This window comes from Flavisolibacter ginsengisoli DSM 18119 (assembly GCF_900129295.1).
In the GTDB taxonomy this organism is placed as follows: domain Bacteria; phylum Bacteroidota; class Bacteroidia; order Chitinophagales; family Chitinophagaceae; genus Flavisolibacter; species Flavisolibacter ginsengisoli.
This window is the reverse complement of sequence record NZ_FQUU01000005.1, coordinates 115,344-173,014: the sequence shown is the minus strand read 5'-3', so window position 1 is coordinate 173,014 and position 57,671 is coordinate 115,344. Positions and strand designations below refer to the sequence as shown.

The 57,671-nt window shown below is 41.6% G+C and carries 59 protein-coding genes (2 of these 59 cut by a window edge); 33 read left to right on the top strand and 26 right to left on the bottom strand.

Annotated features, from left to right (window positions below; all coding sequences use genetic code 11):
- On the bottom strand, window positions 1–664 hold the 5' end (the start) of the coding sequence (locus BUA53_RS08085) for an AsmA family protein (protein WP_072834855.1). It extends 2,375 nt beyond the left edge of the window; the window shows 664 of its 3,039 coding nt (coding positions 1–664); the start codon lies at window positions 662–664; the stop codon falls past the left edge of the window.
- A gap of 248 nt (window positions 665–912) precedes the next feature.
- Window positions 913–1,440, bottom strand: coding sequence for an STM3941 family protein (locus BUA53_RS08080; protein ID WP_072834854.1), 528 nt, complete (start codon window positions 1,438–1,440; stop codon window positions 913–915).
- A gap of 203 nt (window positions 1,441–1,643) precedes the next feature.
- Here BUA53_RS08080 and BUA53_RS08075 point away from each other — a divergent pair, with 203 nt between their 5' ends.
- The gene (locus BUA53_RS08075; protein WP_072834853.1) at window positions 1,644–2,048 is read left to right on the top strand and encodes a PPC domain-containing DNA-binding protein; all 405 of its coding nucleotides are present in this window, start codon (window positions 1,644–1,646) and stop codon (window positions 2,046–2,048) included.
- Here the strand turns inward: BUA53_RS08075 and BUA53_RS08070 are convergent.
- The 14 genes from BUA53_RS08070 to BUA53_RS08005 all read right to left on the bottom strand — a co-directional run bounded on the left by BUA53_RS08070 (window position 2,042) and on the right by BUA53_RS08005 (window position 18,516).
- On the bottom strand, window positions 2,042–2,620 hold the full coding sequence (locus BUA53_RS08070; RefSeq protein WP_072834852.1) for a DUF420 domain-containing protein: 579 nt from the start codon (window positions 2,618–2,620) through the stop codon (window positions 2,042–2,044). The two genes, BUA53_RS08075 and BUA53_RS08070, sit on opposite strands and share 7 nt — an antisense overlap.
- Window positions 2,617–3,423 (bottom strand): SCO family protein, encoded by an 807-nt coding sequence (locus BUA53_RS08065; RefSeq protein ID WP_072834851.1) that lies wholly within the window; start codon window positions 3,421–3,423, stop codon window positions 2,617–2,619. The genes BUA53_RS08070 and BUA53_RS08065 overlap by 4 nt, the downstream gene beginning before the upstream one ends.
- 137 nt (window positions 3,424–3,560) lie before the next feature.
- Complete coding sequence (locus BUA53_RS08060) at window positions 3,561–4,010, bottom strand: cytochrome C oxidase subunit IV family protein (protein ID WP_072834850.1); 450 nt, start codon at window positions 4,008–4,010, stop codon at window positions 3,561–3,563.
- Between the two features lie 14 nt (window positions 4,011–4,024).
- Window positions 4,025–4,897 carry a cytochrome c oxidase subunit 3 gene (locus BUA53_RS08055; RefSeq protein WP_072834849.1) on the bottom strand — a complete coding sequence of 291 codons (873 nt, stop codon included), beginning with the start codon at window positions 4,895–4,897 and terminating at the stop codon, window positions 4,025–4,027.
- A gap of 143 nt (window positions 4,898–5,040) precedes the next feature.
- Window positions 5,041–5,610, bottom strand: a complete 570-nt coding sequence (locus BUA53_RS08050; RefSeq protein ID WP_072834848.1) for a cytochrome c oxidase subunit 3 — start codon at window positions 5,608–5,610, stop codon at window positions 5,041–5,043.
- A 76-nt stretch (window positions 5,611–5,686) separates the two neighbouring features.
- Window positions 5,687–6,577 carry a heme o synthase gene (cyoE, locus tag BUA53_RS08045; protein WP_245793059.1) on the bottom strand — a complete coding sequence of 297 codons (891 nt, stop codon included), beginning with the start codon at window positions 6,575–6,577 and terminating at the stop codon, window positions 5,687–5,689.
- A 165-nt stretch (window positions 6,578–6,742) separates the two neighbouring features.
- Entirely contained in the window at window positions 6,743–8,557 is a 1,815-nt protein-coding gene (locus tag BUA53_RS08040; RefSeq protein WP_072834846.1) for a cytochrome c oxidase subunit I, read from the bottom strand.
- 24 nt (window positions 8,558–8,581) lie between these two features.
- Window positions 8,582–9,661, bottom strand: a complete 1,080-nt coding sequence (locus BUA53_RS08035; protein ID WP_072834845.1) for a cytochrome c oxidase subunit II — start codon at window positions 9,659–9,661, stop codon at window positions 8,582–8,584.
- Window positions 9,662–9,718: 57 nt separating this feature from the next.
- Entirely contained in the window at window positions 9,719–10,972 is a 1,254-nt protein-coding gene (locus BUA53_RS08030) for a quinol:cytochrome C oxidoreductase (protein ID WP_072834844.1), read from the bottom strand.
- A gap of 25 nt (window positions 10,973–10,997) precedes the next feature.
- On the bottom strand, window positions 10,998–11,684 hold the full coding sequence (locus BUA53_RS08025; protein WP_072834843.1) for a c-type cytochrome: 687 nt from the start codon (window positions 11,682–11,684) through the stop codon (window positions 10,998–11,000).
- Between the two features lie 17 nt (window positions 11,685–11,701).
- The gene (locus tag BUA53_RS08020; protein ID WP_072834842.1) at window positions 11,702–12,292 is read right to left on the bottom strand and encodes a DUF3341 domain-containing protein; all 591 of its coding nucleotides are present in this window, start codon (window positions 12,290–12,292) and stop codon (window positions 11,702–11,704) included.
- A 70-nt stretch (window positions 12,293–12,362) separates the two neighbouring features.
- On the bottom strand, window positions 12,363–13,805 hold the full coding sequence (nrfD, locus tag BUA53_RS08015; RefSeq protein WP_072834841.1) for an NrfD/PsrC family molybdoenzyme membrane anchor subunit: 1,443 nt from the start codon (window positions 13,803–13,805) through the stop codon (window positions 12,363–12,365).
- A gap of 165 nt (window positions 13,806–13,970) precedes the next feature.
- Window positions 13,971–17,141, bottom strand: a complete 3,171-nt coding sequence (locus tag BUA53_RS08010) for a TAT-variant-translocated molybdopterin oxidoreductase (RefSeq protein WP_072834840.1) — start codon at window positions 17,139–17,141, stop codon at window positions 13,971–13,973.
- Window positions 17,142–17,241: 100 nt separating this feature from the next.
- Window positions 17,242–18,516 (bottom strand): c-type cytochrome, encoded by a 1,275-nt coding sequence (locus BUA53_RS08005; protein WP_072834839.1) that lies wholly within the window; start codon window positions 18,514–18,516, stop codon window positions 17,242–17,244.
- A gap of 274 nt (window positions 18,517–18,790) precedes the next feature.
- On the opposite strand from BUA53_RS08005, the gene BUA53_RS08000 reads away from it, so the two are divergent.
- A complete protein-coding gene (locus BUA53_RS08000; RefSeq protein WP_072834838.1) occupies window positions 18,791–19,069 on the top strand; it encodes a DUF6787 family protein in 279 nt (92 codons plus the stop codon).
- Window positions 19,066–19,683 carry a phosphoribosylglycinamide formyltransferase gene (purN, locus tag BUA53_RS07995; protein ID WP_072834837.1) on the top strand — a complete coding sequence of 206 codons (618 nt, stop codon included), beginning with the start codon at window positions 19,066–19,068 and terminating at the stop codon, window positions 19,681–19,683. Before BUA53_RS08000 ends, purN begins: the two co-directional genes overlap by 4 nt.
- A 60-nt stretch (window positions 19,684–19,743) precedes the next feature.
- On the opposite strand, the gene htpG is transcribed toward purN, so the two are convergent.
- Together htpG and BUA53_RS07985 are read right to left on the bottom strand one after the other, a co-directional pair.
- The gene (gene htpG, locus BUA53_RS07990) at window positions 19,744–21,642 is read right to left on the bottom strand and encodes a molecular chaperone HtpG (protein WP_072834836.1); all 1,899 of its coding nucleotides are present in this window, start codon (window positions 21,640–21,642) and stop codon (window positions 19,744–19,746) included.
- Window positions 21,643–21,765: 123 nt separating this feature from the next.
- A complete protein-coding gene (locus tag BUA53_RS07985; RefSeq protein ID WP_072834835.1) occupies window positions 21,766–22,191 on the bottom strand; it encodes a response regulator in 426 nt (141 codons plus the stop codon).
- Between the two features lie 338 nt (window positions 22,192–22,529).
- Between BUA53_RS07985 and BUA53_RS07980 the strand changes: the two genes are divergently transcribed.
- On the top strand, window positions 22,530–22,802 hold the full coding sequence (locus BUA53_RS07980) for a hypothetical protein (RefSeq protein ID WP_072834834.1): 273 nt from the start codon (window positions 22,530–22,532) through the stop codon (window positions 22,800–22,802).
- A gap of 1 nt (window position 22,803) precedes the next feature.
- On the opposite strand, the gene BUA53_RS07975 is transcribed toward BUA53_RS07980, so the two are convergent.
- Window positions 22,804–23,205, bottom strand: coding sequence for a response regulator (locus tag BUA53_RS07975; RefSeq protein ID WP_072834833.1), 402 nt, complete (start codon window positions 23,203–23,205; stop codon window positions 22,804–22,806).
- Window positions 23,206–23,426: 221 nt separating this feature from the next.
- Here BUA53_RS07975 and BUA53_RS07970 point away from each other — a divergent pair, with 221 nt between their 5' ends.
- The 3 genes from BUA53_RS07970 to BUA53_RS07960 all read left to right on the top strand — a co-directional run bounded on the left by BUA53_RS07970 (window position 23,427) and on the right by BUA53_RS07960 (window position 25,146).
- Window positions 23,427–24,260: an OmpA/MotB family protein gene (locus BUA53_RS07970; protein ID WP_072834832.1), complete on the top strand. Its 834-nt coding sequence runs from the start codon at window positions 23,427–23,429 to the stop codon at window positions 24,258–24,260.
- 62 nt (window positions 24,261–24,322) lie between these two features.
- Window positions 24,323–24,553 (top strand): hypothetical protein, encoded by a 231-nt coding sequence (locus BUA53_RS07965; protein ID WP_072834831.1) that lies wholly within the window; start codon window positions 24,323–24,325, stop codon window positions 24,551–24,553.
- A gap of 89 nt (window positions 24,554–24,642) precedes the next feature.
- Complete coding sequence (locus BUA53_RS07960; protein ID WP_072834830.1) at window positions 24,643–25,146, top strand: 2'-5' RNA ligase family protein; 504 nt, start codon at window positions 24,643–24,645, stop codon at window positions 25,144–25,146.
- A 3-nt stretch (window positions 25,147–25,149) separates the two neighbouring features.
- Here the strand turns inward: BUA53_RS07960 and BUA53_RS07955 are convergent, their stop codons facing one another.
- A complete protein-coding gene (locus BUA53_RS07955) occupies window positions 25,150–25,338 on the bottom strand; it encodes a hypothetical protein (protein ID WP_072834829.1) in 189 nt (62 codons plus the stop codon).
- 69 nt (window positions 25,339–25,407) lie between these two features.
- Window positions 25,408–26,532 carry a cyclic dehypoxanthinyl futalosine synthase gene (gene mqnC, locus BUA53_RS07950; RefSeq protein ID WP_072834828.1) on the bottom strand — a complete coding sequence of 375 codons (1,125 nt, stop codon included), beginning with the start codon at window positions 26,530–26,532 and terminating at the stop codon, window positions 25,408–25,410.
- 129 nt (window positions 26,533–26,661) lie between these two features.
- Between mqnC and BUA53_RS07945 the strand changes: the two genes are divergently transcribed.
- The 8 genes from BUA53_RS07945 to BUA53_RS07905 all read left to right on the top strand — a co-directional run bounded on the left by BUA53_RS07945 (window position 26,662) and on the right by BUA53_RS07905 (window position 36,439).
- A complete protein-coding gene (locus tag BUA53_RS07945; protein WP_072834827.1) occupies window positions 26,662–27,846 on the top strand; it encodes an aspartyl protease family protein in 1,185 nt (394 codons plus the stop codon).
- A 120-nt stretch (window positions 27,847–27,966) separates the two neighbouring features.
- Window positions 27,967–29,205, top strand: a complete 1,239-nt coding sequence (locus BUA53_RS07940) for a M16 family metallopeptidase (protein ID WP_072834826.1) — start codon at window positions 27,967–27,969, stop codon at window positions 29,203–29,205.
- Between the two features lie 78 nt (window positions 29,206–29,283).
- Window positions 29,284–30,558, top strand: coding sequence for a M16 family metallopeptidase (locus tag BUA53_RS07935; protein WP_072834825.1), 1,275 nt, complete (start codon window positions 29,284–29,286; stop codon window positions 30,556–30,558).
- Window positions 30,559–30,910: 352 nt separating this feature from the next.
- Window positions 30,911–31,939, top strand: coding sequence for a WD40/YVTN/BNR-like repeat-containing protein (locus tag BUA53_RS07925; protein ID WP_072834823.1), 1,029 nt, complete (start codon window positions 30,911–30,913; stop codon window positions 31,937–31,939).
- A 148-nt stretch (window positions 31,940–32,087) separates the two neighbouring features.
- On the top strand, window positions 32,088–32,432 hold the full coding sequence (locus BUA53_RS07920; protein ID WP_072834822.1) for a phage holin family protein: 345 nt from the start codon (window positions 32,088–32,090) through the stop codon (window positions 32,430–32,432).
- 15 nt (window positions 32,433–32,447) lie between these two features.
- Window positions 32,448–34,430, top strand: coding sequence for an alpha-ketoacid dehydrogenase subunit alpha/beta (locus tag BUA53_RS07915; RefSeq protein ID WP_072834821.1), 1,983 nt, complete (start codon window positions 32,448–32,450; stop codon window positions 34,428–34,430).
- Window positions 34,431–34,598: 168 nt separating this feature from the next.
- Window positions 34,599–35,207 (top strand): transposase, encoded by a 609-nt coding sequence (locus BUA53_RS07910; RefSeq protein WP_072834820.1) that lies wholly within the window; start codon window positions 34,599–34,601, stop codon window positions 35,205–35,207.
- 545 nt (window positions 35,208–35,752) lie between these two features.
- Window positions 35,753–36,439 carry a hypothetical protein gene (locus BUA53_RS07905; protein ID WP_072834819.1) on the top strand — a complete coding sequence of 229 codons (687 nt, stop codon included), beginning with the start codon at window positions 35,753–35,755 and terminating at the stop codon, window positions 36,437–36,439.
- Between the two features lie 11 nt (window positions 36,440–36,450).
- Here the strand turns inward: BUA53_RS07905 and BUA53_RS07900 are convergent, their stop codons facing one another.
- Window positions 36,451–37,434 carry a GlxA family transcriptional regulator gene (locus BUA53_RS07900; protein WP_072834818.1) on the bottom strand — a complete coding sequence of 328 codons (984 nt, stop codon included), beginning with the start codon at window positions 37,432–37,434 and terminating at the stop codon, window positions 36,451–36,453.
- A 141-nt stretch (window positions 37,435–37,575) separates the two neighbouring features.
- On the opposite strand from BUA53_RS07900, the gene BUA53_RS07895 reads away from it, so the two are divergent.
- Both BUA53_RS07895 and BUA53_RS07890 read left to right on the top strand, forming a co-directional pair.
- On the top strand, window positions 37,576–38,049 hold the full coding sequence (locus BUA53_RS07895) for an SRPBCC family protein (protein WP_072834817.1): 474 nt from the start codon (window positions 37,576–37,578) through the stop codon (window positions 38,047–38,049).
- A gap of 10 nt (window positions 38,050–38,059) precedes the next feature.
- Window positions 38,060–38,437 carry a SnoaL-like domain-containing protein gene (locus BUA53_RS07890; protein ID WP_072834816.1) on the top strand — a complete coding sequence of 126 codons (378 nt, stop codon included), beginning with the start codon at window positions 38,060–38,062 and terminating at the stop codon, window positions 38,435–38,437.
- 191 nt (window positions 38,438–38,628) lie between these two features.
- On the opposite strand, the gene BUA53_RS07885 is transcribed toward BUA53_RS07890, so the two are convergent.
- Complete coding sequence (locus BUA53_RS07885; RefSeq protein WP_072834815.1) at window positions 38,629–39,444, bottom strand: T9SS type A sorting domain-containing protein; 816 nt, start codon at window positions 39,442–39,444, stop codon at window positions 38,629–38,631.
- Between the two features lie 31 nt (window positions 39,445–39,475).
- A complete protein-coding gene (locus tag BUA53_RS07880) occupies window positions 39,476–40,033 on the bottom strand; it encodes an Hcp family type VI secretion system effector (RefSeq protein ID WP_175546037.1) in 558 nt (185 codons plus the stop codon).
- 456 nt (window positions 40,034–40,489) lie between these two features.
- Here BUA53_RS07880 and BUA53_RS07875 point away from each other — a divergent pair, with 456 nt between their 5' ends.
- The 9 genes from BUA53_RS07875 (at window position 40,490) to BUA53_RS07835 (ending at window position 47,038) form a co-directional block, all read left to right on the top strand.
- Window positions 40,490–41,305 carry a polysaccharide deacetylase family protein gene (locus BUA53_RS07875; protein ID WP_072834813.1) on the top strand — a complete coding sequence of 272 codons (816 nt, stop codon included), beginning with the start codon at window positions 40,490–40,492 and terminating at the stop codon, window positions 41,303–41,305.
- Window positions 41,306–41,475: 170 nt separating this feature from the next.
- Entirely contained in the window at window positions 41,476–42,393 is a 918-nt protein-coding gene (locus tag BUA53_RS07870) for a DUF5655 domain-containing protein (RefSeq protein ID WP_072834812.1), read from the top strand.
- 336 nt (window positions 42,394–42,729) lie between these two features.
- Window positions 42,730–43,476: a tetratricopeptide repeat protein gene (locus BUA53_RS07865; protein ID WP_084079895.1), complete on the top strand. Its 747-nt coding sequence runs from the start codon at window positions 42,730–42,732 to the stop codon at window positions 43,474–43,476.
- A gap of 250 nt (window positions 43,477–43,726) precedes the next feature.
- Complete coding sequence (locus BUA53_RS07860) at window positions 43,727–44,179, top strand: hypothetical protein (protein WP_139256376.1); 453 nt, start codon at window positions 43,727–43,729, stop codon at window positions 44,177–44,179.
- A gap of 64 nt (window positions 44,180–44,243) precedes the next feature.
- Window positions 44,244–44,723 (top strand): DUF1572 domain-containing protein, encoded by a 480-nt coding sequence (locus BUA53_RS07855; RefSeq protein WP_072834810.1) that lies wholly within the window; start codon window positions 44,244–44,246, stop codon window positions 44,721–44,723.
- Window positions 44,724–44,894: 171 nt separating this feature from the next.
- On the top strand, window positions 44,895–45,380 hold the full coding sequence (locus tag BUA53_RS07850) for a hypothetical protein (RefSeq protein WP_139256375.1): 486 nt from the start codon (window positions 44,895–44,897) through the stop codon (window positions 45,378–45,380).
- A gap of 5 nt (window positions 45,381–45,385) precedes the next feature.
- Window positions 45,386–45,646 carry a hypothetical protein gene (locus BUA53_RS07845; RefSeq protein WP_072834808.1) on the top strand — a complete coding sequence of 87 codons (261 nt, stop codon included), beginning with the start codon at window positions 45,386–45,388 and terminating at the stop codon, window positions 45,644–45,646.
- A 145-nt stretch (window positions 45,647–45,791) separates the two neighbouring features.
- The gene (locus BUA53_RS07840; protein ID WP_072834807.1) at window positions 45,792–46,331 is read left to right on the top strand and encodes a dihydrofolate reductase family protein; all 540 of its coding nucleotides are present in this window, start codon (window positions 45,792–45,794) and stop codon (window positions 46,329–46,331) included.
- Window positions 46,332–46,387: 56 nt separating this feature from the next.
- A complete protein-coding gene (locus tag BUA53_RS07835) occupies window positions 46,388–47,038 on the top strand; it encodes a hypothetical protein (protein WP_072834806.1) in 651 nt (216 codons plus the stop codon).
- A gap of 739 nt (window positions 47,039–47,777) precedes the next feature.
- On the opposite strand, the gene BUA53_RS07830 is transcribed toward BUA53_RS07835, so the two are convergent.
- Complete coding sequence (locus tag BUA53_RS07830; protein WP_072834805.1) at window positions 47,778–49,136, bottom strand: phosphatase PAP2 family protein; 1,359 nt, start codon at window positions 49,134–49,136, stop codon at window positions 47,778–47,780.
- A gap of 212 nt (window positions 49,137–49,348) precedes the next feature.
- Here BUA53_RS07830 and BUA53_RS07825 point away from each other — a divergent pair, with 212 nt between their 5' ends.
- From BUA53_RS07825 to BUA53_RS07795, 7 genes are all read left to right on the top strand, one after another.
- A complete protein-coding gene (locus BUA53_RS07825; protein WP_072834804.1) occupies window positions 49,349–50,404 on the top strand; it encodes a sensor histidine kinase in 1,056 nt (351 codons plus the stop codon).
- Window positions 50,397–51,086 carry a LytR/AlgR family response regulator transcription factor gene (locus BUA53_RS07820; RefSeq protein WP_072834803.1) on the top strand — a complete coding sequence of 230 codons (690 nt, stop codon included), beginning with the start codon at window positions 50,397–50,399 and terminating at the stop codon, window positions 51,084–51,086. Before BUA53_RS07825 ends, BUA53_RS07820 begins: the two co-directional genes overlap by 8 nt.
- A 130-nt stretch (window positions 51,087–51,216) precedes the next feature.
- Window positions 51,217–52,434, top strand: coding sequence for an IS4 family transposase (locus BUA53_RS07815; protein ID WP_072834802.1), 1,218 nt, complete (start codon window positions 51,217–51,219; stop codon window positions 52,432–52,434).
- A 354-nt stretch (window positions 52,435–52,788) separates the two neighbouring features.
- Window positions 52,789–54,510 carry a gluzincin family metallopeptidase gene (locus tag BUA53_RS07810; protein ID WP_139256374.1) on the top strand — a complete coding sequence of 574 codons (1,722 nt, stop codon included), beginning with the start codon at window positions 52,789–52,791 and terminating at the stop codon, window positions 54,508–54,510.
- A 348-nt stretch (window positions 54,511–54,858) separates the two neighbouring features.
- Window positions 54,859–55,287 carry a hypothetical protein gene (locus BUA53_RS07805; protein ID WP_139256373.1) on the top strand — a complete coding sequence of 143 codons (429 nt, stop codon included), beginning with the start codon at window positions 54,859–54,861 and terminating at the stop codon, window positions 55,285–55,287.
- 34 nt (window positions 55,288–55,321) lie between these two features.
- Window positions 55,322–55,681: a hypothetical protein gene (locus tag BUA53_RS07800; RefSeq protein ID WP_072834800.1), complete on the top strand. Its 360-nt coding sequence runs from the start codon at window positions 55,322–55,324 to the stop codon at window positions 55,679–55,681.
- A gap of 160 nt (window positions 55,682–55,841) precedes the next feature.
- On the top strand, window positions 55,842–56,234 hold the full coding sequence (locus BUA53_RS07795) for a hypothetical protein (protein ID WP_072834799.1): 393 nt from the start codon (window positions 55,842–55,844) through the stop codon (window positions 56,232–56,234).
- A gap of 1,138 nt (window positions 56,235–57,372) precedes the next feature.
- Here the strand turns inward: BUA53_RS07795 and BUA53_RS07790 are convergent.
- Window positions 57,373–57,671 carry the final stretch of an alpha/beta fold hydrolase gene (locus tag BUA53_RS07790; protein ID WP_072834798.1) on the bottom strand. Its footprint extends 478 nt past the window's final position, so the window shows 299 of its 777 coding nt (coding positions 479–777); its start codon lies off the right edge, out of view; it ends in the stop codon at window positions 57,373–57,375.

The following is a 57,671-nucleotide window of genomic DNA, read 5'->3' as shown; positions in this document are numbered from 1 at the left end:
CGATCTCAAAGTCCGCATCAATGCCAGTCTTTGCTTTCACCAGATAGGGAACATTGGCATAGCTAAAGCTGGCCATGCCTGCATTGGTGGAGGTGGTTAGTTTGAAAAGGTCCTGGTCAAGGTTTCCCTTTCCTTCATGATCCAGCCCTGTGATCTCGGCGGTCATATCGCTACTTTCATCCCTATAATACACATAGCCATTTTTAATGGCATATTTTTCCAGCTGCACCCTGAAAGCAGAAGGTTCGGATGCAGATGTCGAAGTATCGGCTTTGGTTATTTCCCAGTTGGCCTTTCCATCCTTATTCACAAGCGCATGGATCCTTGGCTCATTGAAATAAACACCTTTTATCTTTATATCCTTACCCGTAAATAAACTTATGATGTTCATGGATGCATCTATCGAGGGCGCACTTACAAGGGTATCCTTAGCAAATTCTCCGAGACCGGTAACTGCAATATTTTCCAAACTGACAGAGAGTTGGGGGAAATGACGGAAAAGTGAAAGGCTTACATCCTTAAAGTCAACCTTGGCCTCTATATTCTTATTAATTCCGTATTTGACCGCACTTACGATCTTTCCTTTGAAAAGTAACGGCAGTGTGAAGGCTAAAACAAGCAGGGAAAGCAAACCGATGCCTGTATATTTCAAGACCTTTTTCATAAGTATTGGTGGTGTTTTGCGAATGGCAAATTACTACCTATTTACTTGGGAAGCAATATCTGTTTGTTGCTGATAGCTTAAGAACATTACATTTATATGTATTGATTAGATGAACTTGCGTGCATTAATTAGCTAAAATCCCAATCTCAAAGATGTTGGCTTTTTAACTTAATGATATGATTAATGATCCATTAACCAGAGAGCTGATGTAAGAATAAGGAACACATTGATTATGCCTGGATCATCATTTAAGCTAACCTAGTAGAATTAGCAATGTTGGTTGATAGCTTTCTGCATTCAAAATAATTTTGCACCACTTCAATAATTTCATTGTCACTACCAGCTAAAAATTGCATTGGGATAATGAACGGGGTATTGTAAAAAAAATTGTTGTAATAACAAAGAAGCTTGCGAACAAACCTTTTGTCATTTATAAATTCTCTTGTATCTGCAATTACAATTGCAATTCCGACTGAGCCTTTGCCAAAACTTACTTTTCTTATTTCAGTTATATTTTCCCAAGTAGCTTTCTGTTTACTTATGTAGTCATAAATGCCTGTGTCTGTTAATTCCATTGCTACCCGCCCATTAAGCATTGGAAGAAATATTTTATAAAAACAGTATAGCAAAAGGAGTATGATCCATGCGTCTCCAAAAAGAATCCCACGTTTATCTTTAACCTCAATTAAACTTGTAACAATTAGCAACCCAAGTAGTCCAATTATTGTAATGTAAGCAAACCCTTTATTGTATTTTATTTGAACCGTATCTGTCATACACTGCAACCAAGGAGCATTTGAATATTTTTATAATAGCTATAAGGCATATTTAAATTATTAATTTATTTGACAAGATAATATTTAAACTTAAAGTAAAGAATACAGGATTACACGAACACTGTAACGTATTATAGTATTTTCACGGGGTGAATAAACTATTGTTTGTCTTTGTATTTCTATTTACCTCGTGTCAGCACAATATGACCAAAACATTTGCATTAAGGTTAAAACCGGGTGAAGACCTGAGAAAAGGGATCGAATCTTTTGTAAAAGCTAATGACATTAAGGCTGGATGGATCGTTAGTTGTGCCGGCAGCCTTACAGATTACAGTATTCGCTTTGCCAACCAGCAGGGTGCCAGCAAGGGACAGGGCCATTTTGAGATCGTCAGTCTTACCGGAACTGTTTCTGTCAATGGTTCACATATGCACATAAGCATCAGCGATAGCACAGGTAAAACTATAGGAGGTCACTTATTGGACAGCAATAAAGTCTACACTACTGCAGAAATCATCCTGCAGCAATCGGATGAATACATCTTTACCAGGGAAAAAGATGGCACTACGCCATGGGAAGAACTGCAGATCAAAAAGAAAGATCAATAATACTTACTGATCATCAGGTACACAATAGGCCCTGTCACGGCTACATAGAACCACAATGGCCAGGTGATCTTAGCGATCTTACGGTGTCGGTCATTTTCATTGATCAGGGCACGGTAAGCAGTAAATAATATGAAAGGGAGTGAAATACCTGCCAGCAGGATATGTGTACCCAATAAAAAGAAATAGAGATAACGCATACTACCTGCAATGGCTTTTTCAGACGCATCTACAAGGCCGTTCTTGTCAAGATCGCCATACAAAGTAGAACCTGCAAACAGGTGATGAAGGATATACGTGACAAGAAATATAACTGAAAGCCCAATAGCGGTGAGCATGATGTTCTTATGGAGCGTTAGCTTCCTGCTCTTTGCTGCTATCAATCCTGCCACCAGTAAAATGGAAACTGTGGTATTGATCACTGCATTGATCAATGCTAATACATGCGGATCAAATCCAAGGTCCACGTTGATGGTTACCCTTTCTAATACGGTAACTGCCAGGAATACAATTACTGAAAAGCTGTATATCCATATCCTGGCATTGCGGTCATTTTTGACTAATCCGATATTCATAGTCTTTTGTTCTCTTTTTTAAGCAGCTGCATTAAAACTACCAGGCCTATACCTGCTATCATAAAAATGATCGCTATCAATTCCAGTTTCCCTGAAAAGAACGACTTAGCCTTCCTGTCTCTTTCCATGGACAGCAAAACGATGTCTTCCGAAAGCTGTGATAAAGCATTTGTATCAAGACCATGGTAATAGCCCCGGATATTGCGGTTTTTATCAATCAATACAAAAAAGTCTGTATGCAGGAAGTTGGAATCCACAGGCCCTCCATCCTGTGCCAGTAACTTCATATCATTGATGGACATGTCGTAAATCTGTTTCCTGTCGCCGGTAAGTAGCCACCAGTTCTGGGGATCAATCTGGAAACGGTCGGCCCATTTCTTTAGTCTCTCCACGCTGTCACGTTCAGGGTCTATGCTGAAGGAAAGGAATTGAATGAAGTCGGCCTTTGTATTGCCTACCATTTCAGTGTTCTTGATACCATTTTGCAATGATTTCATATTGTTGGTCATGCCAGGACAAATGGTAGGGCAATGCGTAAAAAAGAAGTCTGCCACCACTATTTTCCCTTCCATGTCTGACCAGGAAACCTTTTGCCCTAACTGGTTGGTGAAACTAAAGTCGGGTATCTTATGCCAGATGGTATCGTTGTATTCTTTGCCGTTTTTTGTTCGGGTAACCACGGAATCTGGAATAAAATGCCGGGGCATGGGAGCTGCTGATTCAGTGGCATTTTTCAAATAGATATAACCTATCAAAGGAAGTAACACCGTCAATAAGATCCCGTAGATCGCTTTTTTGTTCATAAAACACCAGGTTTCACAGAAGAAAGGAATGATTACCTGTTATGGCTTGGTACAATAATCTATAGTTCTGTGATAAAAAAAACCACCGTCACAAAATTATGATGACGGTGGTAAGTACATTTCATTATAACAGGACATTAACCGCCAAAACCATGTTGGGTAGTATCTCCCTGCTTTATTGGATGCTGCATAGTCTTCTCCATCTTAAACTTATCATACCGGTTACGGCTTGTTCTGAAAGCATTACCATCCCAAAGGAAGGCAGCAATGAACCATACAAATAACATAAGTGGGACTACTACGGTCATGATCATGTTCCTGATCTCATCGCCCAGGTGCATAAACACACTAACAATATAGTAAGCTTTTGCCAGGGTGAGGATACATACCATGCCTTTGAACATTAGTACTAATAAAGCACTTGGGTGTTCACCTTTATGCATGGTATATATAGTTAACCCTATGGCCAATTCTATCATTGTGATGACAGAAAGCAGGATAGTTGTTTTGCGGATCCGTTTTTTAAATTCGGTATCCTCAATATGATGCTGGTAGGTGATCTCTGATGATATATTTTGATGCTCCATAATAATTCTTCAATTTAGATTAGATAAAAACAAAGGAATACAAATACCCATACCAGGTCTACAAAGTGCCAGTAAAGACCTGCTTTTTCTATCATCAGGTAATGACCTTTATTGGTAAATACATCTTTACTGGTCATAACCAACATTATTATATTAATGATGACACCAGAAAATACATGGAAACCATGAAATCCTGTAATGCCATAGAAGAATCCCCCGAAAGCAACAGGTCCTGTTTCCCTTACATGTAATTCAGCAGTATCAATCATGCCTTTTAACTGGCTGTCTGAAAGGGCTGCCAGTTGCACTTCCGTCATTTCATGATGGTGTGATCCAACGATCTTCACCAGCGCATCATGCGGCGTATTTTGCAGGGCGTTCATTACTGTGGCCGGATTCACCATTTGGCCCCATGGATTTACCCTGGTAGTTTGCCCGATCACATCCAGGTGATTGTCCATCAGGACAACATGTTCACCAGTGATCAGGTGATGCCATTCCCATGCCTGGCAACCAAGGAAGGCTAACCCTCCAACAATTGTCCATGCCAGCCACTTCATAACACCTTTCTTATCATTGTTATGACCTGCATGAACTGCCAGCACCATGGTAACGGAGCTGATGATCAATATAAAGGTCATAACGCTCACAAAGGCAAGAGGCAGGTTGGTATGTCCGGCGCCGGGAAATGCATTGAATACTACGTTAGGGTCTGCCCACACGTTTTGTGAAAAGCGGATGGTGCCATATGAGATAAGAAATGCTCCAAAGGTGAAGGCATCACTCATCAGGAAATACCACATCATCAGTTTACCATACTCTACATTGAATGGGCTTTTACCTCCATTCCACCAATTTGTTTTTGTTGCCGCAGCAGTTGTTGCCATATTCAATTTCAAGTTTTTAATAACCGGTAATAGTTCCCTGAACCATAACCTTCACTTCATTTAATATATCCAATCCAGGAATTCAATTCAACAAACCCCTGTTTTCCAGGCTTTTTAACCGAATTAAGAGCCTGGTTCAAACTCTATTTCCCGATCCAAACAAAGAACACCAATAAATACAACCACAGGAAATCTACAAAATGCCAGTAAGTGCTCATCACTTCTGCCTGTACTGTATTATAGCTTCTTGTTTTGCCAGTATATTGTTTCAATATAATGATGATCAAAGCAATGATGCCACCTACTACATGAAGGGCATGCAAGCCAAATAAAATATATAAGAACTGTCCTGCGCCCGCTCCATCAAAATGAACTCCATGCGCCCATAACCAACTGAATCCTATACCCTGCAAAACAACGAAGGCAATTCCAAGTACAAGCGTCACAATCAGCAAGGAACGGTATTGGGTCATTTCCCTTTGCTTAATAGCACGGTAAGCCACCTGGATGGTAAGACTACTGATCAGAAGAACAGCAGTTGAATACCAGAAGGTATTTGGCAACCTTACATCCTGCCAGTTTGCCTGGCCACTTTTAACTATATAAGCACTGGTCAGCCCTGCAAACATCATTATAATGCTGGCAATTGCAACCCACAAAATGAATTTGTGCGGATGGACCTTATTGTCTTGTTGTGCGCTCACTATATCCATAGTCACTGATCACACAGGTTTGATGAATGATACGAATGTAAGCCCCGGGTAATCGATTTTATTACTTTCATTCGTTTTAATATTTGGCAGCCAATAGTGCCAGTAACACTATCGGCAGGTAAATATAGCTGCTGAACATTACTCTCCTGGCTGCTTTGGCTTCCATTTCATTGTAAAGCCTTACACATTGCCATACCAGGAACAAATCTGAAATCACTACCAATGCCAGGCAAATTATACCTTTTGTCCCCTGGAAGCTAGTTAGTCCAAGGATATAGGGCAATATGCTAACTGGAATCAATAGCAGCGCATAGATAATGGTTTGCAATGCTGTGAACTTTGTTGGTCCCTTTTCTGCAGGCAATAATTTAAAGCCTGCCGTAGTGTAGTCCTTATGCGCTATCCAGGCTATAGCCCAGAAGTGCGGGAACTGCCACAGAAACTGTAGCCCAAACAAGGCCCATCCACCATAATCTTTCCAGCCATGTCCATTTTCAAAGACCGAATCATTACCAGCAGCCCATCCAATCAGGCAAGGTAATGCACCGGGAAATGCCCCAATTAACACTGCTACGGCATTCACTTTTTTTAATGGCGTATATATAAACGCATATAAAAAAAGACTGAAGGCTGCTAATCCGGCACTCAGTGGATTAAAAAAGTAACCCAGGATAAAGCATCCAACCACTCCTGTTACAACTGCAAAAATCCATGCCTCAGAAACAGGCATACGACCAGCAGCGACAGGTCTTTTGGAGGTACGCTTCATCATGGCATCAGTATCTTTTTCCACTGCCTGGTTAATGGCATTGGCGCTACCGGTGACCAAAAAGCCTCCGATAAACAACAAGGTGATCATGAGCCAGTCATTGTCCACCACTTTAGGTGCCATCAGGTAACAGACCACACTGGAGAACACCACCATAATATTTAGTGATGGCTTGGTAAGTTGAAGATAATCTTTCAACTTATTATGTTTCCCGTTGTTTGCTAACTGATCCGAATGACCCATTTCCCTGCAATGTTTACCGTGCCTGCAAACACCTTTATTTCAAAAAACTTATTTCGCTCTACACTTATCCTTCTTTCTATAATCTACACTTTACTATCACTCAAAAACTAAAGATTCACCTTAATGTCCTGTTTCACCAGGCTTTACTGGTTCTGTCTGTGCAATGAAATCTCTGCCATCCTTACCATAATCATATGCCCAACGGTGTACTTCCGGTATTTCACCCACCCAGTTACCATGTCCCGGATTGATTGGTGTGGTCCACTCCAATGTAGTGGCATCCCAGGGATTTGTTGTTCTCACCTTTCTTCCTTTGAATATTGAATAGAAGAAATTGAATACAAACATCAGGTTAACAAAGAATACTATAATGGTAACAATAGAGATCATTTTGTTCAGGCTGTCGAACTTATTAAAGGAAGTCCACAGGCTGAAGTCAAGGTAACGGCGTGGCACACCTGCCAGTCCCATGTAGTGCATTGGCCAGAAGATCAGGTATGCTCCAGTCAATGTAACCCAGAAATGGATATAACCAAGTGTATTGTTAAGGTAACGTCCAAACATTTTAGGGAACCAATGATAGATACCCGCAAACATTCCTAAGAATGCTGCTACACCCATTACCAGGTGGAAGTGGGCAATGATAAAATAAGTATCATGAATATGAATATCGATAGTAGAGTTACCCATCCAGATACCTGTCAATCCACCAGAGATGAATATGCTCACAAACCCAATACAGAATAGCATGGCGGGAGTAAACCTTATGTTTCCACGCCAGATGGTTGTAAGCCAGTTAAACACCTTAATGGCTGAAGGAATAGCGATCAGCAATGTCAATAGAACGAACACACCTCCAAGGAATGGATTCATACCGCTCACAAACATATGGTGCGCCCATACCAACAATGCCAGGATACAGATGGCGAACAGAGAACCCACCATTGCCATGTAACCGAAGATTGGCTTGCGGGAGTTGATACTCATGATCTCTGATACCATACCCATGGTTGGCAGGATAACGATATAAACTTCGGGGTGACCCAGGAACCAGAACAAGTGCTGGTACAATATCGGGCTACCACCTTCATTGGGAAGGATCTGTCCCGCTACATATATATCGCTCAGGTAAAAGCTTGTACCCAGGTTACGGTCGAATAACAATAATATGGCTGCAGAAAGTAATACCGGGAAGGAAAGGATTCCCAATACGGCAGTAAAGAAAAGGGCCCATATTGTTAATGGCAGCCTTGTCATGCTCATTCCTTTTGTTCGCATATTAAGGATGGTGGAAACATAGTTCAAACCACCCATTAACTGGGAAACAATGAACATAGCCATACTCACCAGCCAGAAATCCACGCCTCTTTTAGAACCAGAAGATGCTTCATGCAAGGCACTTAATGGAGGATAGGTTGTCCATCCACCACTATGCGCACCTGTAGACAGGAATAATGAAGATACCATGATGATACTGGCTAAAAAGAAGAACCAGTAAGATAGCATGTTCAGGAAAGGAGATGCCATATCACGGGCACCGATCTGCAGGGGAATTAACAGGTTGGCAAATGTTCCGCTCAGTCCTGCAGTCAGTACAAAGAACACCATGATAGTTCCGTGCATGGTAACCGCTGCATAATAAAATTCCGGGTCGATCTTTCCGCCCTTGGCCCATTTGCCCAGGAAAGTTTCCAGGAATGGGAAAGTTTGGTCAGGATATCCTATCTGCAAACGGAATATAATGGAAAACATGGCACCTACAATAGCCCATGCCATACCAGTGATCAAAAACTGTTTGGCAATGGTCTTATGGTCCTGGCTAAAGATATATTTAGAAACAAAGCTCTGTTTGTGATGGTGATGTCCATCTCCATCATGATGTACCCCATGCTCCACTGCTCCTTCATGCACATGTATTGTTGAATCGTTGCTCATATCAATATTTTTTAACCGTTTGGTTTAATTACGTGTTTTAATAGCATTCGATGAACCCGTGGTTGAATCTTTAGCTGCGCCTCCTGCTGGCTTAGCGGGAGTGCCACCTGCCGGGGACTCTGGTGCAGGTGCGCTGTTGGCGGTTACATACTGTGGTGTTTGTTTAGCCAGCCATATTTTAAATTCTGCCGGGGATTCCACAATTACTACACCTCTCATACTATAGTGGCCTTTACCACAAAGCTGGTCGCAGGAGATCTCATAGTTGAAATCTTCACCATACTTTTCTTTCATCTGGCGTGTAGTGAACTTAGGGGTGAACCACATGGTTGTTGGCATACCCGGAACAGCGTCCATCTTCATTCGGAAGTGAGGAAGACCCACGTCATGAATTACATCTTTAGCATTGATGATCAGCTTTACTGGTTTACCCACAACTATATGCATTTCCTGGCTACCAACTACATCATCATGATTATCAGGATCACTCCATATCTGTCCTAATGGATTTTGTTTGGTCTCACTGATCTCCTTAAAATATTTTCTTCCCAGCTTACCATCTTTACCAGGGTAACGGAACTCCCATTTAAACTGGCTTCCGGTTACTTCAACCAGCTGAGCATCCTTTGGAGCCTCGCCTGTTATCTGGAACCAGTAGTACAAACCAAATCCTACCAATACTGTCAGGGTGATAGCCGGGATTACCGTCCAGATCACTTCCAGTTTGTTATTATGAGGGAAATAATACGCTTTCTGTCCTTCTTTTTCCTGGTACTTGTAGGCAAACCAGAATAAAAGGATCTGTGTGATTAAAAATACAAAGAAGGTAATACCCAGTGTGATCCAGATCATGGTATCTATTTTATCGCCATGATCAGATGCAGACTCAGGAAGGATCTTTCCTTTTAATTGCTCATTGCAATAAAACACTCCAAAAAGCCCGACCACAAGAAAAACAAGCAGGAGGAATGCATTGATCCTGTTTGATTCTTTGCGGGTTTTATCTTCTCCTCTAAGTATAGCTACATATTCACTTGCCTTGGCTATTTGAAAGACAATGATAAATCCCAAAATAAACGCTACAAGTATCCAGATAGTTGACATATTCTATTGAGTTATTTTATTCAGGCCAGTGCTCCAAAACCCCTGGCCCTGGAATTTCTACGTATGATGTATAATGCTTTCTTTTAAGAATGGATTGTTTTTAGCGATCAGTGGCCATTTAGCCAGTGATCTTACAGTAACAAACATGATCAAACCTACAAAACCTAATGCAATTCCGAAATCAGCTAACATAAAAGGAACATGCGTCAGCTTGGTATTTGGGTCGGTCAACGGACCAGGCATCACCATTTGGAAGAAGTCCAGCCAGTGGCCAAATAAGATCAGCACGCACAACATGGTCATGGTACCATAATTTCTCTTGGCGCTACGCGTCATGAGCAGCAATATTGGTGCTAAAAAGTTAATGATCAGCATCAGGAAGAATATGCCCCTGTATGGTCCTTGCAATCGTGATTTGAAATAAATAGTTTCCTCGGGAATGTTGGCATACCAGATCAGCATGAACTGGTCAAACCACAAATAAGTCCAGAAAATGGAAAAGGCAAAGAGCATAATACCAAGGGAATGTAAATGTTCCCTGTTGGTGAGCTCCAGGTAATTGTTATTCTTTAAGAAAACCACAAACAAGGTTATAAGGGCAATTCCCGCAACGAATGTACTGGCAAATGTATACCAGCTATACATGGTTGAATACCAGTGTGCATCTATGCTCATCAGCCAGAACCATGGGGTACAGGACATTACGGTTAAGCCAAATAATACTACATATACACCAGACCATACTGTATTATCCCACATATACTTTCTTCCTTCTTCAACAGTAAGCTTTGTGTCATCAATAGCACGCGACATGCTGCGGATCTTATAACCAAGCCATGACCATCCTATTAAAGTGATCAATGTCCAAACGGTGAAGAAAGTTTTATTTAAAAAGCCAGACTTACCTAAAAGAATGGGGTCATGTTGTACATGTTCGGCATCTGTCCAGTGGTAGATCACATGGTCGCCGCCAAAAACTATTGCCATCAATATCACAAAAGTAATAATACCGATAACAGGTACACAGGCAGAAATAGCCTCTGTGACCCTACGAAAGGAAACCTGCCATCCGCCCCACATCAACGTGGTAGCGCAAATAAAAAACATAGCCGCATTAGTGACCAGTAAAAAGTAAACACTATTTTGTAAAAGAGCAGCCCAGAACCTGGCTCTTACCACCTCGTTCTCAGCACCACTTTTGGAGCCATGTGTAATAAACAAAATGATGATCGATAACAAACCAATGGCCATTAAAACCATTGAAAGCATGTTATATTTTTTGGGTATTACGTATTGTTCTCTAATTGTCATTACAATCTTTTTATCTATGCTCTAATTATTTTGCTTTGGTTGTGTCTTTCTGAGCTGTTGCCCCTGAAGGTTTAGCTGCTGTTGCCGAAGCAGAATCAGTTGCTGCGGGTGCGGAACCTCCCTGTTTCGAACGGATATATTTAATAATAGCCCAACGTTGTTCAGGGTGTATTTGAGAAGCATAGCTTCCCATGGTACGAATACCATTGGTAATCACCCAGAAAATATGTCCATCGCTTAATTTCTTTGTATAATCATCCATCAGGTTTCTTGGTGCTGCCGGGAAGGGACCATTACCACCATTCCATAAAGGACCATTACCATCCAGCTTTTCACCATGGCAGATAGCACAGTTCACCAGGTAAACTCTTTGCGCTTCTTTCATATTAGCTGGTGAAAAGGTTGTGGAATCCAAAGGACTTTTGATGGCATTGGAAGCTGCTAAACCTGCAGAATCATTAGTCAGGTGGTTAGACATTTCTTCGCCGCGTGCTACAGTACCCGGAACAGGCATTGCATTATAAAATATACCCCTGGCTTTTAAACTATCTCTTTCTCCTCCCACATTATTATATCCATAGGATTCATAGGCCCGGCTGTAATACATATCAGGCATATAGGAATGGCCCGGATCATCTCCATGAGCTCCACCGCAGCCAATAAAACCAAAGCTTATGGCCAGAAATCCTGCAGCAATTGCAAATTTTTTCATCTACGTATAAGGTTTAATTAACTGACAGCTTCAGTTGGTTTACCAAATAATTGTGTTTCCTTGTCATAACGGCCTAACCACCAACCTGTTTCTTTATATTGAGTAGTCACATCAATAGCCCCTATATTGGAAAGGAACTGGCTGACTTCAGTTTCATTGGTTTTGTCTGTACACTCAATGGCCATCACAAAAAGGTCATCTGTTGCACGAAGATGGAAGTGGTCCTTTTTTACAAAGGGTGCCAACTGGCACAGGTAGCAAAAAGTAAGTACCATACCTACTGCTGAAAATAGAACGGTCAACTCAAACATAATAGGTATCCATGCAGGCAAAGAGAAAAAAGGCTTACCGCCGATGTTCATGGGCCAGTCTGTTGTAAATACCCAGGTGATGAAGCTGAAAGCCGTGGTTGTTCCGGCAATACCGTAAATAAATCCTGCTGTGTGAAGGCTGGTATCTCTGAGACCCATGGCAGCATCCAGGCCGTGTATTGGCATTGGAGTATATACATCATGTATCCTGTACCCTGCTTTTCTTACGTTCTTGACGGCAGGAAACAACACCTGCTCATCATCGAAGCATCCAACAACAAATTTTTTTATAGCCATTTTAATTGTTTCTGGTTTTTTAATCCTCGTTCATTCTTGTGGGCAATTTGTAATTGCACACAAATCTTATTTAGTGTGCTGTATCGTGCACAAATTGGTCTACCGACTCTTCCTCCACTACGGTCATTTGTTCCTTATAATTATCCCCGCTCTTCTTTAGGATATGCTTGATCTCTGCCGCTGCAATTACCGGGAAGAACTTGGCAAACAGGAAATAGCATGTAAAGAATAATCCAAAAGTTCCGATATAAAAGCCCACCTCCCAGATAGTTGGTGAGTAATAAGTACTCCAGGAAGATGGCAGGTAATCACGGTAAAGTGAAGTAACGATGATCACGAAACGCTCGAACCACATACCAATGTTCACAAGGATTGACATAAAAAATGTAACGTATAGGTTTCTTCTCATCTTTCTGAACCAGAAGATCTGGGGAGAAAGTACGTTACATCCCATCATAATGTAGTAGCTCCATCCATATGGACTGGAAAGGTTCACCCTGTTTTGTTCAAATGCAAACCACTCATATTTCACCCCGGAATACCAGGCCATGAATAACTCTGTCAGGTAGGCAATACCAACAATAGACCCCGTTAACACTATTACCTTATTCATTACCTCGATGTGCTCAATGGTAATATATTGTTGAAGGTTCAATACTTTTCTTGTTACCAGCAACAGGGTTTGCACCATTGCAAAACCAGAGAAGATGGCTCCTGCAACGAAGTAAGGAGGGAAAATGGTAGTATGCCAGCCTGGAATAACTGAAGTGGCAAAGTCAAAGGATACAATGGTATGTACCGAAAGTACCAGTGGTGTTGCCAAACCGGCTAAAACTAATGAAAGGGCTTCATGGCGCTGCCAGTGCTTGGTAGAACCAGTCCATCCAAAAGCGGTGATACCATAGAACATCTTTCTCCATTTTTCTTTGGCCCTGTCACGAAGAGTGGCCAGGTCAGGCAGTAAACCCGCATACCAGAAAAGAAGAGAAACGGTAAAATATGTTGAGATCGCGAATACGTCCCATAACAAGGGTGAGTTGAAATTCACCCATAAAGGACCACGTGTATTTGGATAAGGAAGCGTAAAGAAGGCATTCCACACACGACCCATGTGAAAGATAGGAAACTGGCCGGCGCACATTACCGCAAAGATGGTCATAGCCTCAGCAGCGCGGTTTACACCTGTTCTCCATCCCTGGCGGAAGAGCAACAGGATCGCGGAGATCAATGTACCGGCGTGACCAATACCAACCCACCATACGAAGTTGGTGATATCCCATCCCCAACCCACGGTCTTATTTAGATTCCATTGGCCGGTACCAAACCACACCTCGCGGGTAACGGAAACAACTCCAAACAAAAGCATTAATACAGAGATGATAAATCCAATCCACCAAAGCGTTGAAGGACGGGCTTCCACAGGGCGGCAAATGTCTTCTGTTACCTGGTGGTAATCTTTGTCACCCACTACCAACGGTGGTCTTACCTGCGATTCATATTTAAGTAATGCCATAATTTATTAGCTACAAGCCATGGCAAATGTCCAGGGCTCTTATTTAATTTTTATGCTTTTCCTGGTGGAGTTTATACCTCACCAGGTTTTCTACTTTTTCTTACCGGCCGTTTCTGTTAAACAACCTTTCAACTGTTTTTATCTCAAGCGTTTCCGCCCTTTATTCTAGTGTCCAGCTTCGGTGGAAGCAGGTGCCTGCTCTGAAGGAACTGGTTCATGCGTTTGTTGTTGCGCATGCTCAGCGCCTTCTTTCTCACCTTGTATCACTTCCTGCGTGTTACGGATCTTGGCCAGGTAACTTACGTTAGGCAAGGTATGGATCTGTTCCAGCACGTAGAATAAACGACGCGGATTCTGCTCACGGATCTTAGAAACAGTACTTGTTTTATCGTTTACATTACTAAAAGTGATAGCATTGGTAGGACAAGCTTGCGCACATGCTGTGATCACATCGTCACCACCCAGCGGCCTGTTCTCCATTTTTGCCTGTAATTTTCCAGCCTGTGTACGCTGCACACAGAAGGAACATTTCTCCATTACACCACGGCTACGGGTAACAACGTCGGGATTTAATACCATACGTGTCAGCTCGTCATTCATCTGGTGAACAACAGGATCTAGTTCTCCTACACCACTGGAAGGGCCTAACACACCGTGCGTACTTGCACCAGTATAATCACCCCAGTTAAAGCGTCGAACTTTATAAGGACAGTTGTTGGCACAATACCTTGTACCTATACAACGGTTATAAGCCATTTGGTTTACACCTTCAGAGTTGTGCATGGTAGCAGCAACAGGGCAAACGTTCTCACAAGGAGCATTATCACAATGCTGGCAAAGCATAGGCTGGAATACAACTGCCTTCAGGTTATCCGGGTTATTTTCATCGCTTACAAAGTAGCGGTCAATCCGTAACCAGTGCATATCATGATAGCGCAGTACTTCACTTTTACCAACAACAGGAACGTTGTTTTCCAGGTGACAGGCCACTACGCAGGCATGGCAACCGATACATAGGTTCATATCGATAGACATACCCCATTTTGGACCAGGCTGCACATGATCACCATACAGTGTTCCTTCCTTGCGGTAATCACCTGTAGCAGGTGCAAAATCTTTATGCAATTCTTCACGCCATTCTTTATAGGCGTCAGGATGCAGCATGAAGGAAGCCATTGAAGTTTCCTTTACTACTTCTGTCCTGCCGTCATAGGAATTGTGCACCTGTACCCTTGCCACCTTGTAAGTGTCTCCGGCCAGGGCCACATTGACATCATTGGCATATTCAATAGAAGATCCATTCCAGCGGGCCAATGGGTAAACATTCTTTCCCACTCCCTGTGTTGCCTTGGAATAATTCTCGCTACGGCCATATCCTACTGCTACTGCAATGGTATCTGGCTGCATACCAGGAATGACCAGGGCAGGCAGTGAAACTTTTTTATTACCAACAGTAATATCTATTATTGGCTTATCAGGATAATATTCAAAATCAACATCTTTATAATTAATACCTAGTTCTTCTGCTTTCTTGGTAGAGATCATGGCGTAGTTGTCCCAGCTTGACCTGGTAACAGGATCAGGAACTTCCAGCAACCATGGGTTACCACCCTGGCGACCTGTTCCCATTGCCACATTCTGGTATAAAATCACTTCAGTTTTACCCCCTTTGCGACCACCTGTGATAGCAGTGATAGCTGCAGGAAGACCACCTGTATTAGCAGTAGAAGTAGTTGTGGCAGGTGAAGCAACTGACATAGCCAGAACGCCATCCTGCAGCACCTTATCAAATCCTGCCTGTCCACCTACTTTACCCATCCAGAAATTCCTGAAATAGGTTTCATAGTCAGTATTGTTACCACTCCATTTCAATAAAGAGGTCTGGAAAGGACGTGTTTTGAAAAGAGGATTAATGGTAGGCTGAATAAAGCAGATATAACCTGTTCTTGGCTCTGCATCACCCCAGCTTTCCAGGTAATGGTGTGTTGGCACCGAATATTGACAAAGCTCAGTGGTCTCATCCAGCTTCTCATTAAAGGAAATGGAAAGCCTGACCTTACTTAAACCGGTTTTGAATTTATCGGCATCAAAATAATCATAGACAGGATTGGCACCATAGATAAATAAAGCACCTACCTGTCCGGCATTCATCTGGTTGACAAGGTTTACCATGTCAGCATCTATACCCTGCCTGTTATTTAAGCTAACAGCAGGATCAATAGTAGCACCTATAGCACTGTTAATGGCTGTTACTACTGCCTGTACATTTGGATCATTGCTTCCGCAAACCACCAGGGCAGCACCATTATGTGCTTTTAGATCATTAGCCACTTTCTGGATGCCTGCACGCAGGTTGGCATCTGCAAAATTTACTGCAGGCGCCTGGCCACCTACTGCTCCCAGTAAGGCAAGAGCCACCTGGCCTAATTCTGAAGGTCTATGTGTAAATCGTTCATCTGCACAGGAACCAGTCATGCTCAAATAGCTTTCAAACTGGTAATGTTTGCTCATGGAAACATTTTTCTCATCGATCTTGCGACCCACAGCATATTGGCGGGCAAATTCAACCGGTGATAACCAGGTACCTAAAAAGTCAGCACCCAGGCTCACAATAACTTTAGCACGATCAAACTGGTAGGCTGGTATCTTACCACCATTGGCCTGGATAAGGCCACTATAGGAAATTGCATCATATTGCACATGGCGACTTCCCGGGTATTTTGCAAGGAATTCAGAGATTACCTGTTTTGTTGTAGGAGAAACTACAGTGCTGGTCAGCAGTACCACTGGTGCACCACCCAATCCGGCTAATGCATTATTGATCTGGGTGTCCAGCTGGTCAAATGTTGGGATCTCCTGGAATTTATTGCCCGACTTGCGCTTTGGATGCGGAAGGCGGTACATATCATATAGGTCAAGAACAGAAGCCTGCGCTCGTGCCGAAGTACCTCCTTTAGTAAAAGGATACAATTCATTTCCTTCAATCTTGATCGGACGTCCGTCTCTCACCTTAACAACCACTGGCACCACGTCACCATCCTGCACATAAGTGGAAGCAAAATACCTTGCTATTCCCGGTGTAACGTTTTCAGGGCGGTTCACATATGGCATTGCTTTCCTTACAGGCGTCTCACAGCTTGCAGCTAAAGTTGCAGCGGCAGTACTAAAGCCCAAATACTTTAAAAAATCCCTGCGTGGTGTCTTGGAATCAAATAATCCTTTATCATCAAGATCTTCAAAAGGCAGGTCTTCAGCAAATTCATTCTGCGCCAGTTTTTGAACTTCTTCTTTATTATTCAGCTCAGCGAAACTTTGCCAATATTTCTTATCGCTCATATTAGAATTTGAAAATTTGACCCTTCGACATGCTCAGGGCAACAATTATATGGTTCAGGCCTGACGGTATATGCCGTAAAAGCCATATGTTCAATGCTAATTAATAGTGACACTTCTGACATTCAAGACCGCCGATGTCCTTGACTGTCACACTATCCATTTTACCTGACTTAATATCGTTGTGAAACTTCTCGTAAATGCTGTAGTATTTATTTCCTGAACTATCGTTGTAATTAAAGTTCACTTTTGTTTCGCGGTGGCAATTGATACACCATCCCATGCTCAGTTCAGCCATTTGTTGCACTTTATCCATCTGCTGGATATTTCCATGACAGGTCTGGCATTGTACATTTCCCACCTTCGTATGCTGTGAATGGTTAAAATAAACGTGGTCAGGAAGATTATGAATTTTTATCCACTCAGGAGATTTTGCATTGGCAGGGTCCCAATTAGCTCCAGGTCCCGGAGTAAAGCCGGCGTAGCTGTAAAGTTTTTTGATCTCCGCGGTTCCATCAATCTCATTCTTGTTCTCATCATAGATCTTAGGCCCTTTTTCATAGGCATTAATAGATTTATGACAGTTCATACAAATGTTCAGGGTTGGTATGCCCGCGTGCTTGCCCTCAAAGGCGCTGTTATGACAATATAAACAGTTGATCTGGTTAATACCGGCATGTACTTTATGAGAAAAGTAAATAGGCTGTGTTGGTTGGTATCCCTGTTGACGGCCAAGACCTATAGCACCTTTGCCCACATAATAACCACCTACTATAAATAATATGATGGCAAATAAAGCTATATAGATCTTATTGCGCCAGAATGGTACAGGCTCGGGCCGCAGAATGCTTTCCTTATCATCAGACAGCTTTTTCAGGTTGCTGTTTACCTGCATTAGAATCAAAGCCACAATAGCCAGGATCAATGAAATGATACCGAAGATCAGGGCATTCCTGTTTGATGTTCCTTCACCTTCAGTAGCAGTGGCACCTTCCCCTGTTGGCTTGGCAGCTCCGGGAGCTGGTGCATTCTTGATCCAGTCAAAGATCGCATCTATATCCGCATCAGATAATTGGGGAAATGATGGCATTATCTGGCCGAAGGTCTTATGTAATTCCTGTGTATAAGGTGTAGTTGGGATAAATGCTCCGGGATTATGCACCCACTTGTGCAAATTTTGCCTTGATTCAGCCCATGGCCCTCTTTCTTCAACCCCTCTCAGGTGCGGACCAGTGCCATCCTTATCCAGGTTATGGCAGGTTTGGCAATTCTGTTGAAATATCTGCTGACCTGATTGAGCTTTTATGGAGTTAAAAGAAATTAGAAGCAAAAGTCCTGGCAAAACACTCCTCTTAGCAATTATCTTAAAAAAATTCATAGAAAAGATTGGTCTGAAATGTGGATAATTTCCCGAATCGGGTGCAAAAATATGACAGGAATCTAACAAATCATCGAGGATGCAAAAAATTTTTTAACCCGCTACCAGCTTGAGTTTCAGCCAATTTTCAACCAGTTCCCGGAATAGGGGAAAGATTTATGTCATGTTTTTGTCTGATTCTCATCAGGTTGTTGAAATCTATATTATACCTATTGAACCCTCTTTTTCGAATCCCATTGGCTAAGGGTAATTTCGTAACAGCAATGAAGAAATTATGCTTGAAAACTTAAAAGAAAAATGGGGTGTCGGGGCTGGAAGGGTAAGCCTCATCCTGGTAACATTTGCTTTAGGGGGGAGCCTCACAGGATTTTTGGCCAGGAAGATCATTACATCTCTTGAAATTGACTCCCTGTTTCTATATATACCTGTTTATATAATATTAGTAACCATTCTTTGGCCGGTAATGGTACTATTGGTAAGCTTACCACTTGGCCAGTTCTTTTTCTTTAGGAGCTATATTCGCAGGATCGCTAAAAAAATCTCCCGAAAATGAACGAGGAATCTTCTTTATCCAGGCAATCTGCATCGCAAAAATTACAAGGGATCACCATTTTTGCCTCAGGGGCCGGTAGTAATGCCTCAAGGATTATAGACTATTTCAGAAATTCCACGCTTGCAAGGGTTTGCCTGGTAATATGCAATAAACCTGGCGCAGGAGTCATAAGTATAGCTGAAAAAGAAGGGATTCCTGTATTAATAATTGAAAAAGAACGATTTTTTAAAGGAGATGGATACCTGCCTGAAATCAGGCAAGCCAGCACCAACCTCATAGTATTGGCGGGCTTTCTATGGAAAATACCCCATTCATTAATTGATGCTTATCCACGCCGGATCATTAACATTCACCCGGCCTTGTTGCCCAAATATGGGGGCAGGGGCATGTACGGGCAATATGTTCATGAATCTGTGTTGAATGCAGGCGAAATGGAATCAGGTATTACCATTCATTATGTAGACGAACATTATGATAATGGAGATATCCTTTTCCAGACTGCATGCCCGGTACTCGACACAGACTCTCCCGAATCACTGGCCAACCGCATTCACCAGCTCGAACACCTCCATTACCCCCTGGTCATAGACGACCTGATTAAAAGCTTACAATAAAAAAGGCCGGGTACAGTTTCCTGACCGGCCTAAATATTATATATTAACTCTTAAATCTTCTTACTCTCCGCTTGCCACCTGCACACTTCTTTCAACGAAGGCAGTAAGGTCAGCACCTTTCAACATTCCCTGTGATAGCAGGGCAAGATCAAAGGCCTGCCTTGCCAGTTGCACTTTATGTGAGTCATCTGACTGCAGTATGCGCTGAACAAGCTTGTGATTACCATTTACAGCTACTTTATAGGTATCAGGCAATGAACCGTAAAAATTCATTCCACCGCCGCCGCCCATACGAGCCATGTCTTTCATCCGGCGCATCCATTCTTCCATGGTTATGGTTACAGGCAGTTCCCCGGCGGACAAACTTTCCACTTCCACCTTCATATTGGTATTGTTGATGGCTTTATCAAATACCTCCTTAACCATTTTTTGCTCGTCTTCTGTCAACTGGTGTGTTTGCACATCTTCCTTTTGTATCAGCTTATCCAATACATCAGCATCCACCCTTTTAAATGAAACCTTGTCCAGCTTCATTTCCAAATGTTGCATAAAATGATTATCAATAGGAGAATCCATCACAACTACATCATAGCCTTTCTTATTAGCAGACTGCACATAACTGTGTTGTCTTTCCTCATCTACCGTATACAGGTAAACAGTAGTACCATTCTTATCAGTCTGGAAATCCCGCACTTTTGCATTGTATTCTTCCAATGTATAGTACTCACCTGCAGTATTCGTCAGCAATATGAAATCCTTTGCCTTTTCGTAAAACTTTTCTTCACTCAGCGCCCCGTATTTCACAAACAGGCCTATATCCTTCCACTTATCTTCATAGGCCTTCCTGTCTTTCCTGAACAACTCGTTAAGCTTATCTGCTACCTTACGGGTTATGTAACTGTTGATCTTTTTTACATTACTGTCGGCCTGCAAAAAGCTCCGGCTCACGTTCAATGGAATATCCGGAGAATCGATCACACCATGCAACAGCATTAAAAATTCAGGAACAATATCCTTTACTTCATCGGTAATGAATACCTGGCGTGAGAATAATTTGATCTTATTGCGCTGTACTTCAAAATCGTTCTTCAATTTGGGGAAGTAAAGTACCCCTGTAAGGTTAAAAGGATAATCCACATTCAGGTGAATCCAAAACAAAGGGTCTTCTGCAAACGGGTATAGCTCCCTGTAAAACTTAAGATAATCCTCATCATTCAGGTCAGCTGGTTGCTTTGTCCATATGGGTGTAGTATTATTAATGATGTTGGGTACTTCGATAGTTTTGTATTTCTTTTCACCCTTTTCATCTTCTCCGTCCTCAACCGACTCCGACCTGGTCCCAAACTGGATGGGCACAGGCAGGAATTTGGCATATTTATCCAATATACCCTGGATCCTGTTTTCCTGTAGAAACTCTTCACTTTCTGAATTGATGTATAATATTACATCAGTGCCCCTTTCCTGCTTATTGCCTTCTGTGATCTCAAACTCAGTACTGCCATCACAGATCCAACGTGCTGGCTCTGCTCCTTCCTGGTAACTAAGGGTCTGTATTTCCACTTTGTCTGCAACCATAAAAGCAGAATAAAAGCCTAATCCAAAGCGACCAATAATCTCGTTGGCATCATTGGCTTCCTTGAACTTTTCCATGAATTCTGTAGCACCTGAAAAAGCTATCTGGTTAATATATTTTTTGATCTCTTCAGCGGTCATACCAATACCTTTATCACTGATAGTAATGGTTTTCGCTTTCTCATCTACCGACACTTGTATTGTCAGGTCGCCGAGTTCCTTGTTGTATTGGCCCAGGGATGATAAACGTTTAACCTTTTGAGTGGCATCCACAGCATTACTTACCAGCTCACGCAGAAAGATCTCGTTATCAGAATACAAAAACTTTTTAATAATGGGGAAGATGTTCTCTGTATGAATGGAAATTGTTCCCTTTTCTTGTACCATAGTCTAAAATATATTTATCTGTTCGTGTAAGTGATTGTACCATAGCTATCAATGCCTGTTCCAAACCAATGAAATTGCCAGATTGACAGGATGAATACGAAGATTAAATGTGAATCGGGTAGATCAGGTGCTTTGTTTCAGCTGGTTGATCTCAAAATTGCAGCGGCTAACGAATTCCCTGGCAATTCCTTCCAGGTCATTGTAATTAAGTGGTTTGGTTATAAGCTCAACACTCCATTGTTGTGCGAAGAACTGGTCTGATATACTGTTGGAAGTACTGAATAAAACGATAGGAATTGATTTCAGGTGTTGGTTATTCCTCACTTTTGCCAGGGCTTCTTTACCATCCATTACCGGCATATTTATATCAAGTATCAGCAGGCATGGAAGAACATCATTGGAATGCATCTTATTTAAGATCTGTAAAGCTTCCCAGCCATTAAATGCATGCACCACTTCGATATGGTCATGTTTCTCAAATGCTTCTTTCACCATGAACACATCATCAATGTCATCCTCAGCATATAAAATGGTGTGCTTACTTATCATTTATTAAAGGTATAAATTATGATGTAATCTTTTCACTTTCAATAGATGAAGCCGCTGAGAAATTCACGTATTCTTATCATAATCCGATTTTATTGATTTGCAGCAAGATTAAGCATTATACCGACCAAACCCTGGTCCTCATTGGGTGATTCGTTTCGTCTACATTAATGTGCTTTTGTTTTTTTGATACTTTAATCACTGTGTCTTTCCCTGATTTTTGTGCCCGTATTGTAGAATTGTATTCCTTTATTGTTGACTGTATTTTACATTATAAATTTTTATTGCCTTTCCATTCAAAAGGGCATCATCTTTGGATTTATTAAACTAAAGCATGTGTTATGGAAATGACAGCAGTAGTGTTACACGAGGGTGCTTTAGCTCATTACGATGTAGCAATAGGATATGACGGCAGGTGTTACGCACACCTTCAAAAATATAATGGCAGAAATGAAAATGCACCTCCCCAACAGTTAGTTCTTCAGAAAGAACGTAGAAGATGGGTGGCCGATGAAAGGTATAAAGACCTTTCCGATGAACTGGGCTATGCCATTGAATTGAAAGCGAAACCCTTACTGGACCGGAACCGCTTTGGAGGACATCCTGCAGGCTAATTTATTCATGTTTGCAATAGCTGATTAATTTAAGGACAGCTTTTTCCAGGCTTTTATAATTGGGAGGCTTTGTGATCATCTCTACCTGGTATTTGCGGCAGTAGAGCTTATCCAGTTCGCTATTGGATGTGGTAAAGATGACGAGGGGGATATCTTTAAACTCTTCCGATTGTTTGATCCTGGAAAGAGTTTCCTTCCCATCCATTATGGGCATATTAATATCAAGGATAATAAGAGAGGGGTAAGCAGCCTTTTGACCGGCGTTTTGTAAATAATCCATAACCTCCTGGCCGTTACGCACTTCTATAATCTGGAAATGGCGATTATTCTTCAGCAGGATCTCCTTCATAAGCATGAGATCATCTGCATCATCATCAGCCCAAAGAATGGTGTTTTTCAGCATGCTTATTATAGGGGTTTAGCCTCACGGGCATCGATATTATCTTTGCCAGACATCAAGTTCATCAAAGGTATTTCAACCAATTTTTACTATATAATTTCTTAGTCGGGTGCATGCAATTACTCGTTGAAATTTAAGAGAAGCAGGTCAGTTGCACCCTATTGTTAGGTAAAACCAACCTAATGGCATAGTTTTTTTGAAAAATATGGCAAATCATTGTAGCTATGAGAAAACAGTATAGCCTCCTATTTACCTCCCTTTTCTGCTTGTTATTTCTTTCTTCCTGTATTTCACGCAAAAAATATGAAGAATCTCTTACGCGGGAGCAGGACCTGATGGCACAGAATACTGAACTTAGGAACGAAATAACCCAGCTAAAAGGTCAAATAGAAGGTTTACAAGGCGATAATTCCAAATTGGTGAAGCAAATAGATGATGCCATGAAAGCTGCATCGCAAGCTACAGGAACGGCTAACATGACTCAAAAACAATTGGAAGCTGAACAAAAAAGGCTATGGGATCTCAGGAAGCTGCTTGACCAGCAAAGACAAGCTGTAGAAAATCTGCGCAAAAAAATGTCTGATGCGCTTACTGGTTTTAATTCCAATGAATTACAGGTCTTTACTAAAAATGGAAAAGTATACGTTAGCTTACAGGAAAAAGTGCTTTTCCCATCCGGTAGTGCGGTAGTAAATGCAAAAGGAAAACAGGCCCTGGCAACACTGGCACAAGTACTAAATGTGAATCCGGATATTAATGTTGTAGTGGAAGGGCACACGGACTCTATTCCTATCCATGGTAAATATGAAGATAACTGGGCGTTAAGTGTTGCAAGAGCCACATCTATTGTCCGCCTGCTTACTGATACGTATCATGTTGACCCTACCAGGGTTACGGCAAGTGGACGTAGTAAGTTTGAACCGGTTGAATCCAATGAAACTGCAGATGGCAGGCAACGCAACCGCAGAACAGAGATCATTCTTGCTCCGAAACTTGACGAACTGATGCAGTTACTTCAGCAAGGACCTGCACAACAGGATTCTGCATCAAGTCAATAAGTAAAAAATACCGTTAACACCTTTTCAGGAAGGTGTTAACGGTCAATGAATAAAAACAGCGTATGGAAGATCTGTTTTCTACCCAACTGGATGTTAACCATCAAAACATCACCTATCATGTCATCTTCGATAAGGAGCGATATACTTTTATACCCCAGGGTGCCAAAACCGCGGTTGAACCCTTTTCTTTTGTGAGGGAACAAGATGAGTGGCATGTAACCGAACTTTTAGACCCCACATTGAAAGCCCAGGCCATTGAAGCCCTCGACCGCTATTTATTCAGGCAACATTAATACTAAGTGCTTCCTATTACTTCCTTGATATTAAAATACTTAAAGGCCGGATAAACGTTTATAACAATATAAATTTGTTTATTTACGCTATGGAGGTACCCCTGATCCTTACTCTGGCCCTGGAAGACTATGCATTCCAGTTTTTTAATGCCCTAAGAAAGATCTATTACCCTGCCCATCTTAATAAAACAGATGCCCACCTTACTTTATTCCGCTTACTACCCAACGAGGAATCAATCATAGAAAAAGTGGCACTGATAGCGGCGCAGCAAAGTGTCATCACTCTGCAGGTAAAAGAACCCCTCCGCACATCCACCGGTGTTGCTTACACTATTGAAAGTGAATCTCTCATGCAATTGCATAGTAAGTTTCAACACGGCTGGGAACCATTCCTGATACCCCAGGACCGGGAAGAGTTATGGCCCCATATTACCATCCAAAGCCAGGCAAATCAGGAAGCCGCCACAGAATTGTTGCAATTCCTGAAAGATAATTTCTCCGCCTTTGAAGCTATTTCAACCGGGCTCCAACTCTGGGAGAATAACGGAGGCAACTGGAAATTATTCAGGGAGTTCCCTTTTGTAAAAGATTGATCGTCAGGCCTTCACTACTGTTTTTAAAAGGAAAAAGCTGATAGCCATTCCAATGCCACAACCTAATAAAGAGGAATAGACCTTATCCCGCCGGTTATTCAGGGCAAAAAGATTGAAGGCTACACCAAAAATGCCGAATAACAATCCTACGATAAAAGGTACCCAAAGAAAGTAAAAGCTATTGTTTTTCATATCGATCCCGTAAGGGGTAGCTTATAAAGGAGACCTTTCAATTTGAAAGGCCTCATGATTTGTTCTATGTTAATAATTTACAACCTGTTCCTCAATGGCCTGGGGAATCTCTCTCCACTCATATTGCTGGTTGCGCAACTGGGGTTCAAAACCTGCTTCCCTGATGGCATCCTGGATGGTGCGTGACGTGAACCTGTGTGGTGCTCCTGCAGCACTTACCACATTCTCTTCGATCATAATACTTCCGAAATCATTGGCGCCACCATTCAGGCATAACTGGGCTGTTTGCTTACCCACTGTCAACCAGGAGGCCTGGATGTTCTTGATATTAGGTAACATGATACGGCTGATAGCGATCATGCGGATATATTCTTCAGGAGTGGTAAGGTTATGTACGCCTCGTATACGTGTCAGCAGGGTATCTACATCCTGGAAGGTCCATGGAATGAAAGCCAGGAAACCCTTTGCATCCTGTGGCTTTTTAGCCTGCACTTCCCTGATCTTCACCAGGTGTTCAAATCGTTCCCTGATTGTTTCCACATGGCCAAACATCATGGTAGCGGATGTAGTGATATTCAGCTTATGTGCTTCATGCATAATGGCCAGCCATTCGTCTGCTCCACATTTTCCCTTGGAGATCAACCGACGCACCCTGTCAACCAATATCTCTGCACCCGCGCCCGGAAGTGAATCCAGCCCGGCTTCTTTCAGCGCTTTCAATACTTCGTGGTGGGTTGACTTTGCCAGTTTGGTGATATGTGCCACTTCGGGGGGCCCGAGTGCGTGCAATTTGATAGTGGGGAATTCCTGCTTGATCTGGCGGAAAATGTTAGTGTAAAAATCAAGTCCCAGCTCAGGGTGGTGACCACCTTGCAACAGCAACTGGTCGCCGCCATATTTTATTGTTTCCGTGATCTTTTGCCTGTAGGAAGGCATATCCGTTATATAGGCTTCCGGATGCCCGGGAATGCGGTAGAAATTGCAAAACTTGCAATTGGCAATACATACATTGGTAGTATTCACATTCCGGTCTATCTGCCAGGTCACCTTCCCGTGGGGCACCTGCTTCTTTCTGAGTTCATCAGCTACATACATCAATTCTGCCAGCGGCGCACGTTCGAAAAGGTGCATACCTTCTTCGATACTCAGGAACTCAAAGGCTAATGCTTTGGTATATAATTCGGAAAGATTCATAGCGCGGCAAATTTACAATGGTTTGCCAGCATTATGGATGAAAGGTTTGGCAGGAGACAAAGCTTAGAATAATTTTAATACTTCTGGCAATTGCAACTTTTAAAATATATCTTTTGTCCTTCTAAAGGAATGAAGAGAACCATAACGCTTATACTGCTTCTAGCATCCACCTATTCTTCTATTGCCCAGGAGGAGTTCATAGCACCTTCCCGTTATTTGTCCAGTTGCGGTTTCACACAGCTTACCGGGGGTGTAATCCTGTTAAGGGCCCGCCTGGAACCCTTTCCTGACACACTTAACTTTATCCTTGACAGCGGAAGCGGCGGCATTTCCCTTGATTCCGTCACTGTTCAATACTTCGGGCTTAAACCCGTGCCTTCAAATAGAACCATCAGGGGTATTGCAGGCATACGCCAGGTGAGCTTTGTTCATGACCAGGTGTTAAAACTTCCCGATCTCAGTATTGACAGCCTCGAATTCCATGTCAATGACTATTCAATCCTTACCAGCGTGTATGGAGAAAGAATTGATGGGATCATTGGGTATGCTGTGCTGAGTCGTTATATACTGAAAATTGATTATGACAGTAATAAGATCGAATTCTGGTCGAGAGGCTCCCTAAAATATCCACGCGGGGGCTACCTGTTAAGGCCCCAGATCAATATGCTCCCGGTGCAGTCACTGCGTATTAAGGATGAAAGAACCATTACCAGCCGTTTCCTTTTTGATATGGGAGCCGGCCTGAACATGATGCTGACCAGTGATTTTATAAAGGACAGCGCATTTATGCGTAAAAAAAGAAAATTCTTTACAAAGCAAGCAGAAGGCCTCGGCGGCAAGATTGATATGCAGCTTTCAGTGATCAAGGAGGTCAAGATAGGCCCTTACCGCTTCCGCAATGTGCCCGTCTATATTTTCGATGACACGTACAATGTTACCTCCTATCCTTACCTGGGTGGTATCCTGGGCAATGACCTGCTGCGTCGTTTCAATATCATTCTCAATTATGATCACAGGGATATATACCTGTTACCTAATAGCCATTATAATGAACCTTTTGATTATTCCTACACCGGAATGGAGCTCTTCTATGAAAATGGTCATATAGTTATTGGCGATGTGGCAAAAGGATCACCCGCCGAAGCGGTAGGCTTGAAAGAAGGAGATATTGTTATAGCCATCGACAGGAATTTTAACCAGAGCATTCAGCAATATAAGCTGGCGATTCAAAATGCAGGGGATAAGCTGAAAATGATCATTCAAAGAGGGCCAGATGTATTCGAATACAGTTTAAAAGTCAAAAGCATCCTCTAAACAAGGGCACAATGCCACTATCAGCATCCTATTGGCATCTTTTAAATACTTTTGCAACCCTTTGTAATAAGCACAAAGGCTTAACCTATACATTTGTCTGTTCACTTAAAATATTAGTACGTGGTTCAATTTGAAAGGTTCAATCTCGAAAATGGATTAAGGGTCATCGTTCACCAGGATACTTCTACTCCCATGGCTGTTGTCAATGTGATGTACGATGTGGGGGCAAGGGACGAAGATCCCGGTCAAACAGGTTTTGCCCACCTCTTTGAGCACCTTATGTTTGGTGGATCTGTGAATATACCTGTATATGATGAGCCCCTGCAAATGGCAGGAGGTGAAAACAATGCCTATACTACCAATGACCTTACCAACTACTATATACAGCTGCCATCAGAAAACCTGGAAACAGCTTTCTGGCTTGAAAGCGACCGCATGCTTTCCCTGGGCTTTACCGAGAACAGCCTTGAAGTGCAGCGCAAAGTAGTGAGTGAAGAGTTCAAAGAACATTACCTGAACAAGCCTTACGGTGATGTTTGGTTGAAATTGCGCGAATTGGCTTACCAGGTGCACCCATATAGATGGATGACCATTGGAAAAGAACTTTCTCATATTGAAAATGCCCAACTCCAGGATGTAAAGAATTTCTTTTTTAAATTCTACCGTCCCAATAATGCCATACTTGTTGTTGCCGGGAATGTTACGGTAGACCAGGTACGTGCCTTGGCAGAAAAATGGTTTGGTCCTATTGAGGCAGGTGAAAAATACCAGCGGAATTTGCCATCGGAACCAGCCCAAACTACGGCTAAAAAGCTCGAGGTCTTTGCCAATGTACCATTGGATGCCTTATATAAATGCTGGCACATATACCCGCGGTTAGACCATCGGTATTATGTTTCAGACCTTATCACGGAGATACTGGGTGGCGGTGGTTCTTCACGCTTATACCAGGCCCTGGTAAAAGAAAAACAGTTGTTCAGCAATATTGAATGCTATCATTTCGGCACACTTGATGCTGGTTTACTGGCCATTGAAGGCAAGTTGGTGAAGGGTGTGAAGATGGAAGATGCCGAAGCTGCTATTGAAGTGGAACTGGAAAAGATCAGGAATGAAAAAGTCACAGAAGCCGAGTTGGAAAAAGTGAAGAATAAAACAGAAAGCATGATCGCATTTGAAGACATGAGTGTCATGAACAGGGCAAACAGCCTTGCCTTTTATGAACTGTTGGGTGATGCCTCATTGATGAATACAGAGCTGGACCGCTACAATGCTGTCACAGTGGAAGATATAAAAGAGGAATCTCAAAAGATCTTCAGAGAAGTGAATAGCAGCACTTTATATTATAGATCCAAGGTATAATTAAACCGGCATAAGCATTAGCCTCATAACTGGCCGCTGGCAACCTTAATGCCATGTCAGCAATAAAACAAAAGATACATGTTAAACAGAACCATTGCTCCTCCCATAAAAGATGCTATAGAATTCAATTTAAGTTTAAAGCCTTTTGAGAAGCACACGCTCAATAATGGAGTTCCGGTATATGCAGTGAATGCCGGGGCAGAAGAAGTATTGCAATTGGAATGGGTGTATTATGCGGGCAACTCTTTTGAAAAGCATAACCTGGTAGCTGCCAGTACCAATTTTTTATTAAAGAATGGCACCTCCACCAAAAACGCTTTCCAGGTCAATGAGCATTTTGAATATTACGGCTCTTACCTGAACCGGAATTGTTTTAATGAAACTGCTGTCATCACCCTCCATTGCCTGGCAAAACACCTTGAAGTGCTGTTACCGGTAGTGAGAGAAATGCTGGTAGATGCCATCTTTCCTGAAGAAGAGATCAGCATTTACAAGCAGAATATGAAGCAGCGCCTGAATGTGAACCTGAAGAAAAGTGATTTTGTGGCCGGTCGACTGATTGATACTTACCTATATGGCCCCGAGCATCCCTATGGACGCTTCAGCCGCTTTGAAGATTTTGACAGCCTTACCCGTGAAGAAGTGCTGAACTTTTACCAGCAGTATTACCGCGATGGCAAGTTCCTGCTTTTTGCCGCAGGTAAGCTGCCATCCAATTTATTCTCGCTTTTGAATCAACATTTCGGTGATCTGAAAAACAGCACTGTAACAGTCCCGCTTATTCCATCAGTGCAGGCGGAAGAAAAAAAATACCGGGTTACCAACGATCCACAAGGTGTACAGGGCGCCATACGCATGGGATCTAATTTCCCTAACCGTCATCACCCCGATTTTACAAAAGCACAGGTGCTGAATAATGTATTCGGAGGTTTCTTTGGCTCCCGGCTGATGAGCAATATCCGGGAAGAAAAAGGATATACCTATGGCATTTACAGCTACCTGGAAAACCATATCCAGGAAAGTGCCTGGGTGATCAGCACAGAGGCCGGCAGGGATGTATGTGAAGCCACGATAGTGGAAGTGTACAAAGAGATGGAAGAGTTACGCAACGAGATAGTTGAAGAAGACGAATTACTGCTGGTACGCAACTATATGATCGGCTCTATTCTTGGAGACCTTGATGGACCCTTCCACATCATCAACCGCTGGAAAACCATCATCCTGAATGACCTTCCCGAAGATCATTTTTATAAACAAATTGAAACGATCAAAACTGTTTCCGCAGAAGAATTGCAACAACTTGCTAACAAATACCTGCAACCGGAGCAATTTTATGAGCTTGTGGTGGTGTAGGGGGAGAAGTTGAAAAGTTAACAGGTTGAAAAGTTGACAATTATGTAGTGTGAAGTTTTAAGGTTCAGGTGTGATACGTTGAGTTGATCAAACCTTCCCTCGAATTTGTTTTGACATAAAGTAACAGTGATCAATCCCTGTAATATATTTATGCCTGCGTTCCATAGGAATGATTCACCTAACGAACCAGAAACAAAAAACCATAAAACCAAAAACAGTACTGTTTCAAATTTGTTTGAAATACAGTAACAATTTATCATTACCTGTAATATATTTATGACTGCGTTTCATAAGAGTCTTTGACCTTAAGAACCAGAAACAAAAAACCATAAACTATAAACAGTACTGTACCATGCTGAAGACATCCTTTTTATGCCTCGCATTTATCTCTATTTCTGCCACACTAGTTTTTTGCAGCAATGCAGATAGCTCCTCTGTAAATACTGAAAACACTGAATCAGCGCTCATTACAGAAAATTTGGGTACACAATGGACTCCGGTAGCCCTGAACGATAAAGATGAAACCGTGAGTGCCTTTGTTACCACCAAAAAAGGCCGCCTGGTTGCCGGCACTTCAGCTGGTCCTTATATTTCAGACGATAAGGGCAACACCTGGAAACCTGCCAATATCAACCCGGATGACAAAGCAGCGGTTTTCAGCCTGGCCATGGATGCTTCAGGCACCATCTACGCAGGTCTAAGCCGGTATGGTGTGCTGGTGTCGGAAGACAATGGAGACAGTTGGAAATTATACAGTGAAGGATTGAACAAGGGTGGACCCAGGAGCAGCTATGCCATGCTGGCTGCAGGCAACAATATCCTGAAAGGAACAATGGAGAGCGGCGTGTACCTGTCTGATAATAAAGGCAAAAGCTGGCAACCTTCCAACAATGGCATACCGCTGGACCTGATTACCAGCAAGATGGTTTCAGTTTCACAACTTGTTCAGAATGACAAAACTGTCTATGCCCTTACCGACCTTGGTGTTCGTTATTCTACTGATAAGGGTAAGACCTGGAACAAGCCTGCACATAATGGTATTGTAAGGCTGGGCTACATGCAATCCCTTGCTGTTTCAAAAAACAATTTGTTTACAGGTATTGGCACTGCGCAAAAAGGTGTGTTCCTGTCCACTGACAATGGCAACAACTGGAAAGCTGCCGGGTTGGAAGGCAAAGCTGTTACTGCTCTTTTTGCAGCAGCTAACGGGGTACTTTATGCGGGAGCAGAAGGTGAAATTTTCCGTTCTGCTGACAATGGCAAGTCCTGGACCGCTATTGGCACGGGGCTTCCTAAAAAACCTGTGTATGCCATCGCCCTTGCCCCGGACGGAAAGCTATTGGCAGGCATCAACCGCACCGGTATCTATCTTCTCAAATAATCGATTAAAAGCCCACTTACATAAACCCTGGCCTCCAGGGTTTTTTTATTTCACCACTAAATATGGTTGTATCCTTTAGGCATCTACACCTAAGAAACTACACACTACAAACTACAAACTGTTCTATTTTTGAGAAAAATGAACTCTTATGGGTTTTATCATTAAAGTACTGATCACAGCTGTAGCTGTTTACCTGGCCGCCTACCTCTTACCGGGCGTCAACATTACCGATGTAAAAACAACCATTATAGTAGCCTTGGTACTGGCTTTGCTCAACACATTTATTAAACCGATACTGGTCATACTTACCATACCTATCACACTTATTACCTTAGGGTTGTTCCTGCTGGTGATCAATGCACTCATGGTCAAATGGGCGGCAAGTCTTGTTTCAGGCTTCACGGTTGATGGCTGGTTTTCAGCATTGCTGGTTAGCCTGATCGTGACCGTGGTAAGCTATATCCTGAACGCCTTTGTTGGGGACAGGGACTAATAATAATATGTATTCATGAACTTTCACCGCAAAGGACTCACTAACGAAGAACTGCTGCATCTTTATAAGCAACTACTCTGGCCAAGGCTCATTGAAGAGAAGATGCTCGTGTTGCTTCGCCAGGGAAAGATCTCTAAATGGTTTAGTGGCATTGGCCAGGAAGCCATTGCCGTTGGCGCTACCATGGCTTTGGAAACTGATGAATGGATCATGCCCCTGCACCGCAACCTTGGGGTATTCACCGCCCGCAACATGCCGCTGCATAAATTGTTCAAACAATGGCAGGGTAGCAGCGATGGTTATTCAAAAGGGCGGGAAAGAAGCTTTCATTTTGGAAGTCGCGAGCACCATATCTGCGGCATGATCTCCCACCTTGGTCCTCAATTGGCTATTGCCGATGGCGTAGCACTTGCGGCAAAACTTAAAAAAGAGAACAAGGTATCCCTGGCCTTTACAGGAGATGGTGGCACCAGCGAAGGCGACTTCCATGAAGCATTGAATACGGCAGCTGTCTGGGACCTGCCCGTTATCTTCCTGATAGAGAATAATGGCTATGGTTTAAGTACACCCGTGCAGGAGCAATACCGATGCGCCAGTCTCGCCGACAGGGCTAAAGGTTATGGCATGGAATCGGTCATCATCGATGGCAACAATGTGCTCACAGTTTACGATACCATTAAAGGCGTGCGGGAATACTGCATCAAAAACCAGAAGCCTTATTTGATCGAATGCCTCACCTTCCGTATGCGCGGCCATGAAGAAGCCAGTGGCACCAAGTACGTTCCCAAAGAATTGTTCGAAGCATGGGAAGTGAAAGATCCTATTAAAAATTATGAGCAATGGCTGGTGAAAGAAAAGCTATTGACAGAAACTGAGGTGAGTTCTATCCGTGCTGATCAAAAAAAGACCATAGAAGAAGAACTGCAAAAAGGTTTTAATTCGCCTCCTATTGTTGTGTCCACTGACATTGAATTGAAAGATGTATATGCGCCCCGTGTATCAGCCATCAATCATCCTGCAACATTAGATACTACAAGGGAAATACGTTTGATAGATGCCATTAAAGAAGGACTGCAGCAATCCATGGAGCAGCATCCCAACCTTATTTTAATGGGACAAGATATAGCGGAATATGGCGGTGCCTTTAAGATCACTGAAGGCTTTGTGCAGCAGTTTGGAAAGGAGCGTGTACGCAACACACCCCTTTGTGAAAGCGCTATTGTTGGCGCTGCGTTAGGCTTGAGCCTCGAAGGCTTCAAGTCCATGATGGAAATGCAGTTTGCCGATTTTGCGGCTGTAGGCTTCAACCAAATCGTTAATAACCTGGCTAAGATCTACTACCGCTGGGGGCAAAACGCTGATGTGGTGATACGTATGCCTACAGGTGGCGGCGTAGGGGCTGGTCCTTTTCACAGCCAGAGCAATGAAGCCTGGTTTGTGCATACACCAGGACTAAAAGTAGTATATCCATCTACCCCATCCGATGCCAAAGGATTGCTCATAGCCGCCATCAATGATCCCAACCCGGTCATGTACTTCGAGCACAAAGGATTGTACCGCAGCATCAGCGGACCAGTACCCGAAGTATATTATGAAATAGAAATTGGCAAGGCCCGCCAGGTGCAAACCGGTGATGATCTATCTATCATCACTTATGGCGCAGGTGTTCACTGGGCGGAAGATTACGCTATGGAGAATACGCATGTATCTATAGACATCCTTGACCTCCGCAGTTTATTGCCACTTGATTACGATGCTATTGCCGCCTCTGTAAAACGCACGGGCAAAGTACTGATCCTACATGAAGACACCCTCACTGGTGGTATTGGAGGAGAGTTGGGCGCCTGGATCGCAGAGCATTGTTTCTCCTGGCTGGATGCACCTGTTATGCGTTGCGCCTCATTGGATACTGCAGTTCCATTTAATTTGGAATTGGAAAAGAATTTCCTGGCGAAGGCAAGACTGGAGAACAGTATTAACAAGCTTTTGAATTGGTGATCATTCAAAATGCCTCATATGTCAAACAATGAAACTAACCCATTCTTCGCACCTGCCTTTCCCGATGAGTCACCGCAGCAGTGGCTAACATCTTAGGTAATCCTGCGAGGGACTCATCGGAGAACCGTCACTTGCACTCTTTCTTCCAATTTACTATCTTATCACCCCATGGCTGTACACAAACCCGTAGCCAGACCAGGCATTTATTTTATAACGTTCACCTGTTACAAATGGCTACACTTGATTGGTAAAACAAATGCCTATGATGTAGTCTATTATTTCCTTTCTCATCTTAACCAAAAAGGCCACCAGGTAGTCGGTTATACTATTATGCCAAACCATGTGCACCTTTTATTATTCTTTGCAAGTGATAATAAGTCTTTAAATACAGTGATCGGCAATCTTAAGCGATTCATAGGTTACGAGATCATAAAAAATTTGCAGGCGCGAAATGAGAAGGAAACACTTGCTATTCTTACCCAGGGTGTAGTAGATGCTGAGCGTAAAAAAGGCAAACTTCATCAACTGTGGCAGGGCAGTTTTGATGTAAAAGAATGCAGAACAGAAAAATTCATCCTGCAAAAGCTAAATTACATGCATCAGAATCCATGTGTCGGGAGGTGGGGGTTATGTAAAAACACGTATGACTATGCTCATAGTTCTGCGGCTTTCTATGAAAAGGGAAACAGAAACAATAAATTGCTACGGGATTACCGGGAGTTTATGGGATTGCTGCTGGAACTGGAAGAAAGCGAGTGGGATAAACAAAACCGATGAGTCCCGCGGGAGAGATTGAGAAGGCATGCTTCTGCTGCGGTGACTCATCGGGAAAGAAAGTGCACTTCAAGGATGCTTTATCAGGAAAATTCCCGGGGTCTCCCCAAACACAATGCCTTGCAGGGAAGACCCCGGGCGGACAGTGAACTCATTTTAAGAGTACTGTATTTTGGGTGCTGCTTGTAGCGTTTTTAAGTATCGATATTTATTGTTTAATTCCTTTCTTCAAGCCCTGAAATCGCATCAAACCACTGACTTCCTTATTATAACTTCTTTCCTTTCCCGATGAGTCACCACAGTAGTGGCTAACACCGTATAAAATCCTGCGTGGGACTCATCGGAGATAATAACGTCCCTTTCCCTTTTTCTTCCTTTGCTATCTTATCAAAACCGATAAATCCCCAGGGAGAGATTCCGAAGGAAAACTACTGTTGCAGTAAATCATCGGGGAAGAGAAAGATCATTTAGTTCCATGGCACCTTTTATTTGAATCCTTTAAAACTTATAATAAATTAGAGAACTTACATTCTTTTGAATTTCTACCCATGAAGAAATATTTATACAGTGTATTCGTATTTTCCTTTTTTCTCTTTGTCATCCCTTACCTGCTGCATAGCTTAGCTAATGAAGAGCCTGTGCTGGTAGAAACTGCTAATTTTTTAAATACTTATAACTCGGTAATTAATTATGTTTCTATTGCACTTGGTACATCATCAGGCCTTTTCTTATCCTTACTCCTTTTTAAAGAAAGAAAAACCGCAGCAATAATTGAAAAAGCAGTAAAAAGAGATGCTGCATGGGATTTATATTATTTAAAGAACAGAGCCCGCCTTGCATTTTATCAATTTTATGATGCTCTTATAGAAAGAGATTTCTCTGTAGTTCCCAATTTTCTTACCCAATCTTTTTACAAAGAATTCTTCCAGGAAAATCTTGTCCCTGGTGTAACCAATTATGAGGTTGTTAACCCTATTGAAATAACGGATACTCATATTATTGGAGTAGAAGACAAACTAGATAACACATGTGATAGTTATACTGCCTACATCTCGGGATATATCATCTGTCCCAGGGACCATTCATCAATATCAAATGAGTTAATAGTTGATAAATCCAGTTTTAAAGTGATCTGTTCTTTTTTGCGTGAAAAGGACGAATGGAAACTAAATGATATCAATGATAAAGTGAACTTATTGAAGCTTCTTAAACAAAAACTGGTTTATGAAGAATAGATCGAACAACATCAAACCACCGCCTCTTTATTATACCGCCTTCTGTATTCCAATGGAGACATCCCCGTAACTTTTCTAAACACTTCGCGAAATGCTTTCACATCAGCATAGCCCACTTCATACATCACCTCGTTGATGGTCTTCCGGCTGGTCTCCAATGCTTTCTTTGCGGATTCTATTTTCACCCTTTGTAAATATTCCACCGGCGTATTACCTGTAGCCTTGATAAACCTGCGGTCAAAATTGCGCCGGCCCACAGCAAACCTGGCTGACAAATGCTCTACGGATATCTTTTCCTGCATATTGGTTTCAATATACGCCTGCGCCTCTTTCACCATTTCATCCCCATGCTGCTTCTGCCCGGTAAATATGGTAAATGCCGACTGGCTTTCCCGGTCCATTTCAATCTGGAATACCTTGGAACAATAGATCGCTGTCTGCCTGTCAAAATATTTCTCTACCAGGTAGATCACCAGGTTCAGGAAAGAGTAGGCGCCGCCGTTAGTATAGATCCCGTTTTCATCCGTGATCAGCCTGTCAGCCTGCAGATCCACCTTGGGAAACAGTATTCTGAAAGTATCGGCAGCCGCCCAGTGCGTGGAACAGGTCCTTCCATCCAGTAAGCCTGAAGATGCCAGCAAAAAAGCACCCGTACAAATGCTGGCAATCTCTGCACCATTTTTATACTGTTGCTCTATCCATTCAATGAGTTGGCCATTTGCCTTAACAGCCTGTTCGTAATTATGATTTAAGGAAGGAATGATGATAAGATCTGTTTTGGATATATCCTGGATCTCTTTATTTGGCGTTACAGTAAACAGGCCGTTATAGAAGTCAACCTTGTTGGATATGCCCGCCAGGTCAATGGTAAACAGCTCATTCCTGCCCGATTGTTTCCAGTAAGCATTAGCTCTCGAAAATATCTTGTACGCCCCCACAATGCTACTTAGATTGTTGCCATCCCCATCAGGAACAACAATGGTCAAATGTTTCATACTCCCTGTTTTCAATGTTTAAAGGTAACCATCCTCTTTGTCCGGATCAACCCATGAGAAAGTCCATTTAACACCCCGTAGTACCCATATTTAGACAATAGCTTTGTTGTCTTCCTTTTTCTTCACTTAAATAATAATGAAATGAATACACCCGATTTAAGTTTTACACTGCTGGTTGACCAATCGCCCGAGGTAGCTTTTAATGCTATCAGGAACGTTCGCGGATGGTGGTCTGAAAACATTGAAGGCAACACCGGGCAATTAAATGATGAATTCATTTACCGCTACAAAGACATGCACTATTCCAAACAAAGATTAGTGGAACTGGTCCCCAACCAAAAGATCGTTTGGCTGGTAACAGAGAGCCAGTTATATTTTTTGCAGCACAAGGAAGAGTGGACGGGCACCCGGATCAGTTTTGAAATTACCAGGCAGGGTGATAAAACCCAGGTACTATTCACACATATCGGGCTGGTTCCCGGTGTGGAATGTTACAGTGCCTGCCAGAAAGGATGGAGCCAGTATGTGCAGCAAAGCCTGTTAAGCCTTATAACCACAGGCACAGGAGCGCCGGATAAAAAGATAAATGAGAAGGCTGAAGCCATCAATAATTAAATCAATCAAAATGGAAAACGATACAGCAACAATGACCACACAGGAAGTTGCAGCAAGATTCAATGAGCTGGCCAGCCAGGAAAAATGGTTCGAGATACAGGACGAGTTATTTGCCGATCATGTGAGGAGCATAGAGCCCTCCACAGCAAAATACCTTCACAATGCGGAAGGAAAGGCGGCCGTTCGAAAAAAAGGAGAGGACTGGGTGAAACTGATCGAAGCTTTTCATGGCGGTCACACCACTGAGCCAGTAATAGGTGGTAATTTTTTTGCAGTTGGACGGGTAGCAGATATCACAGTGAAAGGCATTGGCAGAATGAAAATGGACCAGGTCATGCTCTATGAAGTGCAGGACGGACAGATCGTTTTGGAGCAGTTCTTTTATTGATTAGGTCCATTCTTTCTCCGCGGTGTTTCATTTCCCTCACAGGAAAATTGACTCGCGGATTTTATTTTCCACCTTGATACGTTTTTAAGTTTTGTCATCAGCGTTGCAATAAAAAAAGGCCGGGAGCTTCACACATTAGCGGAGTCCCCGGCCTTATTATCTTTCGGTTCTCTTAATCAAGGAATACCCAATCAATACCGGTCCACTTTTATGAACTTTGAAACGCCATAAGTTTGATCAGCGACATTCAACTGCATGGAATAATTTCCTTGTATCAACCTGCTGATACTGATATTTTGCAAATTCATGCCCTCCTGCACTACTATGCTTTGTTGCCCAACCAATCGGCCTGCCGCATCATGAATCCTGATCATACCTGTGCCCTGCTCCTTTGACAGGAAATTGACAGAAACCTGAGATAGGGCCGGGTTAGGGTAGACAAAGAACGAATGATTGTCATAACCCTTGACTTCAGCTATGTTGGAATAAAGGTATTTTCCAGTTCTCAGCACTAGCCGCAAACGGTAATAAGAGATATTATCGTAGTCATTATTATCCGGCAATCGATAAGTATCGCTAAATCCGGAAATGCTGTTAGCCCATACATTATTGATCACTTCAAAATGCATGCTATCTGACAGTGATCGTTCCACAATAAATTCTTCATTGTTGATGCCATTGGTAGCTTTCCATTGCAATCCCACCAGGGCCGTATTGCGGCGTTCACCAGTTAAATGAAGTGTAGGCGAAGGTTCTCTCAATAAAGTACACTGTTCTCTCAGCATTTGCATTTGACCCTCCAGGTCTAAACCTGCGGGTTTTGGTTTACTGATGGCAGGAATGGAAGCCACCTTTATTTTGCTGGCTGCAGAAACAATGATAGAAGGAGGCTGTTTCAGGGCATATTTAAAATGCCCGGCACCATTCTTCACCAGGGTAAGCTGTGCCCACAAAGGAGAACTGCCAAGCAAAACCATGATCACACCAAAAATTTTATACGCTTTCATGTTCTCAATTTTTTAATGTTCATGAATGTTCTCAGTAGTAATTAAAAGCTTTAGCTCCTACAAAATCCCATCCCCCTTTAGAGACCTCTCCAGGTCCTACTGTATTGGGATCCTGCATGGTATATTGCCAGGCAATCCTTGAAAAAGCAAGGCTCACTGAAACGATAGGTCTTTCGCTGGAACCACTTTCCTGGACTGAGACTATATTAATGTTTTCGAGGTGTATTCTATAGTAAACAAAAGGTGTAGCACCCGAAGTGATAAAAGTTACATCTGCACTTGGAATGATCTTTCCGGAAGTGATAGCGTTTTTTAATTGCACGTTTGACTTATCCAGGGATATCATAAAATTCAACTCACTAGCAATTGCCTTGCAGGTAGAAGTTTTGGTGCTTCCACTGGATACCTGGTTACAACTGCTTATCCCATTGGAATAAGAAAAAACATCGATCTCATTTGCATGCCCTGCCTTCAAAGACTCCCCTTGAATATTATCTATTCGGAGAAGAACGTCTGTTGATTGTCCAGAGCTTTGAAAACAAAACAATAGAGGTGCACTGAATAATGCTAGGTAAATGATCCTTTTCATAAACATGTAGTATTTGTTGATTAGAAAATAAAAAACACTTTACAGCTTTAAACATAGAGAGGCTCCCCACCAATCATTTCTCGCATGAAAGAGGCCAAAACGACATTACCTTAACCAGGCAATTAATTTTTAATGGATCAAAAACAGTGATAACAGGGATTGGAAATGAAAAGACACTAGCATTATTAATGAACACGAAAGAGTTGGATCAAATAGAAAGGTTGTCAGAGAGTAATAGGTAGCTTATAATTTATCAGGAAAAAACTTGCTTGTATAAATCTACACTTAATTTTTTCACATCTCCAACTAATTTATTTCTGAAGCATAATGATTATTGATCATTTCATCTACTATTAAGTTCATTATTAATTAGAAGATTACATGCCTTTGAAATGATTATGCAATGCCTGGAGGAAATTATCGTAAATTATATGTATAACAAGTTAACACTTCCAAATGCACCTCAAGCTTTTGACCGGTCTATTACTTGCTTCTTTCCTTTCTCTGTCAACATCCGCGCAAACAAAAAAGACAAACAATGCTCATAAAGCAATCATCTGCCTTACCTATGATGATGGCCTGGAATCACAGCTTACAACCGGCATCCCGCAGTTGGACAGCCTGGGCCTAAAAGCTACATTCTTCCTCAATGCCATCCAGGGATCTTCACCATCTGACGTCATAGGACAAACGCCTGAAGCTGTTTTGGGCTGGACCAATGCAGCAAAGCATGGGCATGAACTGGGCAACCATACTTTGTTTCATCCCTGTCCCAAAAACCTGGGTTGGGATAGCACTGTTTCCATTGAAAATTATACCATAGACAGGATCTTAAAGGAGATCAGCACACAAAACGCACTCCTTACCCTACTCGATCCAAAAAGAAAAAAACGCTCCTTCGCTTTTCCCTGCAACAACAATTTGATCCAGGGCCACGATTATGTAAAGCTGGTTCATGACAAAGGCTTAATCAGATTTGCCAGGGGAGGTGGTGACAGCAATAGTGTAATTACAGATTTCAAACACCTGGATCCATTGAATGTACCTTCCTGGCATGTATGGACAGGAACAACCCTCGATCAATTGATCTCTTTCGCGGAAAAAGTCAAAAAGAGTCATGGCATGGGTGTGTACCAGTTTCATGGTGTTGGCAGCCAAATTTTTAAGATCTCCAGCGAAACGCACAGAACATTCCTGGAATATTTAAAGGCACATCCCGAAGAGTATTGGGTAACTACTTTCTCTGAGGCCATGCAGTTTGTTACTAAATAATAGTCCTTTTTTGTTCATTTTTATAAAACTGCGTTGATACATGCTTGTTTTATATTATTAATGTTTAATTTGTTAGCTATACCTCGAGTTCGCGAGCAAATTCAATATGTACCACAAAAGATTCGCAAATATTCGCATTACAAGCAACCTTTTGACAACTAACTATCCCAATGGCACTATTTGACATAAACGACAAAGGAAAACTAACTTTAATTAAAGAAGCGGACTTTAAATTAGAAAGAGAAATTCAAAAGCTCATTGAAGACAATCTAAAACTCGTTTTTGGGTTCGAATATGTCCGTTCAGAATTTGGTATCAACAATTTTAGAATTGATACATTAGGTTTTGACAAAGATCAGAAGTCATTCGTTATAATTGAATACAAAAGGGACAAAAATTTCAGTGTCATTGACCAAGGCTATGCCTATTTATCGTTAATGCTAAATAACAAAGCAGACTTCATTCTGGAATACAATGAAAATTGTTTAGACACTCTAAAAAGAGATGATGTAGATTGGAGCCAATCGAAGGTCATTTTCATTTCGCCGTCTTTTACTTCTTATCAACGCGAAGCGATAAACTTCAAAGATCTTCCCATCGAACTGTGGGAGATAAAACGGTTCAATAATTATACAGTTAACATAATAAAAATTCAAACAGCTGGCGCTAAGGAAAGCGTTAAGACAATATCCAGACAAGATGAAACAATTGAAACAGTCAGTAGAGAGATAAAAGTTTACACCGAACAAGAACATCTTGACGTTGCAACTGATGAGACTAAGGAGCTTTATGAGAAAGTAAAACTCTCTATACTTAATCTTGATAATTTGGAAGTAAAGCCAAAGAAAAAATATGTTGCATTTGTGGCAAGTTCAAATGTAGTCGATATTCATATCCAGCGTAACGGGTTGAAACTTTGGCTTAATCTATCAAAAAACACCTTAGATGACCCAAAGAATATCGCAAGAGACGTCAGTGAAATTGGACATTGGGGAAATGGCGATTACGAAATATCATTAAAGACGGACGAAGACATTGAGTACATAATGAGTTTAATAAAGCAATCGCTGAAGCGCAATAAAAAGTAGGTATTTATAGAAAGTTATCAGCCAGCATATAACAAAAGGTTGCAAATGCCTTTCCCGATGAGTCACCGCAGCAGTAACTAACAGTTTAAGATATCCATCGCGGGACTCATCGGAGGTAATCACGTCATTTGCACTCATTCTAGCATTTTATTATCTTTTCACCTTTGACAGTTACAATATCCCCTATGCAAAAGACAATTGCAATAATAATTCTCGCACTTATCTCAAACTCTGTATTTGGCCAGGCAAACTATGAGACGTTCAAAAAATTATTCAAAGCCAATGACACAGCCAAAATAAGGACTTTACTAACCGAATGGGAAAGAGCGAATCCCAATGATCTTGAACTGTATACTTCTGCACAATTATTATTTCTCTATTTCAAAGCAGGAAGAGGTTTCCCTTGATAAACAACAAAGAAGCGAAGAGAGTTATCAGTTAACCGATAGCACAGGAAAAGTCGCGGGCTATATAAATTCAAATATTGGCTATGACAATAACAAATTGAATGAAGCCATAAAATATGCCAACAAAGGCATAGACAAATTTCCTAACAGGTTAGACATCAGGTTTGGCAAGTGCTATTTGCTTCAGCAAATTGGCGACTTTGAAAATTTCACAAAAGAAATAATTAAAACTGTGGAGTATTCTCAAACAAACAAAAACAATTGGCTGTGGACAGAGAACATAAAACAGGAAAATGGTACGGCTTTCTTTTTAGAAACCATTCAATCATATCTGAAAGAACTTTACGACACAGAGGACGACAACTTACTACCAAATATGATCGAAATAGGAGAAACAACTTTAAAATATTACCCAAACGAAGTTGAGATATTATCAACTACATCTGTAGCATTGATGTTGACAAAGCAGTATGATAAGGCTATTCAATATTTAAAACATGCTGAACAACTAGACCCAAAGGATTTCATTGTATTAAATAATATTGCGCAAGGGTATAAACTTAAAGGCGACAAAATCAATGCAATAAAATATTATGAGTTGGCTGCCAAATATGGGGACGAACAAGTGAAAAGACAGGCAAGAGAAAATATTGAAAAACTTAAAAAAGTAAATTAAACGGTTGGCAAGCTCTTTCTTTGAGAGTCGCATTTTCCTCAATTCAGATTTCCGCCCGGCGTCTCTCCTATATCTTTTGTGCGAAAGCCAGAGAGACCCCGGGGTTAAATTTGAGCACGATCTGGAAAATTCCCGGGATCTCCCTACACAAACCCAGGCAGGAAGACCCCCGGGTGGCCCATAAGAATTATAATATCAAGATTATAATATGAACCTCATTCCATATGAGAACTATTACCTAACAACCAAATTGACACCTCATCAGGTTGTTTCACTGTTGCAAAACAATATTATCCCCCGAAGCCGGGACATATTTCGTAGTAATACAAACACAACAAGGCCCTATGAAGGATATATCGTCCATAACACATTCGAAGTTTCAAGAATAATACAGTATCGCAATTCTTTTCTGCCAATTATTAAAGGACAGGTTTATAGGGAAAATGAAGGAAGTCGCATCCATGTAAAAATGAAATTGCATTCTGTTGTTGCAGGTTTCATGCTGGTTTGGATGAGCGGAGTTACTTTAGCATTAATAGCGGTCTTCATCAAGATGCTTGTCCACAAAAAGTTCGAACCTGCGATTTTCTTTGTGTTACTTATGCTTCTCTTTGGTTATGGGCTAACTTTAGGAGGTTTTAAATATGAGAGTAATAAGTCAAAAATGTTTTTAGCCCAATTGCTGGAAGCTAATTGTATTTAATGGCTTCCTGGGGATACTGAAGCAAAGTTCATCATTAACAAGGAAAATCAATCATTACAGAACCATGCCGAACAGAAATACCACCCTTGCTTCCCGCCTACGCGAAGTGCTCCTCGATGGTCACTGGATCGCCAATACCAATTATAAGGAGCAATTACAAAGCATCAATTGGAAACAAGCCATTCAAAAAGTTGACAATTTGAATACCATTGCAGCACTCACCTTCCACATCAACTATTATATGGAGGGACTGCTGAACGTTTTCAATGGCGGCAAACTTGAGATCAGTGATAAGTACAGTTTTGACCTTCCGGAAATTAAAACAGAGCAGGACTGGAACCATCTAGTCAGTACCTTTCTCCGCAATGCAGAAACCTTCGCCAGTAAAGTGGCACAGATGGAAGATGCCATCTTTGATCAACCCTTTGTAGATGAAAAATATGGAAGCTACTTACGCAATATAGAAGGCGTTATTGAACACAGTTATTACCATTTAGGCCAGGTATCCATAATACGGAAGATGATCACGCAACACCAGTTATAAGCATCTACTATTATAAATGATTATTTTGTTGGAGAATATTGATTTGTTGTAATACTTTAATAAGTACTACAAAATATTCGCAAGTATGTGCGCAAGCGTATGCAGACAGTCCTAAGTACGATAATTATAAGCGTGTTTCTCTGTTCTTGCCGGGACAGATACAATCGATATGTGCCCACCTATTTCGACGGTGAACAGTTTGTTGAGCGTCAAGACTCTTTGACACCGCAACATAAGGAAGGGATCAAAAAAGTATTTGCTTTTTACGGGGTGCCGTTTCGAACAGATAGCAATTCGGTATACTACCGGGGAACCATCGAAAAAGAGCTGCTTTTGAACTATTCGAAGAAAGCTATGGACAAAGACTGGCTGGCGACTCATATGTTCATACTGACACAAACGTCATGTGCCGGACATAGTCAGCAGCAAGCATTCAAGACTCTAGATTTTGGTACTTTTACAATTGTTGTTCCTGACTCTTGGCGGAAGTCAACTGCCCAAGGGATAGATTCCTATGTAAGCAACATCATCATTGATAGTTCGGACACCCTTAGCTTTGATTTAGGACATTTTTCTAACCCTTTATCTGAGCGTGACCCAATCATTTTTCAAGGGAAGACTTCAAGAATCGTGGATATTCCGACAGTACTGATCTGATACTGGTGGACGATTACAGACAGGCAAAGGAACTGGACCAGTATAAAAAGCAAAACTTACTCTGGGATTCTGTCGATGGTAGGGAAGCAAAAATTGTATATCCACGAAAGTCGGGAATAGGCATCACAGGAGTATATATCGATAGCCTGTGGACAACAAAGTTTGGAAAGGACCGATTTGAACTAAGTGGTGAAAACATGAAACCAGAGAACCAACGACTTTTTCTTCAGGCAATTAAAACAATAAAGTTCAAAAAAACCGAATAGTACTGCCCTAACAGTGGCTTTTTGCAATAGCGGAGATCGGGCAGAACACGGGACTTTCACCATCACTGCTTTAAATTGTCCCATTTTTACAAAGGGCAAACTGTTGTCCTAAAGAAATTTGCAGAATCAATAAAATTCAAAACAAATGCGAAAATTATCTCTTTTCATTGCAACAAGTTTAGACGGCTACATAGCAAAACCCGATGACGATCTTAGCTTCTTAAAACTCGTTGAAAAGGAATGCGAAGACTATGGTTATACCGAATTTACAAACACAATTGACACATTAATTATTGGCAGAAAAACCTATGATTATGTGCTTAAAGAAATCGGCGCATCTCATTATGACAACGGGCAGCGGGATGTGTATGTCATCACCAGAAATGAAAGACCGCAGGTTGGTAGAACGACTTTCTATACAGGAAACCTGGCCCAACTGGTTGAACGATTGAAGGCTGAAGAAGGAAAAAATATTTATTGTGATGGTGGTGCAGAAGTTATAAATGAACTATTAAAACACGACCTGGTAGACGAGTTTATAATTTCTATTATACCGGTTTTATTGGGTGATGGAATTAGGCTTTTTCAGGACGGAAGACCTGAGCAAACTCTTGAATTCATTACGGTAAAAACATTTGAAACAGGATTGACACAACTACACTATAAGCGAAAAAGTAAACAATGAACAGCCAAACAGGTATTGGCTCAATTAAATTAAACATCCGGCTATACTAAAGCTTTATGAGACAGTCCTTAATTCTCTTGACATTATTTGGCGTATTACTTTCATGTATTAATACTGGCAAGACTAATGTTTTAACCAACACAACTCTAAACCAGCATGGTGACACAACATCCACTAAAAACGAGCGACAAAATTTAATTAAAGAACTAAAGAGACTTCAAGCCGCTTTTGCATCTAATGAAAAAGGTAAAATTGCAGACCTATTTAGTTTCCCAATATCTAATGAGGCCTTTGGTATTTATATTGACGACAGCACCTTTAACGAACAACTTGACAAAAATGGTAGTAAGGTGACAAGGCCTATGTTCATCCGGTCTTATCCTGGCATTGCAGAAAGTTTGCAGATTAACCAATTAAACCAACTGTTTAAAAAGCTAAACCTTGACAACCTATTACAGAAGGATAGTTTAGAGTATGAAGCCATCATCAAAGTTGAACCATGTTATTATTTCTATGGAATTAACGTTGAAAATGATCTTGTAACACTAACAGTAGGGACAAATTCAAACAAAGACTACAAGAGCAAAAATATTTCAGAAGACGAGATCCCGGAGAATGACAGTTCAATTTGCGAACATGTACTATGGTGGAAATTCACATTCGACGGAAAGAAACTTTACTTCAAAGAGATTTCAGGTGCAGGATGACAAGTTGCAGCGCCTAGACGATCACCAAATGGTTTTTCTTTCATTAGAATACCTTTTCAAAAGAACTCTTCAAAAAGAATAAGTCATTGCGAGGCGCAGCACTGCCCTTGTGCACTGAGCGCCGTGGCAATTTCATACTATTGAACTAGATTTTCCAATAATGTCAATTCCTCGTAATGCGCTTTTGATTGAGTTAATCATTACTGTTAGAAAATCCCCCTTCAGCACGTGTTCGATATGCAGACTGTCTACTTTCCCCCTTTGCAAAGGGGGACTTCGGTCACTCCGCACATTGTAAGCTTGCCAGAGGGGGATTTTGTTCTATGGATAATGCGGTTATACGTCTTAGGATTGATACGACGAAGAAAAGAATAGTTCACACCGAATATTTTACTGACTGCAATTGACTACCCTTTGACCTTGTCATTCCGCCATAGGCGGAATCTGTGGTAAAAGCATAAGCAGCCTTAAACCATTTAAGACTCAACGACCTAAAACCAAAAAAAAGAAAACGTTTCTAATCTATGCATGCGTAATAGTTTCTATAAAGCATTGACGCCGCTTTAATGCAGTTCAAAGATCCTTCGTTCCTCAGGATGACAAAAAATCAGTGTTTAATGTTTTCAATCAATCCTAATTTCAAATGCACCCATAAATTTTATAAAAAAACGAGGACTGATTTATTCCTTCATCATCCAAGGAACTCGCTAACTATTTCAACAAATAAAACAACATGCTACTACTTCGCCTTAGCCACCCTTTGATTCTCCTTCAGTTGAAGCAAGGGCACAACATGATCAATACCATCAGCTTTTAATTTCTGTATCATAGCATTTGCCACTTTTCTACCCAATTCAAGGCCTACTTCATTATCTGTCCGGAAATGAATGCCTCCCTGGAAACGTGACTCCGCTGCATCTTTTGCCTTCTTCTGGAAATAAGCTTCCTCTGCCGGGAAGAAATAAGAATACAATGCTGCCTGCATGCCACTTATTACTGCATGACCGGAAGGATAGCCCGGGAAGGGAGGCGTAAATATCAAAACAGGATGGAATGTAGTATCATACTGATCCGGGCGGGTACCCCAATACGTATACTTGGCATCCCAGCAAGCCGTGAAAGCATCATACTGACCAATGGCTGTGATGGCATACAACCGGGCTGCCGCCGGGGGATCCAGGTTTAGGTTGTACTCAAAGATCTTTTTATTCAGTGCTTCAAACCAGAAGTCCTGGCTGGCCCAGTAAAAAGCGTTGGCTGTGGACCTGAAACCAGGCTTGAAAGCCTTCAGTTCCGCCATGTCCTTTGCATAATCAGGTGGAGGGCCCGGACGAAACTGGCTCGCGCTATCCAGTACAACCGTCTTACTCAAACCCGCCTGTGGCAGCATGGGCTTGCCCTTCCATATGCCCGCACCTCCAGGCCTCTTGCCATTCCAGGGGATCTTGCAGGTAAAGTCTTTGGTATGCTCTATTTCCTTTTCAGCAATACGCTTTCCCAGTTCAAAACCGGCATGTGTATCACTGGGCCAGGCAGTTCCTGCAGCAATACGTGAGGCCATGGCTTGCTCTGCCATATGGTTCACTGAATCTGCCAGTGAAGGAAAGAAATGAGCAATGATAGTAGCACCCACACCTGCTGCTACGGAGTATTCACAGGGATAGGAAGGACTTGAGGGCTTCACGGCAAATACTTTAACACGGTTATCAGCAACAAACGGGCGCGGACGCTGGTAAGCATACTTGGTATCCCATGCAGCTACAGTTGCATCATAGATTCCCGTTCCCACCAGCATGTTGGCCAACGCACCGTTGCCACTGGTATCGGTCATCCATAATTTATAGATCATCTCTTCCCAGCGAAAGCCAGGGGATCCTGCATTCCAGAACAATACCTGCTGCAGTACAGCGGAATCCATATTCCGTTGTGAGGAAAGCACCTGGGCTATCTCCTGCTTACTGGATACAGGTGGCGCCAACCGGTATTCTTTGCCAGATTGAACGAACCAGGTTTTCCAGTTGCCAGCATCGGCACTTTGTGCATGCACTATAATTGCGATCAGCCAAACAGAAGTGATGAGGAGAAGTATCTTTTTCATATAGCTAAATATTTGATACAAGAATAATCCATTGATGAATGCATTATAGCCTGGTGTCAATGAACAACAGCTCTACGTAAACAGACTACATGAATTAGTTGTTTGATTGACCCGTTGACTACAATGGCTCGTTCATATACACCAAGGGTTATTCTGCAGATGCTGTAAGCTTGCGAGAAAGTTTTGCCGATATTTATCATCTAATCAACTACATGAGTATATCGATAGATTTGAACCGCCTGAAGTTTTATATATGGGTGGGTGTAGCGTACTTCCTGTTGTGGCTGATCATCGATACCGCTAATTCTTCAGCATCTTTTCTCCCCATTTTTATAAACAGTGTCTGGCTGGCAATCTATTTAACCCTGCTCAATTTCACCTTCTTCGAATATGTGCTGCCCTGGTTAAGAAAGAAAAGAAGATACCTGCTTGTCACCATAATCCTCAGCATTGTGACTGTATGGATGCTATTAATGTTTTGCACCGTGGGCTTATTTGCCTGGAGGGGCATAGGCTTGTTACTGCGCCTATACACAGCATTGCAAAGTTTTTCATCTATGGAAAAAGGAATGACCTATTTCGCACCGCATGGCATCTTCTCTGTTTTCTTTTTTGGACTGGTCAGGCATGCCTATAACTACAGTAAACTCAAACAGGCTTCCCAACAACTGCTCATTGAAAAACAACAGGCCGAGTTGAATTATTTGAAATCGCAAACCAACCCGCACTTCCTTTTCAACACCCTCAACAATATCTACTCATTAGCAAGAGACAAATCTGACCTGGCACCGGAATCCATCCTGCGCCTGTCTAAACTGCTCCGGTTTATGCTGTACGAAACCAGTGGAGATTATATAGCCATCGAACAGGAATTACGAATCATCAATGATTACATAGCCCTGGAAAAACTGCGGTATGATGAATCATTGCGCATCAATTACAACTACGATGTGGAAGACATGAAACAGGCAGTGCCACCCCTGATCCTGGTACCACTGGTTGAAAACGCATTCAAGCACGGTGTATCTGAGACAAGAGGAATGCCTTTTGTTGATATTCATCTCAGCGTGAAACAAAGGCAGTTATCTTTTATAGTAAAGAATTCTACGGAAGCAACAACAGCAGAAAACGGCATCAAAGAAAATATTGGATTGTCCAACCTCAGGAGGCAACTGGAATTGCAGTATAAGGAATACCATCTCTCAGTTAAACACCAGGATTCCATGTTTATTGCTACCTTAAATATAAACCTGGGCAGCCATGTCTAAGATCAAATGCATCATTATTGAAGATGAGCCACTAGCCGTAAAAGTATTGACAGATTATATCAGCCAGGTGCCCTTCCTTGAACTCAATGGAAGCTTTAAAGATGCCATACTGGCCACTGATTATTTACGTGATCACCAGGCAGATCTGATTTTCCTTGATATCCACCTGCCTAAATTAAAAGGTATGGCATTTCTAAAAACGCTCACCCATCCACCTGCTATTATTATTACCACGGCCTATCATCAATATGCCGTGGAAGGATTTGAAATGAACGTGACTGATTATTTATTGAAGCCATTTGATTTTGAGCGCTTCCTGGTGGCGGTAACAAAAGTGAAAACAGCAAAGACTGCCATTCCTGGAAACGAAGAAGCAAGGGCAACAAAAGACCATCTTTTTCTGAATGTGCAAAAGAAAAAGGTAAAGGTCTTATTCCAGGATATCATCTATATAGAAAGCCAGCGTGAATACATAAAGATCGTCACTACCAAAGGCGAATACCTTTCTAAAATGAGCACACACGAGATCGAAGATCTGCTACCTCCAACCCAGTTTAAACGCATCCACCGTTCCTATATTATTTCCCTTAGCAAGATCGACTCTTACACCTCGGAAGAAGTGGAGGTCAGCGGGATATCTATTCCTATCGGGAGGGGATATAGGGAGGGGATGGATTGGTAGAAATAGTCGGGAGTCAGGAGCCTGTAGTCGGGAGCACTATTGTCCGGTAAAAATCAATAATTGGGTAAAAAAAGGAGGCGTGAAGCCTCCCTGAATTGGTATTTTTATTTTACCACAAACAAAACTACCAATGAATAAAGGTACTTTTTTTACCGGACAGCCGATCTTTTGCCAGGTGCTTTCCTTTCTTCCCAAGCAAGTGATATTAAGGATAGCGCATGAACATAAGGCCGATTATTATTGTAAGCGCTTCACTACATATGAGCACCTTGTAACTCTTCTTTACTCTGTATTTAATCAATGTAACTCTTTAAGGGAAGTAAGCACTGGCCTTTTAGCCTGGGAACAAAGGATTGGGCATTTGGGCATGAAGCATCATCCCCGCAGAAGCACTATCTCTGATGCCAACACCAGGCGCAAGGCAGAAGTCTTTGAATCGATTTACATGGAGTTACTACAGCGGTATGGGCATTTTTTATCGGACAGCAGGTCAGGTGAACACCCTAAGCACCTTTATATTTTTGATGCCACAACCATTACCTTATTCAAAGAGACCCTGCAGGGTGTGGGACTGCCAGATTTGAACGGGAGACGTAAGGGAGGCATTAAAGTGCATACCCTGTTAAGAAGCGACCAGGATGTACCTTGTATGATACGCTATAGTGCTGCCACGGCAAATGACACCCGGTTTTTGCGCGAAGTGCACCTGCCAAAAGGTTCTGTCATTGTCTTTGACAGGGGATATCCGAACTTTAGCAGCTACTTGCGCTTTAGCAATGAAGGGGTTACCTGGGTAACCCGCCTTCGCTCGGCAATGGTATATGAAGTGGTCAAAGAAAACCCACTTGATGAGCACCATAAGGCTGAAGGAGTGCTTTCAGATACCCGGATTGTGTTGGGGCATAATAATAAAAAAACAGCACTTAAGGTACCGGCTCGCCTGGTGCGATTTATCGATCCCAAAACAGGGAAGCTATTTGAGTTCATAACCAATAACATGCGGCTCTCCCCATTAAGTGTGGCTAATTACTATAAGAAACGCTGGCAGATCGAGCTTTTGTTCAAGCGCATCAAACAGAATTTCCCTTTAAAATACTTTTTAGGGGATAGCGAAAATGCAATCAAAATACAAATATGGGCAGTGCTTATTGCAGACCTCTTGCTTAAGATAATAAAGAAAGGTACCAAATGCAGAATGTCCTTCTCTAATCTGGCTTGTATGGTGAGATTACATTTAATGACCTACATGCATCTGAAAACGTTCCTGCTATCGCCTGAAAAAGAATTATTAAAACGCTGCAGGCTCATTATACCTCAAACTTATACACCGTCACTTTTTTCCCCATAGGCTTGGAAATAAAAAACCATTGAAATTATAGACCGAAACCCAGAAAAATCAACCATACTAAAGTGTAATTTGATTTTTACCGGACAGTAGTGAGTCGGGAGTCAGGAATCAGAGAAAAAGAACCACAGGAGCAGGGAGACAGGGCGGATCACAGAGGAATATTACCAACTTGTTTTATATTAATGTTTATTTTGTTGACGGGGAATGTCGTTTTATAAAGCAAATTCAATAGGTACTACAAAACATTCGCAAATATTCTCGTTGTGCGGCACTTCCTTTAACAAATCAACTAAATCCTGACCGGAAATTTGATCCTCATTACATAACTTATATTTATTATAGTATTCCCATAATATGAAAAAATCCATTTTACTAGTGCTGATTACTTCAATGTTTTACATGGCCATACATGGACAAGATACTATCCCACATGTAAAGGGACGTATCTTGATATCTGTTAGAAAAGGAACTATTGAATGTGACCTCACATTGTCAAATATGCCACAGCTCAGTGATTATTATTTGCGGTTGAATTCCGGCATGAATATTCGGTATATCAAAAATGCGGAACCAGGTATGCTACCACTTCGATACGAAAGATCCCAAGATGATACCTTATCTTCCGGTGAATCATTGGCCTATTATATTCCTTCCTACAATGAATCAGGAAAATATCTCCCGCATGCCGTGCATTTTAATTACGTTGGAATGTATCCAGTGATTACCGATACCACAAGTGCAGTAGACTGGAGAGGCAATATTGCCTTCAATGGCAAAACCTTACGGGCCGATGGAATTCAGAGTGCATGGTGCCCGATACTATATGATGTTAAAACGGACAGGAGTTATGAAAATGTAACATACGACCTTGATATAACCTGTCATGATTGCAACGTGATCTATGTAAATGGTAGTCAACCCGTTTCCGGCACTCATGCGAAGGTCAGAAGCAGCACTCCACAAGACCTTACCTTATTTTCGGGTGACTTTAAATCAGTTGCGATTAACGGCAACTATTTTCTAAATCCGGATGCCGACGAGCAACAACTTACTCAACTCGAAAATACACTTGATGCTTATCAAAAATACTTGGAAAACAAATTAGGCATTCCCTATAAGGGTAAAGCGGTATACATTCAAACCACGCCGGTATCCAAAAATAACTCGTGGATGTTTGCGTCCTATCCAACCATTGTTAGTGTGAGCTGGCATGAAGGCATGAAATCATTTGCAAACAAAAGCACAGGGACTGGCTTTCTGCAATATATGGCGCATGAACTGGCTCATTATTATTTTGGAAAGGTCCGTGCCTTCAATTCAGCAACACGTGGTATGATATCCGAAGGCTTTGCAGAGTTTCTGGCCATGCGCATTACCAAAAACTTTATCAGCAATAGCAAGTACAACGACGAGTTAAAATCAAAGGTTCGGGCAATGAACAATTTAACTCCTGTACCAATGCAAAAAATTCGATCAGAAGCTGATTACAGGAACAGGGAGTTGTACGTATATTATTATGCACCACTTGTTTTTTTAGCCATTGAAAAAGAGATTGGAGAGGAAAAGATGTGGACATGGCTAAAAGTGCTGCTGCTTTCTCCTGCGGTGAAAACCGACTATACATTTTTTGAGCAAACATTGAAGGAAGTGGTCAGTGACAAAGCGAAGTTTGACCTGGTGCGTGAAAAATACCTAGAGTCCAATCAAGCCTTTCAAAATGCTGTTTCGGCTCTCAGCATCCCCGCCGATGAGTTTTCAGCAGCTAACAACAACATACCGGTAACCAAAACGTATTACTATTATGTCATTTCCAGGCCAATGGCGGATATCGGCTCCTCTCAAAATAATATGATTGTACACACTGAGGTTGCGCAAATCACTTGCTTAACAACGGAATTTTTAGACAGAGTCAGAGCAACTGCTATAAAAGTTAAGCAAGCATGTAAAAATGCTACAGGATGTACAAATGATATCAATAGTTACAATTCAATAGAAGAAGCCCAGGCTGGGTTAAAACGTTTATTGGATCGATATAATAAGAATGGAAGGATGGTTGTAAAGGTTCTTAAACCTTAAAAAGGGCAAACCCCCATTCAATTTGTATTGAATTTCTTGAAAAAGCAGGATTAAGATAAAGCGAAACATTAATGAAAATACGCACAATATAGCGTTTGTAAATGAGTGGCTGAAGTACTAAATTGAACAACAAAACTTTAATCGGCAACAAAGCACAAGTGAAGCTGAAGAAACACAGACTTTTAGATTATTTCAACAACACTTATCTGGCAGCATTGGATAAACTAAAAGAGATTAAATTGGTCGCACTCATTGACATCTTATACTATGACTTTTCAGATTATTCGATCTAGTATCTTACTTGTTCTTTTAACCTTATCCACAAGGATATTTTGTCAGACTTTTACTTTGCCAAACGAGACCGTGATTTTTTCATTTGACACTTACAACGGAAAACAGGTGACATTAAATAAAGACTCGGCAAATAAATACATCATTTACAGATTCGGGACAAGAGACAAAATAGAATTTGAATTTCCTGACAAATCAAAAAGTAGTTGGAAAAGTTTTACATACTCATTCTACTTGCGTGGTGGCGGGACAAAAAATGAAGGGATGGATTTGAATTATATAGTATTTACGAACAAAGATTTTAAGTACGTTATTTATGACACTTATTTTGCTGTTGGAAATAAACAGAAAATCGGAATAAAAGTTATTAATCTGAAAACAGAAAAAACAACCAACATAAAGGGCAACAGGAAAACACGGAAGGGAACTTTGGTAGACTTTAGAGATAATAGTCTGTTAGAAATTGGAGACGAGCTGTTTGACTAATTACTGCTGCCAACAAATGCATTTGCGTTATGATATGAAAACATTACTAAAAGGCTGTTTTGGTATTTTACTTTTCTCCATGATGTCCTGTCATGATATGGGGAAAGCAAGGTTTATTGTTTATAACAAAAGCAACTCAAAAATTGACTCTTTATATTTCATGCCAAGTAACATCAAAACAAGGCATTTTCTGAGTCTTAAACCTGGAGAAGAGGTGCGGTATAAATTATCTATGGACGAACAGGGTACTGACGGAGCTTATGGAATTATGTTCAAACAGAGAGATAAACAAGTATCAAAAATATTTGGGTACTTCTCTAATGGCGCGTCATTGGAGAAATTTACCGTAGTAGAAATAATGGATGACACTTTACTCTTAAGACAGAAATATTGAGTGCACGAACCCACAAAATAGCCTTACTCCATTGCCGGTTTAAGAATAATATCCAGGCTTTTGTATTTCTATTTGACTTTATATCTTTAATCAAACGACAGAACAAGGAATGCCGGCATTTCGGCAAGCCTTGTCCGTTACATGCCAGCACATTTGACACATGCTTAAATTCCCAGAGGCAATATTCATCTTGTCATTTACTTTGAGTTCATGTTCTTTAATGAGCAACACAGGGACAAACACATTAATAAAGGAAAGTTCAAACAAGCGACATCACAAAAAAGCAATTTTATTTTTAAAGGAAGCTGGTGCGACTGTCACTGACTCATATCAAGTAACAGTTTGCGACAATGACCATACACTTGACAAAGGAGAAGTTGGAAATGCTTTTACGGTTGACACAGATCATGGCAAAACGTGGCTGGACTCATCATCTATAAATTTTACATGGTTATCATCTGACACTTTACAAATTGACTATGACAAAAAACTACGAACTTTTATACAAGAAAATATAGTTCAGGAGGTGACACTAATTTATAAAGCAAGATGACAAGTAATTTAAAGTTGATGTAAATCCATTGGCAAAAACCGACATGTCAAATTCAGTTTTGCGGCAGCAGGGCGAGGCAATGCGTCGTTCAACAGTACAAACCAGTTTGCAGAACTTGCAAAAGATGACCTTTTCCATTTTGACTTGCTCTTTACAGTTAGAAAATCCCCCTTTTGTACGCGTTCGATATGCAGACTGTCTACTTTCCCCCTTCAAAGGGGGACCTCGGTCACTCCGCACATTGTAAGATTGCCAAAGGGGGATTTTGTTCAACGGATAACGTCATTACCTATACGTACAAATGATGGCACGATGCAGAAGGCCCTCCTAAATTTAAAAATACTGACACTCCACCAGGGGTCTACCCTTTTGAGCTTTGTGAGTTAGCCAGGGGGACCCCAGGTGATTATTGAACGCCTGCATTAATAAATAGTTCACACAGAATATTTTACTGACTGCAATTGACTACCCTTTGACCCTGTCATTCCGCCATAGGCGGAATCTGTGGCAAAAGCATAAGCAGCCTTAAACTATTTAAGCTTCAACAACCTAACATTAAAAAAAGGAAAAGGTTTTTAATCTATGCATATATAATAGTTCCTATAACGCATCAACACCGCCTTAATGCAGTCCAAATATCCCGCCTGCGGCGGGATGACAAAAATCATTGTTTATGATTTGCAGTCAGACATCAATTCAATTTTTTAAGAATTGATAAGTTTCGCAAAATAGTTACATGAATGGCGACCATCGAATTAAGCACTGCCTGCAATCGCTCCGTTTTGACCCTGTCATTCCGCCATAGGCGGAATCTGTGGCAAAAGCATAAGCAGCCTTAAACTATTTAAGCCTCAACGACCTAACATTAAAAAAAAGGAAAAGGTTTCTAATCTATGCATGCGTAATAGTTCCTATAAAGCATCGGCGTCGCTTTAATGCAATCCAAAGATCCTTCGTGCCTCAGGATGACAGGGAATCATTGTTTATGATTTGCAGTCAAACCTCAATTCAAATGTTTAAAAATTGAAACGTTCCGCAAAATATATGCATGAATCGCGGCCATCGAATTTAGAACCACCAACAAATGCAGATACGATTTTTGTTTAGTACAACCTGCCACCAACCATCCTTGCCCCTATCATCCAAGAAACTCCCTCACCATCTCTATAAACAACACCGGCATTTTGCTGCCTTCTACAATGGAACACACTTCACCAATGAAAGAACCATGTGTGCCTGGAAGGATCATGAGCTGTGAATTGGGGATCAACCTTGCCATGGCCACTGTATGCTCCGGGGTCATCACATCCCGGTCAGCAACAACCACCAGCGTGGGCGTTTGTATAGATCGCAATATGTCTTCACTCCAGTCGGTAAATGTGGCCATCCGGTTCCGGTCCTTTTCAAACATATTTTGTAATCCCTTCGGATCGTTAT

Bases quoted from the DNA above. Each gene is read 5' to 3' on its own strand.
- BUA53_RS07970 (WP_072834832.1), top strand. From the start codon at position 23,427: ATGAGAAAACAGTATAGCCTCCTATTTACCTCCCTTTTCTGCTTGTTA.
- BUA53_RS07980 (WP_072834834.1), top strand. From the start codon at position 22,530: ATGGAAATGACAGCAGTAGTGTTACACGAGGGTGCTTTAGCTCATTAC.
- BUA53_RS08070 (WP_072834852.1), bottom strand. From the start codon at position 2,620: ATGAATATCGGATTAGTCAAAAATGACCGCAATGCCAGGATATGGATA.
- BUA53_RS08055 (WP_072834849.1), bottom strand. From the start codon at position 4,897: ATGGCAACAACTGCTGCGGCAACAAAAACAAATTGGTGGAATGGAGGT.
- BUA53_RS07795 (WP_072834799.1), top strand. From the start codon at position 55,842: ATGCTTAAATTCCCAGAGGCAATATTCATCTTGTCATTTACTTTGAGT.
- BUA53_RS08025 (WP_072834843.1), bottom strand. From the start codon at position 11,684: ATGAAAAAATTTGCAATTGCTGCAGGATTTCTGGCCATAAGCTTTGGT.
- BUA53_RS07815 (WP_072834802.1), top strand. From the start codon at position 51,217: ATGAATAAAGGTACTTTTTTTACCGGACAGCCGATCTTTTGCCAGGTG.
- BUA53_RS07825 (WP_072834804.1), top strand. From the start codon at position 49,349: ATGAGTATATCGATAGATTTGAACCGCCTGAAGTTTTATATATGGGTG.
- BUA53_RS07865 (WP_084079895.1), top strand. From the start codon at position 42,730: ATGATCTTGAACTGTATACTTCTGCACAATTATTATTTCTCTATTTCA.
- BUA53_RS08050 (WP_072834848.1), bottom strand. From the start codon at position 5,610: ATGGATATAGTGAGCGCACAACAAGACAATAAGGTCCATCCGCACAAA.
- BUA53_RS07875 (WP_072834813.1), top strand. From the start codon at position 40,490: ATGCACCTCAAGCTTTTGACCGGTCTATTACTTGCTTCTTTCCTTTCT.
- nrfD (WP_072834841.1), bottom strand. From the start codon at position 13,805: ATGGCATTACTTAAATATGAATCGCAGGTAAGACCACCGTTGGTAGTG.
- BUA53_RS07885 (WP_072834815.1), bottom strand. From the start codon at position 39,444: ATGAAAGCGTATAAAATTTTTGGTGTGATCATGGTTTTGCTTGGCAGT.
- BUA53_RS07800 (WP_072834800.1), top strand. From the start codon at position 55,322: ATGAAAACATTACTAAAAGGCTGTTTTGGTATTTTACTTTTCTCCATG.
- BUA53_RS07960 (WP_072834830.1), top strand. From the start codon at position 24,643: ATGGAGGTACCCCTGATCCTTACTCTGGCCCTGGAAGACTATGCATTC.
- BUA53_RS08005 (WP_072834839.1), bottom strand. From the start codon at position 18,516: ATGAATTTTTTTAAGATAATTGCTAAGAGGAGTGTTTTGCCAGGACTT.
- BUA53_RS07965 (WP_072834831.1), top strand. From the start codon at position 24,323: ATGGAAGATCTGTTTTCTACCCAACTGGATGTTAACCATCAAAACATC.
- BUA53_RS08010 (WP_072834840.1), bottom strand. From the start codon at position 17,141: ATGAGCGATAAGAAATATTGGCAAAGTTTCGCTGAGCTGAATAATAAA.
- BUA53_RS07935 (WP_072834825.1), top strand. From the start codon at position 29,284: ATGTTAAACAGAACCATTGCTCCTCCCATAAAAGATGCTATAGAATTC.
- BUA53_RS08000 (WP_072834838.1), top strand. From the start codon at position 18,791: ATGCTTGAAAACTTAAAAGAAAAATGGGGTGTCGGGGCTGGAAGGGTA.
- BUA53_RS07915 (WP_072834821.1), top strand. From the start codon at position 32,448: ATGAACTTTCACCGCAAAGGACTCACTAACGAAGAACTGCTGCATCTT.
- BUA53_RS07840 (WP_072834807.1), top strand. From the start codon at position 45,792: ATGCGAAAATTATCTCTTTTCATTGCAACAAGTTTAGACGGCTACATA.
- BUA53_RS07890 (WP_072834816.1), top strand. From the start codon at position 38,060: ATGGAAAACGATACAGCAACAATGACCACACAGGAAGTTGCAGCAAGA.
- BUA53_RS08075 (WP_072834853.1), top strand. From the start codon at position 1,644: ATGACCAAAACATTTGCATTAAGGTTAAAACCGGGTGAAGACCTGAGA.
- BUA53_RS07870 (WP_072834812.1), top strand. From the start codon at position 41,476: ATGGCACTATTTGACATAAACGACAAAGGAAAACTAACTTTAATTAAA.
- BUA53_RS07880 (WP_175546037.1), bottom strand. From the start codon at position 40,033: ATGAAAAGGATCATTTACCTAGCATTATTCAGTGCACCTCTATTGTTT.
- BUA53_RS07910 (WP_072834820.1), top strand. From the start codon at position 34,599: ATGGCTGTACACAAACCCGTAGCCAGACCAGGCATTTATTTTATAACG.
- BUA53_RS07925 (WP_072834823.1), top strand. From the start codon at position 30,911: ATGCTGAAGACATCCTTTTTATGCCTCGCATTTATCTCTATTTCTGCC.
- BUA53_RS07820 (WP_072834803.1), top strand. From the start codon at position 50,397: ATGTCTAAGATCAAATGCATCATTATTGAAGATGAGCCACTAGCCGTA.
- BUA53_RS08080 (WP_072834854.1), bottom strand. From the start codon at position 1,440: ATGACAGATACGGTTCAAATAAAATACAATAAAGGGTTTGCTTACATT.
- BUA53_RS08020 (WP_072834842.1), bottom strand. From the start codon at position 12,292: ATGGCTATAAAAAAATTTGTTGTTGGATGCTTCGATGATGAGCAGGTG.
- BUA53_RS08060 (WP_072834850.1), bottom strand. From the start codon at position 4,010: ATGGAGCATCAAAATATATCATCAGAGATCACCTACCAGCATCATATT.
- BUA53_RS07835 (WP_072834806.1), top strand. From the start codon at position 46,388: ATGAGACAGTCCTTAATTCTCTTGACATTATTTGGCGTATTACTTTCA.
- BUA53_RS07945 (WP_072834827.1), top strand. From the start codon at position 26,662: ATGAAGAGAACCATAACGCTTATACTGCTTCTAGCATCCACCTATTCT.
- BUA53_RS08040 (WP_072834846.1), bottom strand. From the start codon at position 8,557: ATGAGCAACGATTCAACAATACATGTGCATGAAGGAGCAGTGGAGCAT.
- purN (WP_072834837.1), top strand. From the start codon at position 19,066: ATGAACGAGGAATCTTCTTTATCCAGGCAATCTGCATCGCAAAAATTA.
- htpG (WP_072834836.1), bottom strand. From the start codon at position 21,642: ATGGTACAAGAAAAGGGAACAATTTCCATTCATACAGAGAACATCTTC.
- BUA53_RS07985 (WP_072834835.1), bottom strand. From the start codon at position 22,191: ATGATAAGTAAGCACACCATTTTATATGCTGAGGATGACATTGATGAT.
- BUA53_RS08065 (WP_072834851.1), bottom strand. From the start codon at position 3,423: ATGAACAAAAAAGCGATCTACGGGATCTTATTGACGGTGTTACTTCCT.
- BUA53_RS07955 (WP_072834829.1), bottom strand. From the start codon at position 25,338: ATGAAAAACAATAGCTTTTACTTTCTTTGGGTACCTTTTATCGTAGGA.
- BUA53_RS08035 (WP_072834845.1), bottom strand. From the start codon at position 9,661: ATGTCAACTATCTGGATACTTGTAGCGTTTATTTTGGGATTTATCATT.
- BUA53_RS08030 (WP_072834844.1), bottom strand. From the start codon at position 10,972: ATGACAATTAGAGAACAATACGTAATACCCAAAAAATATAACATGCTT.
- BUA53_RS07920 (WP_072834822.1), top strand. From the start codon at position 32,088: ATGGGTTTTATCATTAAAGTACTGATCACAGCTGTAGCTGTTTACCTG.
- BUA53_RS07905 (WP_072834819.1), top strand. From the start codon at position 35,753: ATGAAGAAATATTTATACAGTGTATTCGTATTTTCCTTTTTTCTCTTT.
- BUA53_RS07895 (WP_072834817.1), top strand. From the start codon at position 37,576: ATGAATACACCCGATTTAAGTTTTACACTGCTGGTTGACCAATCGCCC.
- BUA53_RS07810 (WP_139256374.1), top strand. From the start codon at position 52,789: ATGAAAAAATCCATTTTACTAGTGCTGATTACTTCAATGTTTTACATG.
- BUA53_RS07975 (WP_072834833.1), bottom strand. From the start codon at position 23,205: ATGCTGAAAAACACCATTCTTTGGGCTGATGATGATGCAGATGATCTC.
- BUA53_RS07900 (WP_072834818.1), bottom strand. From the start codon at position 37,434: ATGAAACATTTGACCATTGTTGTTCCTGATGGGGATGGCAACAATCTA.
- BUA53_RS07830 (WP_072834805.1), bottom strand. From the start codon at position 49,136: ATGAAAAAGATACTTCTCCTCATCACTTCTGTTTGGCTGATCGCAATT.
- BUA53_RS07855 (WP_072834810.1), top strand. From the start codon at position 44,244: ATGCCGAACAGAAATACCACCCTTGCTTCCCGCCTACGCGAAGTGCTC.
- mqnC (WP_072834828.1), bottom strand. From the start codon at position 26,532: ATGAATCTTTCCGAATTATATACCAAAGCATTAGCCTTTGAGTTCCTG.